This is a genomic window from Xaviernesmea oryzae (assembly GCF_900109605.1).
Taxonomy (GTDB): Bacteria; Pseudomonadota; Alphaproteobacteria; order Rhizobiales; family Rhizobiaceae; genus Xaviernesmea; species Xaviernesmea oryzae.
The window spans coordinates 114689-169739 of the sequence record NZ_FOAM01000013.1; the positions used below are offsets into that span (position 1 = coordinate 114689).

General features: G+C 62.5%; 58 protein-coding genes and 1 tRNA gene (2 of these 59 cut by a window edge). 28 read left to right on the forward strand and 31 right to left on the reverse strand.

The genetic code is table 11. The features are described from left to right. Together BMX61_RS16675 and BMX61_RS16680 are read left to right on the forward strand one after the other, a co-directional pair. Nucleotides 1-177, forward strand: partial view of a NepR family anti-sigma factor gene (locus tag BMX61_RS16675; RefSeq protein ID WP_234801477.1) — the 3' portion only. The gene continues 33 nt to the left of window position 1, outside the view; 177 of the gene's 210 nt are visible here — the last part of the coding sequence; the start codon falls outside the window, past its left edge; it ends in the stop codon at nucleotides 175-177. Between the two features lies 1 nt (nucleotide 178). Further along, nucleotides 179-679, forward strand: coding sequence for a GNAT family N-acetyltransferase (locus tag BMX61_RS16680; protein WP_075629299.1), 501 nt, complete (start codon nucleotides 179-181; stop codon nucleotides 677-679). Between the two features lie 76 nt (nucleotides 680-755). Here BMX61_RS16680 and BMX61_RS16685 read toward each other — a convergent pair whose 3' ends face one another. The 3 genes from BMX61_RS16685 to BMX61_RS16695 are packed head-to-tail and all read right to left on the reverse strand — an operon-like array spanning nucleotide 756 to nucleotide 2199. Beyond that, a complete protein-coding gene (locus BMX61_RS16685; protein ID WP_075629298.1) occupies nucleotides 756-1004 on the reverse strand; it encodes a YMGG-like glycine zipper-containing protein in 249 nt (82 codons plus the stop codon). A 48-nt stretch (nucleotides 1005-1052) separates the two neighbouring features. Further along, nucleotides 1053-1208 carry a DUF3309 family protein gene (locus tag BMX61_RS16690; RefSeq protein ID WP_075629297.1) on the reverse strand — a complete coding sequence of 52 codons (156 nt, stop codon included), beginning with the start codon at nucleotides 1206-1208 and terminating at the stop codon, nucleotides 1053-1055. Between the two features lie 43 nt (nucleotides 1209-1251). Then, nucleotides 1252-2199, reverse strand: a complete 948-nt coding sequence (locus BMX61_RS16695; RefSeq protein WP_075629296.1) for an alpha/beta fold hydrolase — start codon at nucleotides 2197-2199, stop codon at nucleotides 1252-1254. Between the two features lie 578 nt (nucleotides 2200-2777). Between BMX61_RS16695 and BMX61_RS16700 the strand changes: the two genes are divergently transcribed. Further along, complete coding sequence (locus BMX61_RS16700; protein WP_075629295.1) at nucleotides 2778-3092, forward strand: hypothetical protein; 315 nt, start codon at nucleotides 2778-2780, stop codon at nucleotides 3090-3092. A 162-nt stretch (nucleotides 3093-3254) separates the two neighbouring features. Further along, nucleotides 3255-4229 (forward strand): PRC-barrel domain-containing protein, encoded by a 975-nt coding sequence (locus tag BMX61_RS16705; protein WP_075629294.1) that lies wholly within the window; start codon nucleotides 3255-3257, stop codon nucleotides 4227-4229. 296 nt (nucleotides 4230-4525) lie between these two features. Here BMX61_RS16705 and BMX61_RS16710 read toward each other — a convergent pair whose 3' ends face one another. Next, the gene (locus tag BMX61_RS16710) at nucleotides 4526-4729 is read right to left on the reverse strand and encodes a hypothetical protein (RefSeq protein WP_075629293.1); all 204 of its coding nucleotides are present in this window, start codon (nucleotides 4727-4729) and stop codon (nucleotides 4526-4528) included. Nucleotides 4730-4964: 235 nt separating this feature from the next. Here BMX61_RS16710 and BMX61_RS16715 point away from each other — a divergent pair, with 235 nt between their 5' ends. From BMX61_RS16715 to BMX61_RS16725, 3 genes are all read left to right on the forward strand, one after another. Then, nucleotides 4965-5129 (forward strand): DUF1328 domain-containing protein, encoded by a 165-nt coding sequence (locus BMX61_RS16715; protein WP_037105882.1) that lies wholly within the window; start codon nucleotides 4965-4967, stop codon nucleotides 5127-5129. A 313-nt stretch (nucleotides 5130-5442) separates the two neighbouring features. Continuing rightward, a complete protein-coding gene (locus BMX61_RS16720) occupies nucleotides 5443-6699 on the forward strand; it encodes an NAD(P)/FAD-dependent oxidoreductase (RefSeq protein WP_075629292.1) in 1257 nt (418 codons plus the stop codon). Nucleotides 6700-6985: 286 nt separating this feature from the next. After that, on the forward strand, nucleotides 6986-7195 hold the full coding sequence (locus BMX61_RS16725) for a hypothetical protein (RefSeq protein WP_075629291.1): 210 nt from the start codon (nucleotides 6986-6988) through the stop codon (nucleotides 7193-7195). A gap of 62 nt (nucleotides 7196-7257) precedes the next feature. Here BMX61_RS16725 and BMX61_RS16730 read toward each other — a convergent pair whose 3' ends face one another. The 6 genes from BMX61_RS16730 to BMX61_RS16755 all read right to left on the reverse strand — a co-directional run bounded on the left by BMX61_RS16730 (nucleotide 7258) and on the right by BMX61_RS16755 (nucleotide 11163). Beyond that, nucleotides 7258-7656: a TIGR02588 family protein gene (locus BMX61_RS16730; RefSeq protein ID WP_075629290.1), complete on the reverse strand. Its 399-nt coding sequence runs from the start codon at nucleotides 7654-7656 to the stop codon at nucleotides 7258-7260. 7 nt (nucleotides 7657-7663) lie between these two features. Next, nucleotides 7664-8542 (reverse strand): TIGR02587 family membrane protein, encoded by an 879-nt coding sequence (locus BMX61_RS16735; RefSeq protein ID WP_234794714.1) that lies wholly within the window; start codon nucleotides 8540-8542, stop codon nucleotides 7664-7666. A gap of 332 nt (nucleotides 8543-8874) precedes the next feature. Next, the gene (locus BMX61_RS16740; protein WP_075629288.1) at nucleotides 8875-9366 is read right to left on the reverse strand and encodes a BON domain-containing protein; all 492 of its coding nucleotides are present in this window, start codon (nucleotides 9364-9366) and stop codon (nucleotides 8875-8877) included. 240 nt (nucleotides 9367-9606) lie between these two features. Continuing rightward, on the reverse strand, nucleotides 9607-10149 hold the full coding sequence (locus tag BMX61_RS24370; protein ID WP_075629287.1) for a hypothetical protein: 543 nt from the start codon (nucleotides 10147-10149) through the stop codon (nucleotides 9607-9609). 243 nt (nucleotides 10150-10392) lie between these two features. After that, on the reverse strand, nucleotides 10393-10629 hold the full coding sequence (locus tag BMX61_RS16750; protein ID WP_075629567.1) for a hypothetical protein: 237 nt from the start codon (nucleotides 10627-10629) through the stop codon (nucleotides 10393-10395). A 138-nt stretch (nucleotides 10630-10767) separates the two neighbouring features. Further along, entirely contained in the window at nucleotides 10768-11163 is a 396-nt protein-coding gene (locus BMX61_RS16755; RefSeq protein WP_075629286.1) for a hypothetical protein, read from the reverse strand. A gap of 183 nt (nucleotides 11164-11346) precedes the next feature. Between BMX61_RS16755 and BMX61_RS16760 the strand changes: the two genes are divergently transcribed. From BMX61_RS16760 to BMX61_RS16770, 3 genes are all read left to right on the forward strand, one after another. Further along, the gene (locus tag BMX61_RS16760; protein WP_075629285.1) at nucleotides 11347-12417 is read left to right on the forward strand and encodes a chemotaxis protein CheB; all 1071 of its coding nucleotides are present in this window, start codon (nucleotides 11347-11349) and stop codon (nucleotides 12415-12417) included. A 228-nt stretch (nucleotides 12418-12645) separates the two neighbouring features. Next, nucleotides 12646-16113, forward strand: coding sequence for a CheR family methyltransferase (locus BMX61_RS16765; RefSeq protein WP_170854965.1), 3468 nt, complete (start codon nucleotides 12646-12648; stop codon nucleotides 16111-16113). A 596-nt stretch (nucleotides 16114-16709) separates the two neighbouring features. Then, nucleotides 16710-17129, forward strand: coding sequence for a response regulator (locus BMX61_RS16770; protein WP_407703784.1), 420 nt, complete (start codon nucleotides 16710-16712; stop codon nucleotides 17127-17129). 169 nt (nucleotides 17130-17298) lie between these two features. On the opposite strand, the gene BMX61_RS16775 is transcribed toward BMX61_RS16770, so the two are convergent. The 3 genes from BMX61_RS16775 to BMX61_RS16785 form a co-directional block, all read right to left on the reverse strand. Beyond that, nucleotides 17299-17808, reverse strand: a complete 510-nt coding sequence (locus BMX61_RS16775) for a sigma-70 family RNA polymerase sigma factor (protein WP_075629283.1) — start codon at nucleotides 17806-17808, stop codon at nucleotides 17299-17301. A gap of 685 nt (nucleotides 17809-18493) precedes the next feature. Then, a complete protein-coding gene (locus BMX61_RS16780) occupies nucleotides 18494-18790 on the reverse strand; it encodes a hypothetical protein (RefSeq protein WP_075629282.1) in 297 nt (98 codons plus the stop codon). A gap of 301 nt (nucleotides 18791-19091) precedes the next feature. Next, nucleotides 19092-19165, reverse strand: a tRNA-Gln gene (locus tag BMX61_RS16785). 765 nt (nucleotides 19166-19930) lie between these two features. On the opposite strand from BMX61_RS16785, the gene BMX61_RS16790 reads away from it, so the two are divergent. From BMX61_RS16790 to BMX61_RS16800, 3 genes are all read left to right on the forward strand, one after another. Beyond that, nucleotides 19931-21463, forward strand: coding sequence for a Ppx/GppA phosphatase family protein (locus BMX61_RS16790; RefSeq protein WP_234794715.1), 1533 nt, complete (start codon nucleotides 19931-19933; stop codon nucleotides 21461-21463). Then, nucleotides 21460-22236 (forward strand): RlmE family RNA methyltransferase, encoded by a 777-nt coding sequence (locus BMX61_RS16795; protein ID WP_075629281.1) that lies wholly within the window; start codon nucleotides 21460-21462, stop codon nucleotides 22234-22236. Before BMX61_RS16790 ends, BMX61_RS16795 begins: the two co-directional genes overlap by 4 nt. Before the next feature lie 101 nt (nucleotides 22237-22337). Next, on the forward strand, nucleotides 22338-22883 hold the full coding sequence (locus BMX61_RS16800; RefSeq protein ID WP_075629280.1) for an NUDIX hydrolase: 546 nt from the start codon (nucleotides 22338-22340) through the stop codon (nucleotides 22881-22883). A 7-nt stretch (nucleotides 22884-22890) separates the two neighbouring features. Here BMX61_RS16800 and BMX61_RS16805 read toward each other — a convergent pair whose 3' ends face one another. Next, on the reverse strand, nucleotides 22891-24309 hold the full coding sequence (locus BMX61_RS16805; RefSeq protein ID WP_075629279.1) for an MFS transporter: 1419 nt from the start codon (nucleotides 24307-24309) through the stop codon (nucleotides 22891-22893). A 420-nt stretch (nucleotides 24310-24729) separates the two neighbouring features. On the opposite strand from BMX61_RS16805, the gene BMX61_RS16810 reads away from it, so the two are divergent. Continuing rightward, on the forward strand, nucleotides 24730-25731 hold the full coding sequence (locus tag BMX61_RS16810; RefSeq protein ID WP_075629278.1) for an MBL fold metallo-hydrolase: 1002 nt from the start codon (nucleotides 24730-24732) through the stop codon (nucleotides 25729-25731). Between the two features lie 177 nt (nucleotides 25732-25908). Here the strand turns inward: BMX61_RS16810 and BMX61_RS16815 are convergent, their stop codons facing one another. After that, nucleotides 25909-26220 (reverse strand): DUF1476 domain-containing protein, encoded by a 312-nt coding sequence (locus BMX61_RS16815; RefSeq protein WP_075629277.1) that lies wholly within the window; start codon nucleotides 26218-26220, stop codon nucleotides 25909-25911. Nucleotides 26221-26573: 353 nt separating this feature from the next. On the opposite strand from BMX61_RS16815, the gene guaB reads away from it, so the two are divergent. The 3 genes from guaB to BMX61_RS16830 all read left to right on the forward strand — a co-directional run bounded on the left by guaB (nucleotide 26574) and on the right by BMX61_RS16830 (nucleotide 29409). Next, nucleotides 26574-28076 (forward strand): IMP dehydrogenase, encoded by a 1503-nt coding sequence (gene guaB / locus BMX61_RS16820; protein ID WP_075629276.1) that lies wholly within the window; start codon nucleotides 26574-26576, stop codon nucleotides 28074-28076. Beyond that, complete coding sequence (locus BMX61_RS16825) at nucleotides 28073-28498, forward strand: MAPEG family protein (RefSeq protein ID WP_234794716.1); 426 nt, start codon at nucleotides 28073-28075, stop codon at nucleotides 28496-28498. Before guaB ends, BMX61_RS16825 begins: the two co-directional genes overlap by 4 nt. 128 nt (nucleotides 28499-28626) lie before the next feature. After that, nucleotides 28627-29409, forward strand: coding sequence for a 3-hydroxybutyrate dehydrogenase (locus BMX61_RS16830; RefSeq protein WP_075629274.1), 783 nt, complete (start codon nucleotides 28627-28629; stop codon nucleotides 29407-29409). A 146-nt stretch (nucleotides 29410-29555) separates the two neighbouring features. On the opposite strand, the gene BMX61_RS16835 is transcribed toward BMX61_RS16830, so the two are convergent. Together BMX61_RS16835 and BMX61_RS16840 are read right to left on the reverse strand one after the other, a co-directional pair. Beyond that, nucleotides 29556-30134: a tyrosine phosphatase family protein gene (locus tag BMX61_RS16835; protein WP_075629273.1), complete on the reverse strand. Its 579-nt coding sequence runs from the start codon at nucleotides 30132-30134 to the stop codon at nucleotides 29556-29558. A gap of 113 nt (nucleotides 30135-30247) precedes the next feature. Further along, the gene (locus tag BMX61_RS16840; RefSeq protein WP_075629272.1) at nucleotides 30248-31147 is read right to left on the reverse strand and encodes a hydrogen peroxide-inducible genes activator; all 900 of its coding nucleotides are present in this window, start codon (nucleotides 31145-31147) and stop codon (nucleotides 30248-30250) included. Nucleotides 31148-31332: 185 nt separating this feature from the next. Here BMX61_RS16840 and katA point away from each other — a divergent pair, with 185 nt between their 5' ends. Further along, nucleotides 31333-32829, forward strand: coding sequence for a catalase KatA (katA, locus tag BMX61_RS16845; protein WP_075629271.1), 1497 nt, complete (start codon nucleotides 31333-31335; stop codon nucleotides 32827-32829). A 156-nt stretch (nucleotides 32830-32985) separates the two neighbouring features. Here katA and BMX61_RS16850 read toward each other — a convergent pair whose 3' ends face one another. Beyond that, nucleotides 32986-33942, reverse strand: a complete 957-nt coding sequence (locus tag BMX61_RS16850) for a LysR substrate-binding domain-containing protein (protein WP_075629564.1) — start codon at nucleotides 33940-33942, stop codon at nucleotides 32986-32988. 206 nt (nucleotides 33943-34148) lie between these two features. On the opposite strand from BMX61_RS16850, the gene BMX61_RS16855 reads away from it, so the two are divergent. Then, on the forward strand, nucleotides 34149-34439 hold the full coding sequence (locus BMX61_RS16855) for a DUF1127 domain-containing protein (protein WP_075629270.1): 291 nt from the start codon (nucleotides 34149-34151) through the stop codon (nucleotides 34437-34439). A 308-nt stretch (nucleotides 34440-34747) separates the two neighbouring features. Here BMX61_RS16855 and BMX61_RS16860 read toward each other — a convergent pair whose 3' ends face one another. The 8 genes from BMX61_RS16860 to BMX61_RS16895 form a co-directional block, all read right to left on the reverse strand. After that, on the reverse strand, nucleotides 34748-35596 hold the full coding sequence (locus tag BMX61_RS16860) for a DUF937 domain-containing protein (RefSeq protein ID WP_075629269.1): 849 nt from the start codon (nucleotides 35594-35596) through the stop codon (nucleotides 34748-34750). Nucleotides 35597-35722: 126 nt separating this feature from the next. Continuing rightward, nucleotides 35723-37096, reverse strand: coding sequence for a glutamate--cysteine ligase (locus BMX61_RS16865; protein WP_075629268.1), 1374 nt, complete (start codon nucleotides 37094-37096; stop codon nucleotides 35723-35725). 243 nt (nucleotides 37097-37339) lie between these two features. Next, the gene (locus tag BMX61_RS16870; protein ID WP_075629267.1) at nucleotides 37340-38077 is read right to left on the reverse strand and encodes a 16S rRNA (uracil(1498)-N(3))-methyltransferase; all 738 of its coding nucleotides are present in this window, start codon (nucleotides 38075-38077) and stop codon (nucleotides 37340-37342) included. Between the two features lie 112 nt (nucleotides 38078-38189). Next, entirely contained in the window at nucleotides 38190-39692 is a 1503-nt protein-coding gene (locus tag BMX61_RS16875; protein WP_075629266.1) for an inorganic phosphate transporter, read from the reverse strand. Nucleotides 39693-40155: 463 nt separating this feature from the next. Next, on the reverse strand, nucleotides 40156-40665 hold the full coding sequence (locus tag BMX61_RS16880; protein WP_092742863.1) for an NUDIX hydrolase: 510 nt from the start codon (nucleotides 40663-40665) through the stop codon (nucleotides 40156-40158). A 631-nt stretch (nucleotides 40666-41296) separates the two neighbouring features. Next, on the reverse strand, nucleotides 41297-41968 hold the full coding sequence (locus BMX61_RS16885) for an outer membrane protein (protein WP_075629265.1): 672 nt from the start codon (nucleotides 41966-41968) through the stop codon (nucleotides 41297-41299). A 298-nt stretch (nucleotides 41969-42266) separates the two neighbouring features. Beyond that, complete coding sequence (locus BMX61_RS16890) at nucleotides 42267-42962, reverse strand: L,D-transpeptidase (protein WP_075629264.1); 696 nt, start codon at nucleotides 42960-42962, stop codon at nucleotides 42267-42269. A gap of 392 nt (nucleotides 42963-43354) precedes the next feature. Beyond that, a complete protein-coding gene (locus BMX61_RS16895) occupies nucleotides 43355-44083 on the reverse strand; it encodes a L,D-transpeptidase (RefSeq protein WP_075629562.1) in 729 nt (242 codons plus the stop codon). A 371-nt stretch (nucleotides 44084-44454) separates the two neighbouring features. Here BMX61_RS16895 and BMX61_RS16900 point away from each other — a divergent pair, with 371 nt between their 5' ends. Continuing rightward, nucleotides 44455-45093: a DNA-3-methyladenine glycosylase I gene (locus BMX61_RS16900; protein WP_075629263.1), complete on the forward strand. Its 639-nt coding sequence runs from the start codon at nucleotides 44455-44457 to the stop codon at nucleotides 45091-45093. 116 nt (nucleotides 45094-45209) lie between these two features. Here the strand turns inward: BMX61_RS16900 and copM are convergent, their stop codons facing one another. The 5 genes from copM to relB form a co-directional block, all read right to left on the reverse strand. Then, the gene (gene copM, locus BMX61_RS16905; protein ID WP_075629561.1) at nucleotides 45210-45599 is read right to left on the reverse strand and encodes a CopM family metallochaperone; all 390 of its coding nucleotides are present in this window, start codon (nucleotides 45597-45599) and stop codon (nucleotides 45210-45212) included. A gap of 147 nt (nucleotides 45600-45746) precedes the next feature. After that, complete coding sequence (locus BMX61_RS16910) at nucleotides 45747-46202, reverse strand: hypothetical protein (protein ID WP_139198952.1); 456 nt, start codon at nucleotides 46200-46202, stop codon at nucleotides 45747-45749. 104 nt (nucleotides 46203-46306) lie between these two features. After that, nucleotides 46307-47086, reverse strand: coding sequence for a hypothetical protein (locus BMX61_RS16915; protein ID WP_075629261.1), 780 nt, complete (start codon nucleotides 47084-47086; stop codon nucleotides 46307-46309). A 108-nt stretch (nucleotides 47087-47194) separates the two neighbouring features. Continuing rightward, entirely contained in the window at nucleotides 47195-47464 is a 270-nt protein-coding gene (locus BMX61_RS16920; RefSeq protein WP_075629260.1) for a type II toxin-antitoxin system RelE family toxin, read from the reverse strand. After that, a complete protein-coding gene (gene relB, locus BMX61_RS16925; protein WP_210186289.1) occupies nucleotides 47448-47675 on the reverse strand; it encodes a type II toxin-antitoxin system RelB family antitoxin in 228 nt (75 codons plus the stop codon). Before relB ends, BMX61_RS16920 begins: the two co-directional genes overlap by 17 nt. Nucleotides 47676-47822: 147 nt before the next feature. Between relB and BMX61_RS16930 the strand changes: the two genes are divergently transcribed. The 8 genes from BMX61_RS16930 to BMX61_RS16965 form a co-directional block, all read left to right on the forward strand. After that, the gene (locus BMX61_RS16930; RefSeq protein WP_075629559.1) at nucleotides 47823-49517 is read left to right on the forward strand and encodes a histidine--tRNA ligase; all 1695 of its coding nucleotides are present in this window, start codon (nucleotides 47823-47825) and stop codon (nucleotides 49515-49517) included. After that, on the forward strand, nucleotides 49514-49882 hold the full coding sequence (locus BMX61_RS16935) for a VOC family protein (RefSeq protein ID WP_075629259.1): 369 nt from the start codon (nucleotides 49514-49516) through the stop codon (nucleotides 49880-49882). Before BMX61_RS16930 ends, BMX61_RS16935 begins: the two co-directional genes overlap by 4 nt. A 4-nt stretch (nucleotides 49883-49886) precedes the next feature. Continuing rightward, nucleotides 49887-51026 (forward strand): ATP phosphoribosyltransferase regulatory subunit, encoded by a 1140-nt coding sequence (locus BMX61_RS16940; protein ID WP_075629258.1) that lies wholly within the window; start codon nucleotides 49887-49889, stop codon nucleotides 51024-51026. Beyond that, nucleotides 51023-51718, forward strand: coding sequence for an ATP phosphoribosyltransferase (gene hisG, locus BMX61_RS16945; protein ID WP_075629257.1), 696 nt, complete (start codon nucleotides 51023-51025; stop codon nucleotides 51716-51718). The genes BMX61_RS16940 and hisG overlap by 4 nt, the downstream gene beginning before the upstream one ends. Before the next feature lie 123 nt (nucleotides 51719-51841). After that, on the forward strand, nucleotides 51842-52363 hold the full coding sequence (locus tag BMX61_RS16950; protein WP_075629256.1) for a nucleoside deaminase: 522 nt from the start codon (nucleotides 51842-51844) through the stop codon (nucleotides 52361-52363). Between the two features lie 109 nt (nucleotides 52364-52472). Then, the gene (locus tag BMX61_RS16955) at nucleotides 52473-53180 is read left to right on the forward strand and encodes a glutathione binding-like protein (RefSeq protein WP_075629255.1); all 708 of its coding nucleotides are present in this window, start codon (nucleotides 52473-52475) and stop codon (nucleotides 53178-53180) included. 23 nt (nucleotides 53181-53203) lie between these two features. Next, the gene (locus tag BMX61_RS16960) at nucleotides 53204-54436 is read left to right on the forward strand and encodes an NAD(P)/FAD-dependent oxidoreductase (protein WP_075629254.1); all 1233 of its coding nucleotides are present in this window, start codon (nucleotides 53204-53206) and stop codon (nucleotides 54434-54436) included. A 94-nt stretch (nucleotides 54437-54530) separates the two neighbouring features. Continuing rightward, nucleotides 54531-55051, forward strand: the 5' portion of a protein-coding gene (locus BMX61_RS16965; protein WP_075629253.1) for a GNAT family N-acetyltransferase. 46 nt of this gene lie beyond the right edge of the window; only the first 521 of its 567 coding nucleotides appear in the window; the start codon lies at nucleotides 54531-54533; the stop codon falls past the right edge of the window.

Below are 55051 nucleotides of genomic sequence, written 5' to 3' on the forward strand. Positions count from 1 at the left end.
CGTAAAGCCAGGCGCAGCGGCGTTATGCGGCCGGGTGGCATGCCCATCGATCCAAACAGCCAGGTTGCCTCGAAGCTTAAGGCCTTCTACGCCGCCGTTGAGCAGGAGCCGATTCCCGACATGTTTCTGGATCTGCTCGAACAGCTGGACAAGGCGGAAAAGGCGGGCAAAGCCTGACGTGCTCGAAACCAGGCGCTGCCTTCTCCGCGCACCATGCGCCGACGACAGGGACATGCTGTTGCGGCTTTTCACAGACTCTGTGGTTCGCCGATATCTCGGCGGAGTGCTCAGCGCAGATCGGGCGCAGGCCCGCATCTCTGACTTATTTGCTGAGGCATCGTCCACTTGGGTCGTCGTTCCCAAGCATGAGCCGACCCTAAGCGTCGGTCTCGTTCGTCTGCATCCCGCCCATGATGGCGTGGAGACCGAGCTATCCTATGCCCTGCTTCCGGAGGTCTTCGGGCAGGGCCTTGCAACCGAAACGGTGGGGTGCATCGTGCATCACGCTTTCGATCGCGGCGGAATCAGCCGCCTGATCGCAGAGACCCAATCAGCCAACAAAGCATCTTGCCAGCTCCTCGAAAGGCTTTCCTTTCGATTTTTCAAGGAAACGATGCGCTTCGATGCGCGCCAAACTATCTATGTCCATGACGGACACAGTCGCAATGATGCTTGGTGAAAGATGCGCGCATAAAAAAACGTGCCCGCCGGATCCTCATCACAAGCGGGCACGTCTTTAAAAGTTCTGGCAGATCTTAGCAGGCGGCCGTGTAGCGGCGGCCATACTGGTCGCGATAGATGCAGCGGCCGGGCTCGTTGGCGCGACCGATCAGGGCGCCGGCGACACCGCCGACTGCAGCGCCAACGGCGGCACCACGAACATTGCCGGTCGCAATACCGCCAATTACGGCACCGGAGCCGGCACCGATGGCGGCGCCGCGTTCGGTCTGCGTGCAGGCGGCGAGCGGCAGAATGCAGGCTACGGCGAGAAGGGCTTTTTTCATGACGGAGTCCTTTCGAAGGTCAGACAAGCAACAGTGATATCGGGTCCGTCAGATACGGCCCATCAGCACCAGGATGAGAAGAATGATGACCACCAGGCCAAGCCCGCCCGACGGCGCATAACCCCAGCTGCGGCTATGTCCCCAAGTCGGCAGTGCACCGATCAGCAACAGAATGAGAATGACCAATAGAATTGTGCCGAGCATAGGGGTCCTCTTGGGTTCATGTGGGCTCGATTTGAGGATCGCCCTAATAACGCATGGCCGTGATATTTGTTCCCTTCGGCCGATTTTCCGTCGAAAGCACGCCTTTTGCAGCGCCAGAGCGGATCTTCTGCGCTGCAGCACGGCTTGTTAGGCCATGCGGTCCCAGAAGAATGAAGTCGCTGATCAGGCGGTCGACGGTGGGACGCGCCTCGGCCATGGGCAGGTGGCCGATGGCGTTGAGGATCACTGTATGGCAGCGGGGCAGGGCGGCCGCGAGATGAATCTGGTGGACCGGCGGCACGACCCGATCGCCTGCGCCGATGATGTTGAGCACCGGCACGTCGATGCGCGGCAATTCCGGCACGATGGAGGTGCGTGTCATCCACATAACGAAGGCGGCGATTTCATGCGGGCGCGACGCCAGGAGATGTTCGCGCACCATTTCCATCGTTGCCAGCGTTTCTTCCGTCTCCCAGGCAACTGCCTTGTCGAAGACGCATTCAAGCGATCCCCAGCGGAAAGTTTCCTTGGTGGCGATCCAGCGGGTGAAAAGCTTGGAAAACAGCAGCCGTCCAAGAAGCGGCATGCGCAGGATACGTGAGGCCATGCGCTCCTGACCCTCGAAGCGGCCGCAGGCAAAGGCGCCCATCAGGACCACGCGGCTCACCAGGTCGGGCCGATGGCGCGCGATCAGCAGGGAAATAAAGCCGCCAGTCGAGTGGCCGACCAATGTAACCGGCCTTCCATCGAAGTCTCGTTCGATCGCCGTCGCGTAAGCATCGACAATGGCGGCGGTGGTCAGCGGGGCATGGCCGTTTCCGAGAATCCAGGGCGAATGCCCGGGCAGTGGATAAGCGGCAGCGCGCCCGGTCATGGCGATAGTCGGCGCGAAGCAGCGCCAGAAGGCCGGTGCCATCACCATGCCATGGATCAGCACGGTGTTCGTGCCGGGATTGTCAGACAGCCAGACGGCATCGGGACTGCGCAGCATGATCGATTTCCCTTCACCCGCCACCACGGCCGTCTGTCGCGCCCGAACAGGCGCGCGATGCCGCGTGATGGTCACGCGGCGCTGGTGAGACCGGCCGTGTTAAACAAGACGATGCAGTGTGGATACCAAGGGCAGCTGATCGCCTTGACGGTGTCAAGGATGCGCGCTGACCCCTGCGGATCGTGCGTCGCGTAAAGGTGGGTTCGACTGCTGCAGGGCTCTGGTCAGGCAGAAAAACCGAGCGCACAGACCGTTTTCAAAGGGCTATGCGGGCGACGTGGCCACTCCATGATGCGATGCAGCGCCGGCCGGATGGCGCGACGCAGATTAGCATCTATCAAACGCGAAATCGGACCTTAGGGTTCCCTGATTTAGGAGAAAATCGGCAGGCACTGGCGCTTATCTCTCTATGCATAGATCGCACCTCCCAGGCATCCTCTCGGCAGATCATGAGAATTGCCGCGTTGCTCGTTAAGAAATGTAAACCAAACGTAAAGACAGCTGGAACCTCTTCAACGGATTGCTCGTTGCTTGGTCACATCATTCAAGGCCAACCCATCCCAATGATGGAGTGCTCTATGGAGCATATTGCAGCAATCATGATCCTGGTGGGCTGTTCATCCGGCAACACCCAATGCGCCGAAATCGAGCCGCCGGTCTTTGCCTTCGAAGCCATGGAGGAATGCCAGCGCGATCTTCGACCCGCAATCGGAACCGTGCGTCGTGACTATGGCGTCATCTATGGCAAATGCGCCGAAATCGATCCGGCACGGGAGGACGACTATACCGAGGTGACTTGGCGCATCACGGCCGGGGATGAGTTAGACGTCACGCTGATCACCAATCCCGTAAAGCAGGCACGGGACAAGGTGATGGTGGCACAGGTGCAATAGTTGCACCGCACTGTCTGAGCCGAACAGGTGTCCATGCCGAGGGCGGGACGCCCACTTCGCCATGTCTTTCATCAGGGCTGGAACCAGGGCGCTGTCTGCGGCGTTCTGCAAGCGATCCCTTTTTTGCCTAGATCGCATCCTGATCGTCTCAAGGAGTTGTTTATGATTCGCGTCCTGCTCGCCTCCACCGTGCTCGCCGCAGGTTTTGCCATGTCCACGCTGAGCCTCCACGCCCAGACACCGGCGCCACAGGCCGGCGCCGTGGTCGCTGATCCGGCCAATCCGCCGATGCTGGCCAGCAACGTCATCGGCAAGACGGTCTATACCGGCGTCGATGAAGAAGGCGAGGCGATCGGCAAGGTCAAGGATGTGGTGATGAATGCGGCCGGAGCTGCGCAGGCGCTGGTCGTGGGTGTCGGCGGCTTCCTCGGGATCGGCGAGAAGGACGTTGCAGTCGCCTTCGATCGCGTCTCATGGTCGGATCGCGAAGGTGAACAGATCCTGGTCGTGGCCATGAGCCGCGACGATCTGAAGGCGGCGCCTGCGTTCAAGCGCGACGCGATCATGGATCCGGCCGCCACAACGAATGATGCCGCTGCCAAGCCGACGACTCCGCGTGCAACGCCGGAGAGCGAGGCGACCACACCGGCCGGCAGCGAACTGACCGAAACGGGCACGCCCGTGCAGCCCGGTGCGCCGGCCGCGCAGGCAACTACCACCACGCCGACGCTCGGCACCACACCTGACATGACCGACCCCGATGCACCGCCCCCGGCCGAAACCGCAGCCGAACCACAGCTGCGCCCCGTCGATCCGTCGCTGATCAGCACCACCAGCCTGATCGGCACGCCGGTCAAGGTGGCTGATGACAGCGAGATCGGCAAGGTCGGCGATGTAATCCTCAATCGCGAGGGCAAGCTCGATGCCTATGTCATCGATGTCGGCGGCTTTCTCGGCATTGGCGAGAAGCCGGTCGCCATGAGCGCTCGTGACATTCAGATCATGGCGGATGCCAGGGGCAAGATGACGATCTACTCGCCCTTCACCAAAGCACAGCTGGAAAAGCAGCCGCGCTACGATGCCAATGCCTATAAGCGCGATCCGCGCCCCCTCGTGCTCGCACCTCCAGCCGAATAGGGATGATCAGCAATTTGAGCGCGTCAGGGCCGATATAGGACGAAGCCCGACGCGGATGCTTTGATAGAAATTGAAAGCGCCGTTCGCCGCTGTGCGAGCGGCGCTTTTTTCATGCCTCTTGTTGAGGGCCGGCATGCTCGGTTTTTGCTCACCTGTGGGTATCGCATCCGGATTTGATGCCCCGGGGCGCTGTGCATATGAAAAGGGGGCGCTTCATCATGAAGCGCCCCCTTAAGCCGATATGCTTCTCCCTGTGGTCTTCAGTACGCCGCCGTGAGGCAGCGCCTGCGCTCTGGTCACATCGGCTGGAACTTTTGTTCTTCGGCATCGTCGAGCTTGTCGAGAAGCCGGGTAAAGACGCCTTCGGTGTGCGGTGCCTCGCCGTTGAAGTACAGCGCCTTGAGAGTTTGCCCGATATGGACATTCGTCTCGCGCCACCGATCCGAGGGGCTTGCAACCGCCAAAGCGGATTTGAGGAGATGTGCCGATAAATGTACCATCGTCTCGTGTCCATTGAGGAATTTGACTTTTCAACGCCCTCTGTGGTGGATGGTTCCGCAACCTTGTGGCAGAAGCGTGCCAAAATGGCGCAACCAAACGTCTATGGTAAATGACTGATTAACATCAGCCTCCACATTGCCCATGCATCTCCTGTCGATGGCAAGTTTTCCGCACCGAAGGAACCTTCTTCACAAATGTGCGTTTTCGGACAGTATCGAACCGGAGGAAATTGTCATGCTGTACTATGCGCTTGTCTTTCTCGTCGTCGCAATTATTGCAGGCGTTCTCGGATTTGGCGGTATTGCCGGCGCCTCTGCTGGTATCGCGCAGATCCTGTTCTTCCTTTTCCTCGCCTTCCTCGTGATCTCTCTGGTCGCCGGCCTGATGCGCCGGACCTAAGGTCCCGCGCTGAAAAGACATCGAACTGTGAGCAGGCGGCGCAACGGGGCGCCGCCTTTTTCGTGTCTGCACTCCTCTTTTGACGGTGTGTCGGGATGTCCCGGTCTCGTTTTCCCGCTTCAGATTTTCCTCAACAGACCGCACTATGATTACAGCAGGCTGATGCGGGCGACGCCGGTGCATCCGGTCTTGCCGACGCCTTGATGGTGATGCTGCGCGCTATGGCACGCCATCAGCGTAGGGCGTGGAAGGAAGCAGGCCGGAATGCCCTGAGTGTGCCGGCGAAAAGCGGGACTTGCAAGGAGCGCAAGGCATGAAGAAGACGGATGTCGTGGTTCTCGGCGCAGGCATTGTCGGTGTCTCCACCGCCATTCATCTGGCCCGGCGAGGCAAGGCCGTGGTGTTGATGGACCGCCGTGGTCCCGGCGAGGAAACCTCCTATGGCAATGCTGGGCTGATCCAGCGCGAAGGCGTTTTTCCCTATGGCTTTCCGCATGATTTCGGCGCGCTGTTTCGCTATGCGCTGAACAACACGATCGACGCGCATTACCACCTGAAGGCGCTGCCGGGGCTTGTGCCCTTTCTCGCGCGCTATTGGTGGCATTCCGGTTTTCGCCAGCACCAACGCATCGCCCGCCTCTACGCACCGCTGATCGAGCATTCGATCACCGAGCATGACGATCTGATCCACGCTTCCGGCGCCGAGGACCTGATCCGCAAGGATGGTTGGATGAAGGTCTTCCGGACCGAAGCCGCGCGCGACGCCGCTTACAAGGATGCGGAAAATCTGTCCGCAGGCTTTGGCGTACAACATCAGAAGCTGACCGCGGCCGAAATCCGCGCCGCCGAGCCGTCGATCCGCATCGATCTGGCTGGCGGACTGCGCTGGACCGACCCCTGGTCGATCCGTGATCCGCAAAGCCTGCTGAAAGCCTATCTCACCTATTTCCAGGCGCTGGGCGGAACGCTCGCGGCGGGTGATGCCGCAACGGTGGAGCATATTCTCGAAGGGCCGGGATGGCGCCTGGCAACACCCGATGGTCCCCTGGAAACCAAGGAGGTGGTCGTCGCGCTCGGGCCTTGGGCCGATACGGTCACCCGCAAGCTCGGCTACCGCCTGCCGCTTGCCGTCAAACGCGGCTACCACATGCATTATGGCGCAGAGGGAAATGCCACGCTGAACAACTGGGTGCTGGATGCCGAAATGGGCTACTTCCTCGCGCCCATGCTGCGCGGCATCCGCCTGACCACGGGCGCCGAATTTGCCCATCGCGATGCGCCAAAGACGCCGGTGCAGCTGACGCGGGCGGAGAAGGTCGCGCGCGACTTCTTCCCACTGGCGGAACGGCGCGATGCCGAACCCTGGATGGGCGCGCGGCCCTGCACCCCGGACATGATGCCGATCATCGGCAAGGCACCGCGCCATCAGGGTCTATGGTTCGCCTTCGGCCATGCGCATCATGGCATGACGCTCGGCCCCGTCACCGGCCGCGCCTTGGCCGAGGTGATGACCGGAGAGCGCAGCGTAATCGATCTCGCACCCTATCGCCCGGATCGATTCCTCGCCTGAGGCGGGCGCGCACAGCGCCTTTTCAAGGGGGCTTCGTCATCGCGGAGCAACTCTTGGAGCGCTGCTGCTGGCTCTTTGCCACATGATCGTACAGCCGTCGTCACATGGGTCTTGAGCGCGGAACAAACAGCCTTTGTCCCGGTTTCCGTTCGCGCATCCCGAAGAGGATGCACAAAAATCATGCGCCCTCACGAAAGGGACGCAGACAGCCCGAGAGAAGGCGCGCCAGCGGCAACGAAGCCGTCTGACGCATGCCCAATGCTCCGGCGATAGGGAGTGCACCATCTTGGAAAAGCATGTCGTCACCGTTGCCGGCGAGCCCGTCGGCGCGCTTGTTCCGCAGGGCGAGCGGATGCAGTTCGTCGCCGTTAAGTTGGACGCCTGGGATCTCGACGGATGTCTTTATCCCAGCCTCGGCGAGGCGGAACGGCAGATCCGCGATCACATCGTCAGCGTACGGCGCCAGAGAAAAGCGGGCAGCACGGACTTCGGCTAAGGGTGCAAGATGGGCTGTATCGCTTCGCAGACCGGTATATTTCGATCATCAGCGCTCCATGGTCATGGATCACGATAGCCTGATGCGTGCAGATCGATTTGTGCGCCCGAAGGATCCTCGGTAAAGATCAGAACGCCATCCTCATGCGATTGTGCCGGCACATAGTCGAAGGTCACTTCGCGCCGTTCCTTGACAATACCATCGCGAACGAGCAGGCCGGTCACCGGCACGCCGGCGGCCGAGCGCTTGCCTGTGTTGGAGATGGTGAAAGACACCTGCGTGCCGCCGGCCGCCGGCCGCTGCGCCGTGATCGTCACCACGAGCTCCGGTTCGGCATGCGTTCCAGTCGCGGCATCATAGGCCACCCATCCGATCATCGCGACCACGAGAATCGTGGCTGTCAGGCCCGTCGCCCATTCGATCCAGTGCGCCCTGGTTTCCGTGGTCGGCCCTTTGCTCATGCGTTCCTCACAGGATCAGGCGAGCCGCGGCCGCGCCGACCGCGCCCGGCAGGCCCAGCACGATGACGGCCATCAGCGCCGGCATTGCTTGTGCGCCATCGAAGCGCCCAAAGCTCCAGAGACAGTAGACGCTGATCAAAAGCGCGATGGCATAGCCCGGCATGGTGAAGCGGATCAGTGCATGCCAGCGCGGAACGTCATCGGACAGCTCATGGCCGCCCTTGAAGGATACGGCATAGACGAAGCCATGCATCACCGCGATCGACAGGAAGATGGTCAGCAAAGCATGCCATGGCGTCATCAGATAGGAGATCAGGATCATCTCCTCCGTCGGCGCCGTGTTCAGATTGAGAAACAGCGCGCCCACCGCCATCATGAACAGCTCGGTCCCATAGCCGGTGCGCGGCTGAGCGGGATCTCGCTCGTCCTGGTCGTCTTCGCCTCCGTTGCCAAGCTGGCTGCGGCCAAGAAGGGCGCCGATGCTGGCGGGAACGGCCTGCAGCGCGATCTTGCCTACGAGATCTTCCCGCGCCATGTCGCCGGTAATCAGCCCAAAGAGCGACAGCAGAACGGCGCTTGACAGAATACCGATGCCATAGGCGACCATTGCATCGCGTAGACCATCACGCCAGTTAAAGGTCTTTTCGAAGCCGATACGCCGCGCGATGCCGAACAGCAGCGGCAGCGTGACGAGAAGCAGCAGCAGGAGGCGCCACCGATCCATGGTGAAGCCGAGCGCCCACATTTCCATCGTCATCTGCATCGGCAGGGCAAAGAGCAGAGCGCCGCCGAGGCCGCGCGCCAGGCCGATCAGGAAGTCGTTGAGGTCGTTTGCCTCGTCTTGCCGCTGTTGATCACCGGCGGCCGTCGTCTCATCCCTGTTCAAGCTGATCCCCATTCCTCGCAACACGATACGACTTGGAGGCGCTCGACATCTGCCGAGCGGCGTAAGAGCGGTCGACAAGGACATGCCTAGGATTAAAGATAAGGCAGTTTCAGAGGCGTCCAGAGGGGCGTGGAAATTTTCAGGACATCATTTGGCGCGCGCCGCGCGAAGCCATCCTGTCGCGCTTGACGCCTTGCGGAGTCACAAGCTGAACAGGTGCCCATAGCGCTTGGACCGCCACCCTTGCCGCTTGCTGTTATTCAAGCATTCAAAAATAACTAAAACCGAGAAGTAGGGGCGAGCCCGCGGAACCAGGCCCGCCCGTCTTATCATCAGTCAAGATCGGTAGGAATCGCGGCATCGACGGCAAGCGTCGTCAATTCGTTGCGCACTGTGTTGATGCCCGGCTGAGCCAGCGCCATCTGCTCGATGAGCCGCCGATCTTCACGTGTTTCGACCGCGCCTGACAGCAGCGCTTCTCCGTCTTCAACCCGGATTTCCACGGCGGAAAGATCGACGCCTTTGTCTTCGAGGCGTTCCACGAGCCGCGCCTCGATCGCATCATCATCGACGTCGCCCTCGACATCGTCGGCCAGCAGATCAGGGCCATTGGCGCTATCGATGCGGGGTTCGTCAGCAGTCTGAAAGCCCGGATTGCCCTGCTCGTCGAAGCTCTCGGCGCCCTCGCCATAGGCGCGGTTTGCCGGGTCGGTCGGCTGTCCCGAGACCTCATCGGCATAGGGCCAGCCCTGGTCGAGGTCCCGGTGCTCATAATCGCGATAATCTTCTTCGCGCGTCGTGGTCTTTGCGGGGCGGTCGGCCATGATGGGGTTACTCCTCGATCAAATGGCGCCGGCTTTTCCGGCGGCTCTGAGCAGAAACGAGCGGCAGCCCGTTTGGTTTCGCAAAAAGCACGGGGTGGTCCTCGTCACCGTAGCTGCCTTTCCGCCAACAGGGGCGCGTATTAGGAGCCTTATGATGGCAGGCGAACAAAAGGTAGCACATGAAAAAGGCGGACCCTTTGAAGAGCCCGCCCATTTAAACGCTATAGATGACGCTTCGGCTTACTGGCCGTTGCCCGTTGCCGGGGCGCTGGTTCCGGTCCCGGAGGTGCCGCTATCCGTGCCCGTCGTCGTGCCATTGCCGGTTGCCGGCGTACCGGTATTGGTGCCGGTGGCAGCAGGAGGCGTTGCGGCCGGCGGGGTCGCAGGGGTGTCGGTGGCGGGCGCCGTCGTGGTTGCGCCGTTATTTGTCGCGCCCTGGGTCGCAGCTGGCGGCGTTGCCTGGTCTGCCGGCGGCGTGGCCTGTGTGGCAGCAGGAGCAGCGGGCTGCGTGGCGGTATCATTGTTGGAATTGCCGCCCGGCAGCCACAGAAGCAGCGCCAGAACCAAGCCCGCAAGCAGGATGATCAGGATCGGCCAATTGCTCCGCGGCCGCGTCATCGGTGCGTCCGGGTCCATCGGCCGGGAGTTCAACAACGGATCGCTGGTTGCCGTCGTGCCGAGAGGCGCCGTTCGCGGCGCGCCAGCATTGGCAGCGGCCTGGTCTGCTGGCCAGCTGCTCGGGGAGGTGGGACGCTTGTCGTTCGGATCGAAACGCTCGTTCATCGGTGGTCCTCCTGGTGAAATGCCGTTCCATCGCGGCAACTAACGTGCCAACGTTCAAAAGGCAGGAAGGTTCCCGAGGGTCTTATCCAGCATTCCCACTTCAGATCATAATAACAGGAGAAATCAATTCTGAATGTCCCAGTGCATGTCTGTGGCATATTGCGTCGTGCATATACGCGAGAGGCGGCGTCCACGTGGAAACGCCGCCTCTCGCCTCAACAGAGATCTTTCTGCCTCGTGCCTTTAGTCTTCTTCGAGCTTGCCTGGGGAAGAGGAGCGCTCATCCTGATCTTCCAGGTCGGTCTTGACGATGAAGGCATCACCATGAAGCTGTGCGGCTTCACGCCTTGCGGCCAAGTTGGGCACATCATCCGGCTCGATGGCGTCCACCGCCTTCTCGTCACTGCGCCCTTTCAGCGAGGCGTCGCTTTCATTCACGGGTTCGGCATCGCGCACATCAAGCGCGCCGCCCTGCGTCATCCGATCATGGCCTTGGCGGGTGCCGGTTCTGTCGTCCATGAGAATCTCCCACTTCATTCGGATCGTTATCAGCCTGCTTCAGGCTTCTCGACCCATCAGGCCGGCCACATAGGGCCAGCCTGTTTTGTAAGTTTATAATTACTGAACGGTGCCGTCAGGCGACGTGGTCTGAGAAGCGCCACCGGTACCGGACTGCGGAGCCGGCGAACGGTCGACGGGGGCCATCTGCGTCGCTTCACCGGGGCGCGCCGTGTTATCGACAGTCGGCTGGCTGGGCGTCGCGGCAGTGGGTGCGGCAGGTGCCGTGATATCCGACCGGTTCGTCGCCGCGTCATTATCGGCGCCTTCGCCGGCAACGAATTCGGCTACACCCCAGGCAAGTGCGGCCAGCACCAGGCCACCGATCAGCACCTTGAGCACCGGTTGACCAAGACGTCCTTGACGGGCTTCCGTGGCGTTCAGACGAACGGTTTCACCCGGAGCGTGGCGGGTGGAATTAAGGTTGCGGTCGCTATTTTCCCAATGCGTTGCCATGGCGGTTTCCCTTCCTATTTCCCAAGTTTCTTTCGCTGGGTCATTGTTCACTTCGCTGTGCAAACGGGTCGATCGCTGGCTTTGTTCCGCAATTCGCCATTCCCGGCGCTCAAGGCCGTCACGCCATGGCCGCTTTATCGGGCGGGCGATGGAACTTCACCGCGGCGTCTCAGTTGGCTCACGATGGAATTACGCCGTTCCTCTCTCAATCTCATCGTGATCGGCGGCTCCGCTGGCGCGCTCGATCCCTTGCGGCGCATTTTGTCGCGCATGCCGGCAGACCTGCCGGCAGCGATCCTGATCGTCATTCACATTCCGCCTGACAGCAAAGGCCTGTATGCGGCACTGTGTGCAGGCCCTTTGCCGATTGAAAGGGTGCGCGACGGCATGCAGATGATGCCGGGGCACGTCTACATCGCGCCGCCGGATGCTCATCTCCTGGTGATGGACGACCATTTACGTCTTGGGCACGGGCCAAGGGAAAACCTGTCGCGCCCGGCTATCGACCCCTTATTCCGCTCTGCCGCCTTGGCCGCCGGCCCGCGCACGATCGCGGTGATCCTCAGCGGTTGGCTCGATGATGGCGTGTCCGGTCTCGTTGCGGTCAAACGCTGTCTCGGGCTCGCGTTGGTGCAAAGCCCGGAGGATGCAGAGGCATCCGACATGCCGCGCGCGGCCTGCGATGCGGTGGCGCCGGACGGGATCGGTGCACCCGAAGCGCTGGCCGATGCGATTCTCGAACGGCTTGCGCTGATCGAAGGGGATGGTGGCCTCCAGCGCGCGCCACCGCCGGCGGACCTTGTCGTCGAGGTCGATATTGCCTTGGGCGGGCGGTCGAATTCGCTGGTGATCGGCAAGCTTGGCGCGCCGTCCCTGCTGACCTGCCCGGATTGCGGTGGCGTGCTCTCCACTGTGACTCGGGCATCACCCGAACCTGCTGCAGCAGGCTGCCAAGAGCCGGAGCGTTATCGCTGCCAGACGGGCCACGCCTTTACGGATGCGACCCTTCTCGAGCGAAAGGAAGGGGCTGTCGATGAGGCGTTGCGTGTTGCCTTGCGCATTCTGGAGGAGCGGGCGACGCTGATCGATCGGATGCGCCGCGATGCCGAACAAGGCGGCCGGGGCGGCATGGGCGAGATCTACCGGCAGCGCGCTCGCCTCTATCGCGACCAGGCGGAGGTGCTGCGTCGCGCTATCCTCGATAAAATCGTCGAGCCCGCTGTGCCTGTCTTGCCGGACAAGTCAGGGCTTTGAGCGGCCATGTCGAACTGTTCGAAAACTTGTCTCAGGCGCTATCGAGAGCCAGGAACAGCGGCCAGAATGAGGGGCTCGCTTTTTTGGGCAAGTGCAGGCACACTTCGCGCGCCAGCGACGCTGCAGGCACGCCGGTCGGAAAACCCGATCGCGACGATGCACCTGCCCCTCGCTGCGGATGTCCTCTGTAGCGTGTCGGCTCGACAGGCCATGTGACCAAGGATGCCCGTGACTGAAATCCGCACTCTTCCCTTCTGGCCTCCAGCCAGCCCGAACGAGCCCGCTGCCGGGCGCCCCGACCAGAGCGGCCTGCAGCCGACTCCGGTGGTGGTCGCGCTGGCGGCAACGCCTCGGGATATCGAGGCGGCCAAGCGCTTTGTCCAAGCGATGGAGGGAACGCCCGGCCTGTCTCTGGTGCTGCTTCTGCAATATCGTGAGGCGTTGGATGAAAAGGCCCTGCTAGGCGACCTTAGCGCAATCTGGAAAGGGCCTGTGTCCGCCGTTTCGCAGGATCAGCCGCTGGAAGAGGGGGCGGTCTATACCGTTTCTCCCAATGTAACGATCACCCTTCGCGGTGGACGGCTTCTGGTGCAGCCAGCGCCGGAGCGGGCCGGGGAACGCGGAACGATCGATACGTTTCTGGTGTCGCTCGCCGAGGAAGAGGGCAAGCGCGCCATCGGCATCACCTTTGCCGGTCTGCAGTCCGGCGGCACGCTGGGCTTGATCGCGATCAAGGAGCATGGCGGGCTGACACTGGCCGAGCAAGCCGAAGAGATCGACAGTGCCGGTCTGGCGTCGCCGGCCTATCCAACCAACCTGTCTGCCCTGGCCGATCTCTGGCTGCCGGTGGAGGCCATGGTCGAACGTGTGCGCCTGGAGGTCCGCACGCTGGCCCGTGCCCAGATCGCGCAGGATTTCGACATGCAGGTGGCCGAGGCCGCGCCTGCTTTGAGCCGCATCGCCTCCATCTTGCTGAACCGCACCGGCCATGACTTTCACGGCTACAAGCACAACACCTTCCTGCGTCGCGTGCAGCGGCGCATGCAGGTGGCGCAGATGGACACGGTCGAGGCCTATGTCGACTACCTGCGCGAAACGCCAGACGAACCCGGCCTCTTGTTCAACGACCTCCTGATCGGGGTCACGCACTTCTTTCGCGACCCCAAGGAATTCGCCTTTGTCGAGCGGGAGATCGTGCCCAAGCTCTTCGAGGGCAAGACGGCGGCCGATCAGCTGCGTGTCTGGGTGCTGGGCTGTGCGACAGGAGAGGAAGCCTACTCGATTGCCATGTTGCTGCGCGAACAGGCGCTGCGGCTGGAAGCACCGCCGCAGATCCAGATCTTCGCCACGGATATCGATTCGCGTGGGCTGGTCCAAGGGCGCTCCGCCCGTTATTCCGCCTCCGCGCTGAAAGAGGTGACGCCGGAGCGGTTGGCGCGCTGGTTCGTCAAGGAGGGCGATACCTACTGCGTCGTCAAGGAAATCCGGGAGATGTGCCTGTTTTCGCAGCACAACCTCATCAAGGATGCACCCTTTTCGCGGCTGGACATGGTCTCGTGTCGCAATCTTCTGATCTATCTCGGGCAGGACTTGCAGGATCGGGTGATTCCGCTCTTTCACTTCGCCCTGAGGCCCCAAGGCTATCTGTTTCTCGGCAACAGCGAGACGGTCAGTCGGCACGCCAAGCTCTTCGCTCCGGTCGATCGCCGCTACCGCGTCTTCCAGCCGCTGGAAGTTCTGTCCAGGCCTCTGCCGGACTTTCCGCTGACGGCCAGTCTCGACGCCCACCGCGCGACGGAGCGGGCAGCGGGAATGCGCAATGCAAGCGGCTCGCTGGCATTGATGACCAAGCAGGCCGAGCGCATCATGGAGCGCTATCAGCCGGCCTATATGATCGTCGACGCGGCACATGACGTGCTGCATTTTTCCGGCCGCACCGGCCGCTTCCTCGATCCGCCGGCCGGCCATGCGAGCCTCAATGTCTTCAACCTCATCCATCGCGATCTCCGGGTCGATCTGCGCGCGGCGCTGATGCGGGCGGAGGCCGGCAAAGGCGCCTCGCGCCTTGGCGGATTGCGAGTGCATGTGGAGGATCAGGCGATCACCGTCACGCTCAGCGTCGAACCGGTGGAGCTTGGGCCCGGCGCACCGCCGCGCTTTCTCGTGGTTTTGCAGGACGGGCCTGCGATCGAACCCTTTTCGCCTCCGAGCGAGGCCAGTGGCGAGGCGCTGCACGTGCACCGCCTGGAGGATGAACTGCGCCGCACACGCGAGCGCCTGCAGGCCACCGTCGAGGAGCTCAGCCGCACCAATGAGGAGCTGAAAGCCTCCAACGAGGAATATCAATCGGTCAATGAGGAGCTGCAATCCTCCAATGAGGAGCTGGAAACCTCCAAGGAAGAGCTGCAGTCGCTCAATGAGGAACTTCAGACCGTCAATGGCGAGCTGGCGCACCGGGTGGAAGAGCTGGCGCGCGCCAATTCCGATCTGCAGAACCTGCTCGAAAGCACGGAGATCGCGGCGATCTTTCTCGATGCCTCGCTGCGCATCAAGAATTATACGCCTGCCATCAGCGAGATCTTCCATCTGATGGAAACCGATCTGGGTCGGCCGATCCATCACATCGCCAACCGCATTTCCTATGGCGAACTGGAGGCGGATGTCGCGCAGATGCTGCGCACCCTGGAGCCGGTGGAGCGCGAGACTCGCAATCCGCAGACCGGCGCGCAATATCTGATCCGCGTTCTGCCCTATCGCAGCATCGACAATCTCGTGGAAGGCGCTGTGCTGACCTTCATGGATGTGACGGCGCTGGTGCGCGCCGAGACGCGGTTGCGCGACCGCGAGGCGCTGCTGCGCTCCATCGTCGAGGGCATCCCCCAGCTCGTCTGGCGAGCGGTGGATACGGGCGAATGGACCTGGGTGAGCCCGCAATGGACCGCCTTCACCAGCCAGAGCGAGGCAGAGGCGCTGGGCCATGGCTGGTTGGACAAGGTCCATGCCGACGACCGAGAGCGGGTGATGGCGGCCTGGAAGGGCGCAACCGAGGCGGGTCAGCTGGAAGTCGACCATCGTCTCTGGAATGTCGATGAGGGCAGCTACCGCGCCGTTCACCTGCGCGCCCGGCCTGTGATCGACGAGACCGGCAATATCGTGGAATGGTTCGGCACGGCCACCGATGTGCATGCGATGCTGCTGCTCCAGGAGCGCCAGCAAGTCCTCCTGCATGAATTACAGCACAGGGTGCGCAACACGCTTGCCATCGTCCGTTCGGTGGCCCGGCGTACGGCGGAATCCAGCAACAGTGTCGAAGCCTATGCCGACCGGCTGGAAGGCCGGATCAATGCCATGGCGCGTACCCAGACGCTTCTGACGCGCGCGGCGAGTTCCGCCGTCGATCTCGGCGAGTTGATCAGAACCGAAATCGGTTCGCAGACACTCGACCAGCACAAGATCCAGCTGGACGGGCCGAAGATCCCGGTTTCCGGAAAGGCAGCGGAGAATCTGAGTCTCGCCATTCACGAACTCACCACCAATTCCGTCAAGCATGGGGCCCTGTCGATTTCGGGCGGGGCCGTGGACGTGACATGGGAGATCGACCGGCAGACGCAGCCGGAGATCCTGCGGCTGGTCTGGAGCGAGAGTGGCCTTGACGAACCCTTGAGCCAACCCGAACGGCGCGGCTTCGGCTCCTAGCTGATCGAAGATCTGGTTCCCTACCAGTTCGGCGGGAAGGGGCATTTGGCATTCGAACCGACAGGGCTGGTTTGCACCATCGAGCTGCCCTTGCTGTCACTGACGAAAAACCAGATCTCTGCCGGCGGCTGAGGTTTGATCCTGTTAAGATGAACCCGGCCCAAGCCGTGTCGCTTCCGCACCGATCTTGCGCGGGTGCGGCGGATGTTTTTCGCCGGGCGTTTGCTATCCACCTTTTGACTTTCGTCTGGCGTCAGCCATAGCCAAAATATGGAACTTTGAGAGGGTGCTGCAGTTCCCTCAAGAACGAGCATGATCGCCTTGGGTTGATCGATCGCTCGCGCTTCAATCGCATCCGAGCATGGCCTCAAACATCATTCATACCGGAAATTAACGTTATAAAACAGGAAGGTTGGCATGGTGTTGCGCTGCAGGAGAGGTCGCTTGCTTGGCGGCCGCGTCTCCCACGAATGAACCCACTTCGCAAATGATACAGCTTGGGAGATCCACACAGGCAGATTGATCGTATAGGAGCCTTCGTCCGGTTGCAGGAGCACACATAGCCGGACAGAACCGCGGCCGCAGGCGCGCCGCCATTGCTGGCAGGTTGGACAGGGGGCACGACGCTGAGCCCGAAAACATATATTCAAGACTTCGCAGGAAAAAACATCCTGATCGTCGAGGATGAGTATTTCCTGGCGGCGGAAACGCGCAAGAAGCTTGAAAAGCTGGGCGCCCATGTGGTGAGCCCGACCGGGCGCGTCAACGAAGCGCTGACGCTCATCGAAACGGAAGCGGTCGATGCGGCCATTCTCGATATTCATCTGGGCGACGAGCTGGTCTTTCCCGTCGCCGAGCGTCTGGCGGAACTCGACATTCCCTTCGTCTTCGCCACTGGCTACGATCCCTCGATCATCCCGGAAAACTTTACAGGCTTCGCCCTGTGCGAAAAGCCGACCGAGCTGGAGGCGATTGCGCGCGAGCTGTTTGGACCGGGAACTGACCTGCTGATGTAGGTCGAGTAGCTGCCGCGCCCTGTTTGCTTAGCGGCAACAGGGCAACGTCCCGTCTTTGAATGGGCCATGAACCTCCAAACGACAAAGCCCGCCACAAGATCCCGGCAGGATCCTTGGCAGGCTGATGTCGATGTATCTCTTCTGGCTTCCGCCTAGAGAGGGCGGACGATCAGATCGGCATCGTCGGCTCGTCCAGCTGGATGGCGAGCTGTGCACGCGCACGATTGACCCGGCTCTTGATCGTGCCCACAGGGCAGCCGCAGCGCGCGGCTGCGGATTCGTAGCTCTGTCCCTGAATCAGAATAATGTCCACGGCATCTCGATAGCGGTCGGGAAGCTTGTCGAAGGCACGTTGGAATTCCGCGGCCCGCACCGACCATTCCTGAGGCGAATTCACCGTGGCGCGGCTGGACACACATTCTTCGATGCCGACAACCTCGCGCTTGGCAAGGCCGAACTTCGTGCAGAAGGTGTTGCGCAGAATGGTGAAAAGCCAGGATTTGAGATTGGTGCCCTCGTGAAACTTGTCGATGTTGGCCAAGGCTCGCAGAAGCGTTTCCTGAACCAGATCGTCGACATTGGTCGGGCTGCGGTCCAGGCGGCGTGCAAACGATCGAAGCGCGGGAATGAGCTCCACCATCTCTGCCCGCACACGTTCCACTGCAGAAGTCTCTGTCATGACGTCACCCCTCGTTGCGAACCAACTCAACCCGCCTCACGGACAAATGTTCCCGCTCGTCGAAGCAATTGTTAAAAATTTCATATTATAAATATCAAAAAAACAATATTCTTAGATTGGATCTGACGAATTCGGAGATCGGGTGAACAACATATACCCTCGGGAAATCCAGTATAGAGTCCCCCGCATAACGACATAATGTCACCGGCGTGGCAATTGATATTTGAACTATACGACGAATCGGTCGTGGTGCCGGCGGTTGGGGAGGATATTATTGTTGTTGATGAGATCGCTCGGCAGCCGTTAGACTGGCTGGATGTCGCCGCCGAGCCAGTTCGGCATCGATTATCCGATGCGGATTGGCGTGATGTTCGATAGCAGAATGCGATCCTGATCCCGATGGCATACGGCCAGCCCCGAACATCCGCGCCGGCTCTTGCCGGGCGTGAAGAGCAGGAGACGTGCCGCTGCCGCCCATCTTGTTCCATGCGACCGATGGGCTTTCTGGTCAGTCAGAGAAGGAAGCGCGTGTGATCGCCTGAGGACGCGACTTTGCCGGCAGCATCATCAAGGGCGTGAGGATGCTGCGGCGTTCATGCACAAAAAGCGATGACGGGTGATTTGAGAGGGCGGAAGCGAGCGCTCGATCCCGGCCCATCAGCTTTGCCGGCAGGCAGGTCTGGCTCTACTTGGTCGGCCTGACCAGAGAGATCACCCTTGGCTTGGATGGCGTATCCAGCCAATCGGTCCATGTATCGCGTTCTTCCACCGTATCGAAGAAGCGCCAGAGCTTGTAGCCCTCATCGGTGGTCTGCAGCATCTCGCCGATCGTCACCAGCTCCAGCGGCAACGTCACTTCGCTGCCTTCGAAGCGCACGAAATAGATATCGTCGGCGGCGTGACGGATGACCTGGCCGGTGGAATAGGTGCCATCCTCATCGTCCACGGTGAAATACATGCCGCTCAACAGGTCAGACATCATCAACTCCAATCAATATCCCGCGCCCGATTGCAGGCGCGAAAGACGCTCTACAACATCTTGCATGCGGTTGCTGTCGCGCGATCAAGATGGAAGGGCATGGTTAGGTCTCCCATGCAATTTCTCCTCAAATCGATTTCGATTCAAGACATTATGCAGCCGAGCATGTGGGTGAGAGACGGGAGCGCGCCGAGAGCCTTAAGTCTTTCCCGTCCATGCCAACCCACCACAACGAAGGGCCGCTTCACAGCGAACCTTATCGACAAGGCGCTGTTGGAAGCTCATTTTATTGGAAAAAGAAGGATGGCTGGGGAACCTGGATTCGAACCAGGACTAACGGAGTCAGAGTCCGTGGGTCTACCGTTAACCTATTCCCCAAGACCGGCACCGGAGACGCTGACGTTTCCAGCGGGGTGAGCGGGCTTATAAACAAATCCGGAGGCGATGCAATGGGGTTTTTTGAAAAAACGACGACATGCCCCAAAAAGGCAGGCTGGATGGAAATGCTGCCGTCGGATCGAATGCAAGGTTATCCCGCCGGCTGAAGGACGATATAAAAACAGTTTGGAGAACCGGGGTTGCACTGTTAGACTTTGGCCAACGACAATCTTGATGAGCGCCTTGAGCAACCGGTAGGTTTGCCCGGTGCGATGGTAACGTCACGTGAAAGACCCCGATCACGGCGAAAAGCCGTTTGAAGACGGGGCGTCAGCGGTTGAGCGGGGCGATAAGCCAGCTGTGCCGCATGCGGGGAAGAAGAAGCGCCGTCGGGCCAAGGCCCGGCGCGGGCGTGATTCTGCCTCGGGTTCTTCCGGTCATGCCGGAGGAGCTGGACGCTCCGAGAATGCTGCTGCGGCAGGACCGGGCGCATCGGGCAGCAATGCCCGTCCGCGCGGGCCTGGTGCTGCCGGTGCCTCCTCGGGCACGCCGAGGCCTTCCATGGCCGCCGGTCACGTTGCGGCTGGCGTGCATGCTGCGTCATCACAGCAGATCCCATCTCCACACGCTTCGTCAGTACAGTCCGTCTCGCAGATCGCCGCTGGGCCGTCGTCCGGTGGAGACCCCTCCGCCAGGCGGGGGGCGGAGGGACGGAAGCGTAAGCGTAGACGATCGAAGTCGTCCGCGCAGTCGCAGGATGCCGCAATGTCGGGCTCCCATACATCCTCATCGGGACATTCTGCCGGTGCACCTTCGGCTCCTGCCGGGAAGGAAGCCGGCCGTGGTGCGCCGGGCGAGCCGCATAAGGGCCGTCGGCGTCGGGCGCCGGGGGCGGATCGCGAAGGCCGGCGCCATGGGCAGCATCGTGGGCCGCAGGGCCGCCCGCTCGTTTCAGGCGAGAAACCCGGCAAGGCCGGGCAGGAGGGTGGCCGTGCCGGCGATGAGCGAGGACGCGCATCTTTTCGCGGGGACGCTGGCCGTCGCGGCGAAGGCCGGCAGGGCTTTGCGCGCCATGCGGGCGGACCGGAGTCCGGTGCTGGCGGACAGGCCCCTTCAGCATCGGCGCATCAAGGCCATGGCACGGCCAGCCAGGGACATCCGGCGCCAGCCGTGCCGCCGCATCCGGCAGCGCAGCTCGGCCTACATGCGTCAGCCAGTAGCCCGGGCTCTGCGCCCCGGCCTGTGCCGCGCGCCTCGGATGAGATGCGCGCGCCGCTTTATGCCGCCCTCGATCTCGGTACCAACAATTGCCGCCTCCTGATCGCCCAGCCGACGCGCCCAGGCCAGTTCCGCGTGGTCGACGCCTTCTCGCGCATCGTGCGGCTTGGCGAGGGGCTGGCGGCCACGGGGCGGCTTTCGCCCGAAGCCATGGATCGAGCGGTGGAGGCCTTGAAGGTCTGTGCCGTCAAGCTCAAGAACCGGGATATCCGCCGCATGCGGCTGATCGCCACCGAGGCGGCCCGCGCGGCGGAAAATGGCGCGCTTTTCATGGAGCGCGTGGCCGCTGAAACCGGGCTGGAACTGGAGATCATCAACCGCGAGACCGAGGCACGTCTGGCCGTTTCCGGCTGCTCCTCGCTGATCGAACGCAGCGCCCGGTCCGTGGTGCTGTTCGATATCGGCGGCGGTTCCTCGGAAATCGCGGTCATCCGGATCGGTGAAAACCGATCGAGCCGGCTTGCCAACCACATTACCCACTGGACCTCTTTGCCTGTCGGCGTCGTCACCCTGTCGGAGCGCCATGGCGGGCACGATGTCACGCCCGAAAGCTTCGAGGGCATGGTGCGCGAGGTCGAAGGCATGCTCGGCCGGTTCGACTGCCCGGCCATTTTCGACGGGGAAGACCCGGCCGATGCCTTCCATCTGATCGGCACATCGGGCACGGTGACGACGCTTGCCGGCGTGCATCTCGGCCTGCCGCGCTATGATCGCCGCCAGGTAGACGGGCTGTGGCTGTCGGACGAGGAGGTGTCGGCCATGCAGGCACGCCTCCTTTCCTGGGATTTCGCGGCGCGCTCGGCCAATCCCTGCATCGGACCGGACAGGGCCGATCTGGTGCTGGCCGGCTGCGCCATTCTCGAGGCGATCCGCCGGCGGTGGCCGTCGCGGCGCATGCGCGTGGCCGATCGGGGCCTGCGCGAGGGATTGCTGACCGATATGATGGCCGATGACGGCGTGTGGCGGAAATTCCGCATGAAGCGTGGCAATAGCCAGGGCCAAGGAGGCAAGGGCCGATGACCAAAGCGCCAATCGGCGGCAACCGCACCGGCCGCAAGCTGGGCCAGAAGGTGAAGAAGGGCAAGCTGAAGGCCTCCTCCCGCCGCTGGCTGGAGCGCCATATCAACGATCCCTATGTGCAGCGTGCCCAGTTGGAAGGCTATCGCGCCCGCGCGGCGTTCAAGCTGCTGGAAATCGACGAGAAGCACAAGATCCTGACCGGCGCGCGCCGGATCATCGATCTGGGTGCCGCGCCCGGCAGCTGGTCTCAGATCGCCGCCAATGTGACGAAATCGACGGACACAGATCCACGCGTGGTGGCCATCGATTTCCTGGAGATGGACCCCCTGCCGGGTGTCACCATTTTCCAGCTCGATTTCCTCGATCCTTCCGCGCCGGGCAAGCTGATGGATGCACTCGGCGGCGCGCCTGACCTTGTCATGTCCGATATGGCCGCGCCGACCACAGGCCACCGCCAGACCGACCACCTACGCACCATGCATCTATGCGAAGTCGCCGCCTATTTCGCCGTCGATGTGCTGGCCACCGGCGGCCATTTCCTGACCAAGACGTTCCAGGGTGGAACGGAGCGGGATCTTCTCACTATGCTGAAGAAGAATTTTCGCCAGGTCATTCATGTGAAGCCGGCTTCCTCGCGTGCCGAATCGGTCGAAATGTTCCTGCTGGCCAAGGGGTTCAAGGGCCGTCAGGCACATGCGCAGGAGGACGAGCCGGCCGAGATGGAGATCGATGAGGAGGAGTTCGACCGCGAGGATGAGGATCGCGCCTTCTAAGCGTCGACCCATCGCCTGGCGGCTTTCTTGTTGCGACTGCGAAGAGCTGGCCCTAATCTCTCTGCGCGGCTCTATGCTGCACAACAGGAACAGGGCTTGGCATGACACTTGAATGGACAGTGGAGGGCTCCGAACGCCTTCTCAGCGATCGCTGGATGAATCTCCGCGTCGATCATTGCCGCACGCCGAAAGGGCGTTCGATCAGCCCCTATTATGTTCTCGACTATCCCGACTGGGTGGTGATCGTGGCGCTGACGGAGGCGCACGAGCTGGTGATGGTCGAGCAATATCGCCATGGCGTGGCAAAGGTGCTTCTGGAGCTGCCGGCCGGCGCGGCCGAGCTGACGGACCAGGACATGGAAGTCTCGGCCCGCCGCGAATTGCTGGAAGAAACTGGCTTTGCTGCAGACCGCTGGACGCTGATCAGCAGCCTCTATGCCAATCCGGCCACGCAATCCAACCGCCTCCACATTTTTCTGGCCGAAGGCGCGCGCAAGGTGGGCGACCAACAGCTCGATCGCGGTGAGGAAGGCATGATCGTGCATGTGAAGCCGCTGGACGAGATCGTGCCGCTGCTCGCTACCGGGATCATCGGCCAGGCCATGCATGTGGCTGGCCTGCTCCTGGCGCTTGCCGCCAGACGATAATCCGGCCTTAGCCCTGCACGCTGCCGACCGCCTCCGTCTGCCGCTCGCCGACGCGGCGATGGCCTGAGACGGTGGCGCCGGCATTCTTGGCCATGCCGAGGAAGGGCAGGATCGAGATCAGCGTCACGCCCGAGATCAGCATGAAGGCGAGCTGGAAATCGCTGAGCTCCAGATGGCTGCCGGTCAGCCAGTTCTCAGCTTCGAGAATGGCACCGGCGGTCGCCACGCCGAAGGCCAGGCTCATCTGCTGGAGAACCGCACTCATCGAGGTGGCCTTGCTGGCGTCCTTGTCGGGAATATCGGCAAAGGACAAGGCGTTGACGCTGGTGAAAAACAGCGACCGGATCAGCCCGGCAATGATCAGAACGACGATCATCACCACATAGGGTGTTGCCGGCGTGAACAGGCCGTTGACGAAGGTCAGTGCGGCGCCTGCCACGCCGGCTGCGATCAGTGTGGTGCGGAAGCCCAAAAGGGCCAACGCCCGCCGGGCAAATACCTTGGTGGTGATCGCGCCGATGGCGCCGGCAAAGGTGATCATGCCCGATTGAAACGGCGTCAGCCCGAAGCCGACCTGCAGCATCAGCGGCAGGAGGAACGGCACGGCGCCGATCGAGATGCGAAAGAGCGAGCCACCGAGGGCCGCCGCGCGGAAGGCGCTGTCGTTGAACAGTTTCAGGTCCAGGATCGGTGCCGGATGGCGGCGCGCATGCCGCCAATAGAGCACAGCGCAGACGAAGCCGATAAGGACGGAGACAATGCCCACGGCCGGCGGCAGGGCCGGCAGGCTGATCACCGAGAAGCCGAACATGGTGCCCGCCGCCGCCACAGCGCTCAAGATGAAGCCCTTGATATCGAGCGGCGGTGGCTGTGACGCCTCGATCTCCGGCAGGAAGATGCCGGAAAGAAAGAAGCCGAGAATGCCGATCGGCACATTGATCAGGAAGATCCAGTGCCAAGAGAAATAGGTGGTGATGAAGCCGCCAAGTGGCGGACCTGCAAGCGGGCCGACCAGACCGGGGATGGTGAGCAGCGCCATGGCGCCGACCAGTTCGCTGCGCTGCGTGCTGCGCACCAGGACGAGCCGCGCCACCGGCGTCATCATCGCCCCGCCCATGCCTTGAAGAAAGCGCGCGCCGACAAAGCTGAACAGGTTGGACGCGATCGCGCAGAGGATCGAGCCGCTGACGAAGACCAGGATCGCCAGGCGGAAGACGCGCTTGGCGCCGAAGCGGTCGGCCATCCAACCGCTCAAGGGAATGAAAATCGCCAGCGACACCATATAGGCCGTCAGCGCCAGCTTCAGCGTGATCGGCCCGACGCCGAGATCATGGGCGATGGCAGGCAGCGAGGTGGCAATGACGGTGGAGTCCATCTGCTCCATGAAGAGCGCGACGGCAAGAATCAGCGGAACGATGCGGTTCATGCGAGGACCTACAGCATGTCGCGCAGAAACCGACACTGCTTCTGCCGTGCCGACCTGCGCTCGAACAAAAACTTGAAATGCATGGCGGGAGAGTGATCGCGACGCGTTTCAAGGCCTTTCGCCTGGATCAGGGGACAGGGCGCGGACGTCCAAAGCGAACCGGGATCCGGCAACCGGCAGACGGATCGGCAAGAGACGTAGCGCCGCAGCCATCTGCAGGTGGGTGATGCGGCCGATCTAGTGCGCTTCAGCGCAAAAGTCGCGCGGGGATCCTGCTTGCGGCATCACATCCACGTGACACCGGGCTGCCATGGCAGTGGTGCGCACTAGCTCTGCCGCGAGTTCAGCAGCGCATGCATCACGGTCCGCGCGCATCGCGCCGCGCCGGTCGGTGCAGGATCGCGCGAGGTGGAGGACAGCATGACAGATCGATTTGCATTGGGCCGGCGGACACTGATCGGGGCAGCCGCCACCGCTTTGGCCGCTCCGGCATTGCTGGTTCGCACGGCGCAGGCAGCAGGCGAGGACATCAGGAAGACCGCGATGAGCACCGAAAAAGACATGCCCGTTCCCACCCGCAGCCTCACCCTCGGCGATCTGAAGATCACTGTGATCCAGGACGGCCTGCGCCCGTCTGACAAGCCGGAGCAGACCTTCGGCATCAACCAGCCGCCGCAGGCGGTGGCCGACCTCCTGACGGAGAATTTTCTTCCCTCCGATCGCTTTGCCAATGGCTTTTCGCCTGTTCTGATCGAAACGGGAAACGAGCTGGTGCTGGTCGATACCGGCATGGGCGAGGGCGGCCGGGCCAATGGGCTGGGCAGGCTCGAAGCCGGCATGGCGGCGCTCGGCTACACGCCGGAACAGGTGACACTGGTGGTGCTCACCCATCTGCATGGCGACCATATCGGCGGGCTGATGGCGGGCGGCAAGCCGGCCTTTCCGAAAGCGCGCTATGTGATCGGCCAGGTGGAATATGATTTCTGGACCAATGAGGCCCGGGTCGGCACGCCGGCGGAAGGCGGGCATCAGGCCGTTCTCAAAAACGTCAAGCCGCTGGCGGAAAAAGCGAGCTTCATCGGCGATGGCGCCACGGTGCTGCCCGGCATGACCGCCATGGCCGCTTTTGGCCATTCGCCGGGCCATCTGACATTCCGGCTGGAGTCCGCCGGCAAGGCGCTGATTCTGACTGGCGACACCGCCAATCACTACGTCCTGTCGCTGCAGCGGCCCGACTGGGAGGTGCGGTTCGACATGGACAAAGCCAAGGCGGCCGTAAGCCGCCGTAAAGTGTTCGACATGATCGCCAGCGAGCGCCTGCCCTTCATCGGCTATCACATGCCTTTTCCTTCCGTCGGCTATGCCGAAAAGGCGGGCGAAGGGTATCGCTTCGTGCCGCATAGCTATCAGCTGGATCTTTGACGGCGAGGCACGGCGCATAGAGCAAGGCCCGGGCGATTGCGCGCCCGGGCCTTGGGTTCGATCAAGCAAAGCCGCATGCGGTTTGCGATAGAAGACTGTTTCAAAAGAAAGGCTTAAAGCGCGGGACTGCGGCCGGCAGGGCGCTGCGCGCTTGCAAGACAGTGAGGATCGCGGGGATCAGCGGCCATCATACATCTCGCGAGCGACATCGCGCAGCATGACGACCATGCGGTTGCGCAGCTCGTTATCGTCGATCTGGACGCCCGAGGCAGTCAGGTCTTCCCGCACACGCGCGAAGGCGCCATCGGGATGTTCGACATGGGCGGTCGCCACTTCCTTGGCATATGCGTCCGCATCCTGACGGTTCATTTCGGCAGCGGCCCAAAGGCCGAGCAATGCATTACGGCGCGCTTCCGCCTTGAACAGGAATTCCTGATCATGGGCAAACTTGTCTTCGAGTGCACGAGCGCGTTTCTTCAATGCCGTCATCGTATATATCCCCGTTGCTTTACCTTGAGAGCCGGCCCTTTTGTTGTCCTCGGCCGTGAATAGGGATTTACATGATGGCCTCTTAAAATATGCCAAGGAGATGCGGATAATCTTCGGCAATCAAAATGCCGCGCATTTTATCGATCCGTCCGCGCCGACTCCAGCATCGCTCCGGCACCTGTGAAAGAGGCCTGACCGTATCGAATCCCCTGCGCGCCTATTCCTTTCCTGTCATGGACGTGTTACCAGCCCTCGCCAACTTCCTCAGCAATGGATGTCGATCGTCGGGCCGGGTTTCTCCCAAGGCTGGCCGCGGGCGTATCGGGCATCTTCGATCCACAAAGGAACTTGGCATGGCGCGTATCATCGAAACCGCAACCGGTCTGGAAGCCCTGACCTTCGACGACGTTCTCCTCCAGCCGGGTCATTCGACCGTCATGCCGGGGCAGACCAATATCGCCACGCGCATTGCCCAGGATATCGAGCTGAACCTGCCGATCCTGTCCTCCGCCATGGATACGGTAACGGAAGGCCGGCTGGCGATCGCCATGGCCCAGGCCGGCGGCATCGGCGTGATCCACCGCAATCTAACGCCGGCCGAACAGGCCGAAGAGGTGCGCCAGGTCAAGAAGTTCGAGAGTGGCATGGTCGTCAATCCGGTCACCATCGGCCCGGATGCGAGCCTTGCGGATGCGCTGTCGCTGATGAAGATCCACGGCATTTCGGGCATTCCCGTCGTGGAAAACGGCGGCGCCGGCGGCCATGAACGCGGCCGTCTCGTCGGCATCCTGACCAATCGCGACGTGCGCTTCGCCTCCGATCCCGCCCAGAAGATCTACGAGCTGATGACGCGGGAAAACCTGATCACCGTCAAGGATGGCGTCGATCAGGCCGAAGCCAAGCGTCTGCTGCACAAGCACCGCATCGAAAAGCTGCTGGTGGTCGATCCCCAGGGCCATTGCGTTGGGCTGATCACGGTCAAGGACATCGAAAAGAGCCAGCTGAACCCGAATGCCTCCAAGGATGCGCAGGGCCGCCTGCGCGCCGCCGCGGCCATTTCGGTCGGCGATGACGGTTTCGAGCGGGCCGAGCGGCTGATCGATGCCGGCGTCGACCTGATCGTGGTCGATACGGCCCATGGCCATTCGCAGCGGGTGCTCGATGCCGTCAGCCGCGTGAAGACACTGTCCAACTCCGTGCGCATCATGGCCGGCAATGTCGCGACGGCAGACGGCACCAAGGCGCTGATCGATGCGGGCGCGGATGCTGTCAAGGTCGGCATTGGCCCGGGCTCGATCTGCACCACGCGCATCGTCGCCGGTGTCGGTGTGCCGCAGCTCGCCGCCATCATGTCGGCCGTCGAAGCGGCGCAGGCCGCCAATGTTCCTGTCATTGCCGATGGCGGCATCAAGTTCTCCGGCGATCTCGCCAAGGCGATTGCCGCCGGTGCATCCGCCTGCATGATCGGCTCGCTGCTCGCCGGCACGGACGAAAGCCCGGGCGAGGTGTTCCTTTATCAGGGCCGCTCGTTCAAGGCCTATCGCGGCATGGGCTCGGTGGGCGCCATGGCGCGCGGCTCGGCCGACCGCTATTTCCAGGCGGAAGTGCGCGATACGCTGAAACTGGTGCCCGAGGGCATCGAAGGCCAAGTACCCTATAAGGGGCCGGTCTCCGGCGTGCTGCATCAGCTCGCCGGCGGCCTCAAGGCCTCCATGGGCTATGTCGGCGGCGCGACCATCCCGGAATTCCAGGAGAAGGCCACCTTCGTGCGCATCTCCGGCGCGGGCTTACGCGAAAGCCATGCCCATGACGTGACCATCACCCGCGAAAGCCCGAACTATCCGGGCGCCGCATGATGGGTCCGTCCCATGCGATCTTCTGGCCGATGATCGCCCAGGCGCTTCTGGTGTTCCTGGTCTATGTGCTGATGAACCGTCGCCGGCTGGCGGCGGTTCGTTCCGGCCAGGCGAGCGTCAAGGATTTCGTCATTCCGACTGTCGAGCCTGGTCCAAGCGCGACAGTGGCGCGCAATCTGATCAACCAGTTCGAACTGCCGGTGCTGTTCTACGTCGTCGCCCTCTCGCTTTATGTGACGGGCGGCGCTGGCGTTCTGGCCGTTCTTCTCTCCTGGGCATTCGTCCTTAGCCGCTATCTCCACGCCTTGGTTCATGTTACCTCGAACAAGGTGCTTCTGCGTCGGAATCTCTTCCTGGTGGGTATGGCCTTCTGCATGCTGCTCTGGCTGCTGCTCGCTATCCATCTGACGACGGTGCCCTGATCGATGCCGAAGGAAAGCGCCTTGAAGGTGCTTTCCTTTGCGCCTCTTCGCTTTATTCTCCCCGGCTGAAACAGGTGCCGCCTGCCCATGAAGCCGGCGGCCGGCTTGATGTCAGAAGGAGGGCTGCGATGAATCTCAAGGACAAGGTCTGTATCGTCACGGGCGCGGCCGGCGGCATCGGCCGGGCGATTGCCGCGCGCTATGTCGCGGAAGGCGCGAAGGTGGCCATCGCCGATCTGAAAGCCGAGGATGCCGTGGCCACTGCAAAGGCCCTGACGGAGGCCGGCCCCGGCGAGGCCATCGGCGTGACCATGGACGTGACGCAGGAGGCGGCCGTTAACGAGGGTGTGGCGGCAGTGGTCGAGCGCTTCGGCCGGGTCGACGTGCTCGTCGCCAATGCCGGCATCCAGATAGTCCACAAGGTCGAGGAATTTCCGTTCGAAGACTGGAAGCGCATGCTGTCCATTCATCTCGATGGCGCCTTCCTGACGACCAAGGCCTGTATCCCGCATATGAAGGCGCAGGGCGGCGGGGCCGTGATCTATATGGGCTCCGTCCACAGCCATGAGGCATCGCCGCTGAAAAGCGCCTATGTGACGGCCAAGCACGGTCTTCTTGGTCTGGCCCGTGTGGTCGCCAAGGAGGGCGGGGCGCATGGCATTCGCGCCAATGTCATCTGCCCCGGCTTCGTGCGCACACCGCTGGTGGAAAAGCAGATCCCCGAACAGGCGAAGACGCTGGGCATTTCGGAAGAAGAGGTCGTCAACCGCGTCATGCTCGGCAATACGGTCGATACCGAATTCACGACGCTCGAAGATGTCGCCGAGGTCGCGCTGTTCTTTGCCGGCTTCGAGACCAATGCGCTGACAGGCCAGTCGCTCAATGTCAGCCATGGGTGGTCGATGCGCTAAGGGCAATCCGAAGAGGGTTCGAAGAAGCTCCTGGCGCGCGATGTGGCAATGGTCTCCTCTCCCCATCGGGGAGAGGGTAGTGTGAGGGGGCTCTCGCTGCTGATCTTCAAGATCGCATCGCGATAGCGACGTCTGAAAACGACGCGTTAAAGCGCCATCTCGACTTCGCGGCTCCGGCCGAGGCTCGAAATCCAGTCGGTGTATTCCGGCTTCAGCTTGATCTGCACGCCATAATGCCGGCGCAGAGCCTCTGTCAGGCGGCCCTTGCGGCCGAGCGCCTCGTCGGCCATGGCGATCATGACCGAATTCGGCCAGGCCTGCGGGCGGATTTCGCGCAGGCGGGCAAAGAGCGCATCCTCGTCAGTGTCCGGATCCGCCTGGGCCATCAGCGTGGTCATCGCGGCGGTGGAGCGCGAAACGCCCATATGGCAATGCACCAGCAGATGGCCGTCCACGCGGCTGTCCTTATCAGCCAGCAGCCCTTCGCCGAAAGCCAGGATATCGGCGACATCCTTTTCCTGCGGCATGATCATGCCCGGCGCGGGATCGATGATGTCATGGAAGCGCAGGATCACGCGGTGATGCGGATCGAAGACCGAGAAGGTCTCGATCTCAGGCAATTCGGGATCGACGATCGAGAGCACATGGCTGACGCGCGCCTGCGCCTTGGTAGCGAGCTCTTCGATACCGCAAATGGTCAGAAGCGAGATGGCGAGGCTTTGCATCGGTCAATCCTTAGGAGCTGAGACGGAAGGCTGTAGCTGGATGCCTTCCTATAGGAGAGTCGTGTGACAGGGGAAACCCGTTTGCGGTCGCTCCATCCCGCTGTTCTTTGCCGTCAGCCCTGCAGCAAGGGCTGAACGCATGTCGTGATGACGGCGGCCAGAGCATCGATGTCCTGCGGCCGGCCATGGCTGGCGCGAAAGATCAGGCCCAGTTCGCGCGCCGGGCCAGGATGTGCGAAAGGCATGACGCGGATCGCATTGCGCGCCGTTTCCGCGGAGACCGCGATCTCGGGGATCAACGTCACGCCCATATTGTGCGCGACCATCTGCAGCAGTGTCGCCATGGAGGTGGCACCGAAATCGACCAGGCTGCGCTTGCCAGTGCCGCAGACGGCGAGCGCCTGGTCGCGCAGGCAATGACCCTCTTCCAGCAGCAGCAGCCTGTCGACATCGAGTTCCCCTTGCGTCATCGGCGAGACGAGAAAACGCGCCTCCTCCTGTGCGACGGCCATGAAAAAGCGGTCGCGGAAGAGCGGGCGAGTTTTCAGGCCCGGCTCGTCGATGGGAAGCGCGGCGATCACGCTGTCCAGCCGCCCTTCGCGCAGAGCCTGGAGCAGGCGGTCGGTCAGCGTCTCCTTCAGCTCCACATGCAGGGCTGGATAGGCGCGCTGGAGATCCGGCAGCAGGCGCGGCACGAGATAAGGCGCGACGGTCGGGATAATTCCGAGCCGCAAGGTGCCCTCAAGCGGCGCGCTGCGGCTTTCCCCCACCTGTTTCAGCCCATCCACCTCGGCCAGAATGCGCCGCACACGGATCAGGGCATCCTGGCCTGCCGCCGTAACGAGCACGCCGCTGCGCCCCCGCTCCACCAGCCGGACACCCAGATGTCGTTCCATTTCCATGATCTGCGCGGACAGCGCCGGCTGGCTGATGTTGGCCGCCGCCGCCGCCCGGCCGAAATGGCCTGTGGTTGCAAGAGCTTCGAAATACCGCATCTGACGTAGGGTAATCATGATCGGAAAAACTAATCGCCGGCCCTAAAAAATACAATTGGAAACTATGAAACTTTGGTGCGAGACCTGTCTTGCCTGTGGGCGAGCGGGATCCGGTCATGGAGCCTGCATACGCGAAAACAGGCCCGGCTGCGAAAGGGTGGCTGGCTGACCGAGATCCACGGAACTTTCCAAGGAGGACTCCCATGAGCGATCGTCCGACCATGACGACCACGGCTGGCGCGCCGGTGCCGGATAACCAGAATTCGCTGACCGCGGGTCCGCGCGGCGGCATCATGCTGCAGGATTACCAGCTCATCGAGAAGCTGGCGCATCAGAACCGCGAGCGCATTCCCGAGCGCGTCGTCCATGCCAAGGGCTGGGGCGCTTTCGGCACGCTGACGATCACAGGCGATATCTCCAAATACACCAAGGCCAAGTGTCTGCAGCCTGGGGCCTCCACCCCGATGCTGGCGCGTTTTTCCACCGTCGCCGGCGAGCAGGGCGCGGCCGACCATGAGCGCGACGTGCGCGGCTTCGCGCTGAAGTTCTACACCGAGGACGGCAACTGGGATCTGGTCGGCAACAATACGCCGGTCTTCTTTGTGCGCGATCCCTACAAGTTCCCGGACTTCATCCACACGCAGAAGCGCCACCCGAAGACCAATCTGCGCTCGGCCACCGCCATGTGGGATTTCTGGTCGCTGTCGCCGGAGAGCCTGCATCAGGTGACCATCCTGATGTCGGATCGCGGCCTGCCGCAGACGCCGATGCACATGAACGGCTACGGCTCGCATACCTTCTCCTTCTGGAACGATGCGGGTGAGCGCTACTGGGTGAAGTTCCACTTCAAGACCCAGCAGGGCCACAAGCACTTCACCAATGAGGAAGGCGAGGCGATCATCGGCAAGACCCGCGAGGGCTACCAGGAGGCGCTGTTCGGCACCATCGAGGCCGGTGAATTCCCGCGCTGGACCGTGCAGGTGCAGATCATGCCTGAGCTCGACGCCGACAAGACGCCCTACAACCCCTTCGACCTGACCAAGGTCTGGCCGCATTCGGACTATCCGCCGATCGACATCGGCGTGATGGAGCTCAACCGCAACGCGGAAAACTATTTCGCCGAGATCGAGAACGCCGCCTTCTCGCCCTCCAACATCGTGCCGGGCATCGCCTATTCGCCTGACAAGATGCTGCAGGCCCGCGTCTTCTCCTATGCCGATGCGCATCGCCACCGGCTTGGCACGCATTACGAGAACATCCCGGTCAATCAGCCGCGCTGCCCGGTTCATCACTATCACCGCGATGGCCAGATGAACACCTATGGCGGTATCCGCACCGGCAATCCGGACGCCTATTACGAGCCGAACAGCTTCAACGGCCCGGTTGAAAACAAGACCGCGCAGGAGCCGCCGCTGCGGATTTCAGGCGACATGTCGCGCTTCAACCACCGCGAAGGCAATGACGATTACGGGCAGCCGCGTGCGCTGTTCAACCTGTTCGACGACGGGCAGAAGGCGCGGCTGTTCTCCAACATCGCCGCTGCGATGGGTGGCGTGCCGGGCGAGATCATCGAGCGCCAGCTCGCGCATTTCAAGCTGGTGCATCCGGATTATGAGGCCGGCGTGCGCGCGGCGCTGGAAAGCGCTCACGGCTACAAGGCCGACACGATCAGCGCCGACAAGCCGCAGGCGGCCGAATAAGCAAGTCTGCGCGGCTTCGGCCGCATAGCATCTTCGCAGAAGAAAAGCCGGTCTTCTCGCGTGACCTGACCCTCGAAGGTTGATGTCCAACTTTCGGGGCTCAGGTCACGGGCGAAGGCCGGCTTTCTCGTTTTATGGATGGTGTGAGCGGCGGGGCTACCAGGTTGCCTGCAGGGCCGCCTGGCCGTTGCGTCCGCGCGGGGGTCTCGTCGTCAACTTGATCTCGCCGTCCAGCTCGTCGGTCAGGCTTGCGGGAGTCATATTGTCGAGGCAAGCGACGATGTGGTTGCTGATCGCATTGGAAAGCGACGGCGACAGGCCGGGGCGCTTCATGATGCCGATCTGAACCGGGGGCAGGGGCGGGAAGCCTTCCGCCTGGCTCAGCACCTTCATTCCCGGCCGCAGCGCCGATTCCGGCAGGACCGAGACCGCCATGCCCGCCATAACGGCCGAGGCGACCACGGTGGACGACCAACTGGTGAACAGGATCTGATAATCGCGGCCGATCGCGTCGAGGGCTGCCGAAGCCAGCTGCCGCCAGCAGCAATCCCGGCGGCCGACGGCCAGTGGCACGGCCGCATCCTCAGACAGCGGATGGTTGGCGGAGGCGACCCAGCAGAGCGGCTCGGTGCGCACCACATCCGATTGGCGCTCGCGCGGATTATGGGTGACCAGTGCAATATCGAGTTCGCCGCGTGCCATGCGCTCCGTCAGGCTGGCGGAGGGTTCGCAGACGATGAAGAGCTCGACATTCGGATGCGTCTTGGCGAAGCGCATGATGATCTCGGGCATGTAGCGATCGGCATAATCATCCGGTGTGCCGATCCGTAGTGTGCCCTCCAGGCGGTTGTCGTCAAAGGAGGCGATCGCTTCATTGTTCAGCCGGATCATCCGCCGCGCAAAATTGAGGAGCTTTTCGCCTTCCGCCGTCAGCCGGTTGCCGCGGCCATCCTTGGCGAAAAGCTGCTTGCCGATCCGATCTTCCAGCCGACGCATCTGCATGGAGACGGCCGATTGCGTCTTGAACACCCGGTCAGCCGCCTTGGTGAAGCTCCCGGTATCGGCAATGGCAACGAAGGTATGCAGCTGATCGATATCGAGCGGCGCGGCCATGACAGGCTCCATGAAAGAGTTTGATGAATATCATTAGAAACATTCGTTGGACTGATCAATAGCAATCCGGGATAGTGATCCTGTCACAGACATTCTGCGGCCTTCAGCGGAAGGCCCCGGGATTTCCAATCCTCTAACGCCCTTGCGGCCGGAAGCATGCGTTTCCGGTTGTCGATATTCTGCGCCGTGATGACAGGAGACAAGCCATGAGCGCGACCGAAACCCATTTCGACCATCCTCACGCCAAGGGACGGTTTGGCCTCCCGCTTCGTGGACTGTCGACGATGGTCATGGCGCTCATCCGTCTGGTGCGAAACCGCAGAACGTTGAACCGCCTGCACGACCTTAATGACAGCCAGCTCGCCGATATCGGTATCAGCAGGCGAGATCTGTCGATGGCGGCAACCTCGGCCTTTTTTGAAGACCCGACCCAGCATCTCAGCCAGGCTGCCAGGCGGCGGGCTCGCGACAGGTTCGTCCGCGTCGAGGGCCTGTAATCCGCTGGCGAGCGACCGGCTTCGGGAACAGTCTTGCCAACCAACAGTTGGAGGCACGGCCGTTCAAGCAGATTTCGCCGACGTCTTCGGCGATGACAGATTGACCTTCAGCCGCAGCGGGGCTGTGCGCCAGGTCTGACGACTTCCCCGCGGGGCCCTTGAAGCCGAGAGCCCCGCCTTTGACCCGGCCAAGCGGTCCCTCGACCGCTTTGCCGGGCTTTTTTTGGCCGCAGGCTTGCCCAAGGATGCTGCGGCCTTCCAAACCAGGCTTGTGCTTTTTCGTGTGGTCCAGAGATCCTGCGGCCAGCCTATTCGGCGCGGCGACCGCCATAGGTTGCGAAGATCTGGTCGACCGCCTTGCCATATTCCTTCTGCATGTCCAGTCCGCTTTCGAACAGGGTGTTGACCATCTGGCGGAAGGGATTGACGGGCGCTTCGGGCTGCGGCTCGGGCGCAGGTGCGGGTTCAGCCTTGGGCATGCCCACGGTCATCATCTGCTGGAAAGCCTTGAAGAAGGGATTGGCGGCAAAAAGATCCGGTTCGGCTTCCGGCTTTTGCGGCTGCGCGCCCTGCGTCAATGCGGCGAAATAGGCCTGCATGGCCTGGGTGAACGGTGTTTCGAATGGCATGCGCGGCGGCGGCTCGGGCTTACGCATCAGGCCGGTCGCCTCCATCCACGGGCGCATCATCGCCGCGAAGGGCGAGGTCTCGAAGGCCGAAGCACCGGAATTGATCTGCCCGCTGGTCTGCTTGAAGAGGCCACCCATCAACGCATTGGCGAAGACCGGCATCATCTGGCGCATTACATCCTGCGTGATGCCGGTAACCTGGGCGGCCTGCGCCGCAACGGCACGCGCAACATCCGTCGAGCCGAAGATCCGCTCCAGCGCCGCTGTGCCGTCATCCAGCCCGCGTGGGGTGAAGGCCTTCGTCATATCCTCGAAATACTGGGCATAGCTGCGCGTCGCCATGGCCTGCATCAGCGCGCCGAAATCATAGGGGCTTGCCGCGTTCTGCTTCAGCCCCATGGAGAAGGCCGGAACCAGCGCGGCGGTGGCCTTGACCATTTCCGCCTGCGCAAGCCCGAATTGGCGGGCCATCACGTCGATCGCATGGCCGTTCTGGGCCTGCAGCATCATGTCGAACAGCGGCAGCATCAGGCGCAATTCCTTCTCATTGAGACGTGGTGCTCTGCAATATAGCGCCAAAGTCTGAATGGAAAACAGCGCATTCGCCGCAGGACGTTTCGCCGTCAGCTTTTGCCGGATTTTCGTCAGGTTCGCCTAATATTGAAACTCTTCGAAGACGGGCTCGACCGACTGGTCCCAGCGGCTGTGGTAAAGGTTCAACATCTCCTCCGCCATGGTCGAGCGGCGGGCGACCACCTCGTCGAGCGGCGCCAGGAAATGCGTCTCGTCCAGACCTTCGGCATTCAGCCTTGCCCGGGCCTTCAGGCCCTGGCGCGAGATGGCCAGCGCCTCGCGCGCGAGATCGAGCATGGACAGGCCGTTGACCTCGGTCTTCAGTGCACGCGACGGCACCTGATCGCGCATGGTGATCACATCGCCATAGCTTAAGCGGCGCGTGAGATCCTCAGCCGCCGCAAGCGCTTCCTCGTCATAGAGCAGGCCGACCCAGAAGGCCGGCAGGGCGCAGATGCGCCGCCACGGCCCGCCATCGGCGCCGCGCATTTCCAGGAAGCGCTTCAGCCGCACATCGGGAAACAGGGTGGACAAATGGTTGGTCCAGTCGCCAAGCGTCGGCTCCCACGCGGCAATCTCGCCCTTCAACGCGCCGTTCATGAACTGGCGGAAGGTGATATGCGTGCAATCATGGTAGCGCTCGTCGCGCACCACGAAATACATGGGCACGTCGAGCGCCCATTCGACATAGTCGGCATAGCCGAAATCGGGGCGGAAGGCGGCAGGCAGAATGCCGCCACGCTGGTTGTCGGTGTCGCGCCAGATCTCGCCGCGCCAGGAGAGCAGGCCGTTCGGCCGCCCCTCGGTGAAGGGTGAGGCGGCAAAGAGCGCGGTCGCCAGAGGCTGCAGCTTCAGCGAGACCTGCATCTTGCGGCGCATGTCCTCTTCGCTGGAAAAGTCGAGATTCACCTGGATGGTGCAGGTGCGATACATCATGTCCAGCCCGTGGCTGCCAACCTTCGGCATATAACGGGTCATGATGTCGTAGCGCGATTTCGGCATGCGCGGCGTTTCGTCGAAGCGCCATTTCGGGCTGCCGCCCATGCCGAGGAAGCCGATCCCGAGCGGATCGGCAATGGCCTTGAGGTCGGCCAGATGCCGGTTGGATTCGCGGCATGTCTCATGCAGCGTTTCGAGTGGCGCGCCGGACAGTTCGAACTGACCGCCCGGCTCCAGCGAGATCGCTCCGCGCCCTTCCGGGCCGGACAGACCGATGATCGCCGGCCCGTCCATGATCGGCTCCCAGCCCGTCTTCTCGCCCAGGCCCTTCAGCAACGCGGAAATGCTGGCCTCGCCCTCATAGGGGACCGGCGTATGATCCGCCTTGAAGAAAACGAATTTCTCATGCTCCGTGCCGATGCGGAACGCATCCTTCGGCTTGGCGCCGCCGGCCAGATAGTCGGTCAGGTCCGCAAGGGACGAAATCGGCGTGAAGTCGGTGGTATCTCGGGCCATGTGGGTCTCTTCCGAAAGCCGGGAACACGGGTGCTGCCTGCCTCAGGCGCGCCGGGTGAGGTTGTCTGACATTTCGGGCGCACATTAAGCAAGTGAATTTCTTTCATGCTCGCCCGACCCGGCCGCTATGCCGGTCTATCGATCTGGAAAGGTTTGTTTTCGCTCGATTTCTGATGCACGATGTCCAGCTGTACGAAGAGCGAAATCTGCGTCGGCATCACCCTCCTCGGCCACGCCAAGGCCTTATCCCCAGTCGCCGATGGTGGCCTGGATCACGGCCAGCGCCGCCACCGCCGCGGTGTCGGCACGCAGGATCCGGGGGCCGAGCGGAATGGCCGTAACGAAGGGCAGGGCGTGCAGCATCCGCCGCTCTTCCTCCGAAAAGCCACCCTCCGGGCCGACCAGCAGCGCCAGCGACCGCTCCTCGATGGTGCGCAGCAAGGGCAGAGGATTGTCGCCGGCAGCGCCCTCATCGCAGAAGATCAGCCGGCGTCCGGGCTCCCAGGTCTGAAGCAGGGCGTCGAGCCGCACGGGCTCGTCAACACTTGGCACTGCAAGGATACCGCATTGCTCGGCCGCCTCCGTCACATTGGCGCGCACGCGCTCCAGGCTGGTGATGCGCCCCTGCACATGCTGCGTCATGACGGGCCGTAGCCGCCCGGCGCCCATTTCCACGACCTTTTGGACGAGATAATCCAGCCGTCCGGTCTTCAGCGGCGCGAAGAGATAGTGAAGATCGGCCGCGTCAGGCTGCGGCCGGGTCTGCTCGATAGCGATGAGCTGCAACCGCTTGCGCGTCGGAAAGGCAAGCCGCATCCGCCATTCGCCATCTCGCCCGTTGAAGACCAGCACCTCGGCGCCTTCGGCCAGCCGCAGCACATTGGCGAGATAGTTGAACTGGTCGCCATTGGCCTCGAAAGCCGCATCCTGATGAAGGGCCGCCTCGACGAACAGGCGCTGCATGCGAAAATTGGCTCTCATGAACACGATCCTGGGGACAAGCGATAGGCTCTTTGCCGAGTGAACGGGAGGGACTGCCGTCCCTGGTGCGGCAAGGCTTCGGCTCCTCGCCACGCCCTTGTCAATTTGGTTTTCAGAAGACGGCCCTGAAGACCAGATAGAGCAGAGCGGCCAACAGGCCGGAGGCCGGCACGGTCACCACCCAGGCGGCCGCCATGGTCATGAAGTGCGACCGGCGCACCAGCCGGCGGCGCTGCGTCTCGTCAGGCCCTGGCTCGTCGCGCTGGCGAAACTCGCTCTGCCCGGTCTTGCGGCGCACAAATTCCACGCGCAGCTGCGAATTGCGGGTGAACCATTCGCGGAAGAACCCGATGCCGAAGACCGCGCCGACGGCCGTATGCGTGGTGCTCACGGGGATGCGGATCGCGACCGCCAGCAGCACCGTCAGCGCGGTTGCGAGCGCCACGCAGAAAGCGCGCATCGGGTTGAGCTTGGTGATGCCGACGCCGACGACATAGATGAGCTTCGGCCCATAAAGCGACAGGCCAAGCGAAATGCCGAGCGCACCGATCAGTGTCACCCAGAGCGGAACGACCGTATAAGGCTCCGGCAGGAATCCGGCACTGGCGGACACGATGGCCGAAAGCGGCCCGATGGCGTTGGAGACGTCATTGGCGCCATGCGCGAAGGACAAAAGCGCGGCAGACAGGATCAGCGGCACGCGAAACAGCCGGCGCAGCGCCTGCTTGTTGTCATCCAGGGTCATTGCTTCCTGGCGGATGCGCCCGGCAAAGAGGAGATAGGTGGCCAGGCCCGTCGTGAGACCGGCGGCCAACCCATAGGAGGCCGGTACCCGCGCCACCCTGTCCATGCAGATCAGCGCGAAATAGACGGTGAAGGTGCCGATCATGAGGGCGATGACGATCGGGATCCAGAAGCCGGCGGCTGCCATCCGGTCCTCGCGGTAGAACACCTTGATCTTCATAAAGGCGAGAAGCAGGGCGGCAATCCCCCCGCCAAGAAAGGGGGTGACGACCCAGCTTGCCGTGATCGAGGCGAGCGACACCCAGTTGACGGTGCCGAACCCGGCTGCGGCTATGCCCGCGCCGAGAATGCCGCCGACGACCGAATGGGTGGTGGAGATTGCCGCGCTCGACCAGGTGGCGATATTGACGCAGATGGCTGCCGAGGTCAGCGCCGCCATCATTACCCAGATGAAGGTGTCGCGGCTCGGCATGTCGTTCATATGGACGATGCCGCTTTCGATGGTGGAGGTGATGCGCCCTCCGGCAAAGACGGCGCCGGCGATTTCGAAGACGGCGGCGATCATCAGCGCGGTACGCATGGAAATCGCCTTGGCGCCAACGGCTGCGCCGACATTGTTGGTCACGTCATTGGCGCCGATATTCATGGCCATGTAGGCGGCCATGGCGGCGGCGGCGATGATGATGCCCGTGCCCGGCTGACCCGCCGTGTAGCTATAGGCGAACAGCGCGCTGATCAGCAGGAAGACGGCGGCAAAGCCGATCCAGGTCGACGACCGGCGCACATGATAGACCGCCTGCTCGGCAAGCATCAGCTTGTCCAGCTCTTTATCGAGTGTCGGCTTTTCCAATACCGGCGCGTGTTTGCCCACGGGCGGGGTCTCCCAATCTCACAAGGTCTTCCCGTCCGCGTCAGGCAGCACGGCGGGGCCGGTCACAATCTTCGAACGCCGCCCATGTCGACCGTTCGTCTTCGGGCAGGACACAGTCTATTGCGGCATGATGCCAAGACAGAACGACGAATGCATGTTCGCGCCGCAGCAGCCGAGCGCGCCATCTCCATCTCGCCAGCGTGAAGCATAAGCCACCCATGCGCGCAAGCGCCTCGGGATCAGCCCTCTTGGCTGAGCACCGGGCGCGGTTTCACACCCATCACAAGCATGCGCAAAGGCCTCGCACCGTCTTGGCCGGACGATCCACCCGGAAAAAGGAGCTGCGTGGGATAGCGAATGACATTGCAGGATGCGGGGGGAGGGGCTTGCCCGGATGACGCCGACTGCGGCCTACGCAGTCAGCGAGAGGATCAAGAGAGGTGCGAACCGCTGACGAGAACCGTCAGGCCGAAAGACCTGTTGCCGCACCTTGATGCATCGTTGCCGTCAGCTCCTTGTCGAACTGTTCGATCAAGGCTTTCAGGCCCGGTTCCGCCACGCGGGCTGCGGCCTCTGCAAAGGACACCCAGTCCAGCTTGCGGCTGCCCCGCTCGGGAAAATGCTTCAACATATCGGTGACGACAAGCGGATAGACCTGGACACGGCAGGGTACTTTCAGCCCGCCATTCATGCCCTTCTCATACATGTAGGAGCCCGCCATCTCTTCACTGACGATGCCCTTCACGCCGGCTTCCTCATAGGCTTCGCGCGCGGCGGCCTGTGCGGAGGTCTTGCCTTCCATCGGCCATCCCTTGGGGATGACCCAGCGGCCGGTATCGCGGCTGGTGATGACGAGCATCTCCGGCTCGCCCGTCTTCTTATGGAACCGATAGCACAAGGCGGCACACTGCATTCGCGCGGGGCGGCGGAACATCAACAGCATATCGCTGGCCAACCGGTTGAAGATCGTCAATTGTTTCGTCCTTCCGAAGTCGATGTCGGTCCTTCTCACGGGTGTCCGGCGGGGATAAGGTGATCTGCGCAGTGTCGCAGTATTTTCAGGTGAAGCGAAAGCTAAAGCAGCGATGCCCACGTTAGCCCTATATATAGGTATGCGTGGCGCCTTGCATAGAGGCAGGAGCGTCCTGACCGCATCCAAAAGCGTCACCGGCAGACTTTATCCGGAATTTTTCCACGCCGGAAAAAAATTAGCCGGATCAGGATGCCGATCGTTTTTCCAAGCCTCCATCGCCTGCCTCAGAGATTGCCAATTCGGGCAAAATTCTGTTGAAAATTTGTGCGTTAGCCTTTGCTAGCGCATGAGCTGCAAAAGGAAGCCGGCGAAAGAGTTTGCTGGCTTCGCTGAGGCCAATCGAAGGGCGGACTATAGAGTGGCGATGATCCCGGCGATCCTCTAGAGTATACTTGAGGTTGTTTAAAATTTACTCTTACAACTCTTATATAATTAACAGTCTATGCTTGAGCGAGACTTGCGAGGTGGCGTATTTTCGAGATTTTGAATGTAAAGAATAGAAAAAGTATTATAATATATTGAAGTTCCGATCGCCTTAATCCCGGCACCTTAAGGCTAAAGCTTTGTCTTTTCAGAAGTGAAGGCTGATGCCGAAATTGATGCCATGAGTGACGACATCTGTTTTCAGCGCCGCCCCGCTGTCGATATCGACATTTACCAGGGAATAATTCGCCTTGTATTCAGCGAAGGCCGACCAGCGCGCGGTGAACCTGTAGTCGATGCCGGCCTGGGCCTGAAGCGTCGCGCCGCCCAGCTGATAGTCGAAGCGGCGTCCGCTCGGCCGGGTCACCTCCACATGCGGAATATTGATGCCGGCGCCCAGACCAAGATAGGGCGTCCAGTCGCGGGCGGCGTCCTGAAATCGGTAGAAACCGTTCAATGTCAGCAGGTTGAGGCCATCGGTAAATTCCAGCCTTGTCCAGCCCCGCGTGCGCGCAAAGGTCTCGTCATTGGCATAGACCTTGGCATGGGCGTAATCCAGCGCGATGCCGGCCTCGGGCAGGCCGAGATCGGTCAGCCACCAAGTGCCCCGAAAGCCATAATAGGGCGGGCTCTTGAAGGAGCGGCCTTCCCAATCGGCCGAAAATCGCGTCCCATCGGATGTCTCGACCGTTCCGGGCGCTGCCCATTGCACGCCGCCATAGGTCGACAACACCATTTCGGCCTGTGCCGATGCGGCAAAGCTCGCACAGGCAAAGAGGCTCTGCAGGAGGAAGCAGGGCAGGCGAAGGGCGGAGAACATCGGCGACATCCATTCCAGGCGGCTTCAGATGGCCTAGAATCGACGTGTGACTGGTCTGTGACAGTTCCGGCGCGCGCAAGAGTGACGCTGGGAGCAGCGTCGCGAACGGATCGCGGGAAAGGGAAAACAACTCAAGGCTTTACAAGGCAAGGAAGGGGGCGCCGGCCTCCCGCACTGACGCACGGATTTGATGAAGGGATGACAATCCTGCAACATCGGCCAGCGGGGATCTGCCACGCAATCCCTCAAGCTGACCTGCCGGGGTGCTGTGCCCGGCAGGTCATCGCATCGGTTCGAATCAGCCGCCGAACAGGGTGCGCAGGATGTCGACCCCGCGATCGTCGTAGGAGACTTCGCCCTGCTTGTTGCCCGGACCGATGACGATCACTTTCGTGCCGACAGGGGCGCGGGCATAGAGATCGGTCACGTCCTCGTTCATCATGCGAATGCAGCCGGACGACATGTTGAGCCCGATCGTCCAGGGCTGGTTGGTGCCGTGAATGCGGAAGACGGTGTCTCGCCCGCCTTTATAGAGATAGAGCGCGCGTGCGCCGAGCGGATTGTCGATGCCGCCGGGCTGCACCTCGGGCAGGATATGGCCCTTCTTGCGCTCGCGTACGATCATCTCCGCCGGCGGACGCCAGCTCGGCCATTCCGCTTTGCGGCCGACTTGGACGACACCCGACCAGCCGAAGCCCTCGCGGCCAACGCCGATGCCATAACGCGTTGCGCGATTGCCGCCCTCGACCAGATACAGGAACTTGTTGTTGGTATCGACGATCACGGTGCCGGGAGCCTCGTCGGTGCGCAGGCGGACCTTGGTGCGCCAGAACTGGCGGGCCGGCTTACGATCCTGAACGGACACCTTGACGACGGCGCTGTGCGATGTCGCCGGGGTGCTGGCGGCAAGCGGCATGGCGGCAGAGCCAAGCGTTGGCAGAAGCAGGCCTGCCGTCAGGGCGATTGCGGCGGCGATCCGCTGGGGCATTCTCATTCTGTATCCTCTCCTCTCAATACGGGCTCTCGGAGCGCGGCGATCGCATCCGCTCGCTCTCCCTTCCTTTCGCGCGTTTCGTGTCAGCCGCACCCTGGCCTGTTTAAAGGTCGATCAGGTTGGAGCTGGGCGATGCCGAAACGCGGGGCATCCTCTCTCCTGCATGCCATCGTTGACTGCAATCCATCAGGTCTCGGGGTCGATACAGGTGGTCATGGCAAGATCGCTGCACATTCCGGAGCCACATGCCATGGAAACTCACATCCGCGCAGACCGGAATCCGAATAGATTACCGGCCTTGTGACGGGAAAGACACGGGTTTGAGCTTGCCGATGCACAAACAGGACAGGGGTGGGCGCGAAACGCACCATCCCGCGTGCCCCTCAGTCTTGCTATTGAACGATGACGCGCGTGCCGACTTTCACCCGTTCATAGAGATCGACGACATCCTCATTGCGCATGCGGATGCAGCCGGACGAGACGGCATAGCCGATGGTCCAGGGCGCGTTGGTGCCGTGAATGCGGTAGAGCGTCGAGCCGAGATACATCGCGCGAGCCCCGAGCGGATTTGCAGGGCCGCCTTCCATGGACGCTGGCAGATAATGGCCTCTGGCTGCTTCGCGACTGATCATCTCCCCCGGCGGATGCCAGTCCGGCCACTCGGCCTTGCGGGTGATGCGATGCGCGCCCGCCCATTCGAAGCCCGGCTTGCCCACCCCGACGCCATAGCGCCGCGCCTGGCCTGCGCTGGTGATCAGATAGAGAAAGCGGTTGTTGGTATCGATGATAATCGAACCCGGCTTTTCCTGGCTGTCATAGGCGACGACCTGCGGCAGAAATTGCGGATCGAGCCGTGAGGCCGGTGCTTGCGGTCGGGCGGCTATCACCTGCTGGGGGCGGACGCGGACCGGCGGCAGCGAAAAGGCAGCGCGCGGCGCCGGGGCCACCTTTCGGGCAGGCTGCTGGCTGGCGGCGGCCGGGGCATCAGGCGTTCCGCCCAGCTGCATCAGCCAGGGCGCGGTCAGGTCGGGGCTGACGATCACCGGCGGCCGGGTGCCATAGCGTTCCGCGCTATGAGCCGGCAGGATGGTCGCCGCAAGCAGCCCTGCCGTCAGCGCCATCTCCTTCAGCCGTCGTGCAGTGCGCTCGGTCTTCATGGGGTTGAAGGAGGTCAACGGCCCCTTGGCACGTTCTGGCAGAAACCTCGTCGTCATCTTGTCCTCGCCTCATGCGGATGGCAGGTCGATCCGGCCGCAACCGGCACGCACTCTGCTGTGACGGCCCGGCCGCCTATGACCGTAAGCCTCCCATTGCAAAACCCACCAAGAGGTAAACGGGTGGCGGCCCGTCCCCTTTTGATGCAGGCAAACCATGCGGTAAGGTTATCAACCGGTGTGGCGGCATGGTGCAGGTCCGGTTAAAAGGAGCATGAGGCTGTTAAGGCCTGATCGTGCCCGGCTGCATGGCAGGCTGGTTTGCAAGGGGAACATGGATGGATCAGGCGCTGGCGAGCGGGCTTTCACGCGGGACGGACGGCCAGGTGCGCTGCATCTGGCAGATGGATCTGCCCGATTACCGGCACTATCACGACGTCGAATGGGGCCGCCCGGTGTGGGATGATACGAGACTGTTTGAAAAGCTGTGCCTGGAAGGTTTTCAATCCGGCCTGTCCTGGCTCACCATCCTGCGCAAGCGCGAGGGCTTCCGCGCCGCCTTTGCCGGTTTCGATATCGACCGCGTCGCCGAATTCGGAGAGGACGACATCGCGCGCTGCCTGGCCGATGCCGGCATCGTACGCCATCGCGGCAAGATCGTTTCCACCATCAACAATGCCCGCCGCGCCCAGGCACTGCGCGCGGAATTCGGCTCGCTCGCCCGCTATCTCTGGCAGTTCGAGCCGAAGGAGGCCGAGCGGCCCGCCAGCGTGACCTATGAGGCGCTGATCGCCAATCCGAAGACGGAGGCCTCGATCCGCCTTTCCAAGGATCTGAAAAAGCGCGGCTGGACCTTTGTCGGCCCCACCACCGTCTATGCCTTCATGCAGGCCATGGGCATGGTCAACGATCACGTCGAGGGCTGCTGCTGCCGCGCCGAGGTCGAGACCGAGCGCGCTGCCTTTTTACGCCCCTGACAAGCGGGTCGCCTGCAGTACGGCCACCTGTCGGCCCGCGAGAGGGGGCGGCACGTCTGCCACGCGATGACAGGCATTCAACGGGATGGCGACAAAGCCGCCATCCCGCGCCGATGCTACTTGTCGTTCTTGGCGAGCCAGGCCTTCATTTCGGCGATTTCGGCTTCCTGCGCCTTGATCACCGCTTCGGCCAGCTTGCGGATTTCGGGGTCCTTGCCGTGTTCCAGCTCGATCCGGGCCATGGCGATGGCACCTTCATGATGCGGGATCATGCCGCGGACGAAATCGACGTCGGGCCGGCCGGTGTATTCGATGTCCATCTTCTTGTGCATGGCCATATTGGCCTGCTTGAAGGCCTGCGTCGACGGCGCGTCGCTGGCCGACATCGCCATGGAGGCGTGGCTTTTCATATCCTCGGCCGAAACGAGGGCCGTGCCGCCGGCGAGAAGGGCTGAGGCGATCAGGCTGGAGGCGACGAGGGTTTTCAGGGTGTGGGCTGCAGACATGGAATGTCCTTCCTTGAATTGGGAAATGGCCTTGAATTGGGAAATGGTCTGTCGATTGATCATGCTTGGGATGAAGCACGCGCGGCCGAGGACGCCCAGTTTCAAACGGGGTCGATGCACCGACCCATCCGCTTCTTGCTGGCAGGCTCAGATGCAGGTCGTCGTGGTGTGCAAGGCGACGCTGGCCGCGCCGTTGCGTTCAAGACGTGGCGGCGGTTGCGCAGGCGGAAGGCGATGATCGACGAGTCTCGCCAGATGCGCAGGCCAGGGCGCTGTCAGCGGCGCGGCGATCCGCCGGATCTGAACGCTCTCGGGCAGCACGGAGACGCAGGCGGCGCAGGCGGCCATCAGGCAATGCTTTGCGCAGCAAGGGCTGCCCGCGCAATCTCTCTCTTGGCAGTCGGGCTTCGCGCCGGCCTGCTCGGATCGAGCGACAGAAGCCACATCGGACGGCATGGCGTGGTGGTGCGGCGTCTGTACCTGAACGATACGGTTCCCGTCGTTTTCTCGTGAGGCCATGCTCGCCATCGGCATGCCGAGCGCCGGCATGGCCGAAAAGACCATCCAGGAAAGCATCATCAGGAGTGAAGCGAGGCGCACCATCCACAATCAGCTAGCGCGGCGGTCCGGGCAAATCAACGGCTCCTTCTCCTGCGCGGTCAAGCTGGACGGTCCAGCATCGCACCGGCGACATGCCGCGCCGGCGCTCACTCTTTTCGCGCAGGCGTACCGGGATCCTCGGCCGCAATCGCCCGATGGATGATCTCGATCTCGCGACCTTCCTCGCCAAAGGGGGCGACGGTCCATGCCCAGCTTCGAGATGCTGCCGGCGCCGGCTGGCCGAGCAGCAGGTCGAAATGTTCGAGCACCTGTCCCTGCCGATTGCGGACAGTGTAGTCGGTGTCCGTCAAAAGCAGCCGGCGGCAGGGCAGCATGGAAAGCCCCTGAAGATGGGCGGCGATGATGCCGGAAAGTGCGGCCTCGTCCACCGGCAGGTTGCGCGCCTCGAAACTCCGGCGCCGGCCGATCGGCATTTGCGAGAGGATATTGGCCGAGATCACCAGATCGAGCGTCGGCACCTGGCGCAGAAAGGCCAGCGGCTCGGCAGCACTGTTGACGCCCTCTTGATCGCCCGACAGATCGCGCGAAATCAGCTTGGCATTGCGAATGCCGTTCAGCGTCAGCCAGGCGCGTACGCTGGCGAGATGCACGAGATCGACCAGCACCACCGTATCGAAAGCGCGCGACAGGGTCTTGACCGGCACATCGCGCAGAAGACCGGAGCCGAGCACCACGACGGTGCGTCGCTGCTTGAGCGTGGCGACCATCTCCTCCACCGCCCGATGGCATTGCGCCTCGTGCGGCGCCCAATCCCTGGCGCAACGCCGCGCGCGCGCCCACAGCCGGATCGATCCGCCGATAAAGGGGCGGAAAGCCGCAGGGGTGAGGGCGGCGGTGGCCGCATAATTCAGGGCTTCGAGGATCATCAGACGGCGATAGAGGAAGGCGGCGGCGATTTCCAGAGTGTGGGGGCGGCCAAGCGCCTGCGGAACGGCCAGTTTTGCGCAAGTCGCACCGATAGGGAAGGCGTGCCGTTAGCGATAAATCTCGCGGCGGTGGCCGATCTCGATCACCAGCACCACGAGCTTATGATCGTAGATTTCGCAGATCACGCTGTAATCCCCGACACGATAGCGCCAATACCCTCCGCGCTCGGTGCCCTTCAGGGCAATGCCCAACTGGCGCGGGTTTTCGTGCGTGGCGAGACGATGCTCCAGAAAGCTTTTGATCCGTTTCTGGTGATCGGTAGGAAGCTTGCGGACGAACTTCTGTACAGGCTGATCATACTCAATCGTCCATGTCACCCCACATCTCCTGCGAACTGATCAGCTTACTTTCGCCGCTCTTGATCCGCGCCGTCGCCGCTTCCGCCAAAGCGACGTCGTGCAGGTCTTCCAAATGCTGTTCCAGCACCTCGATCATATAGCTGTCCGGCTCGGCGCCGGCTTCGGCCGCATGTTTGAGGATCAGGCGGTGCATCTCCTCGGGCATGCTGATGGTCACGCGCGTGTTCATGGCTTGGCCCTTTATCTCTGAAGGCTTCGAATATACCAGTCCCGGCGGGCCGCATCCAGCCTTCGCCCTTGCCGCTCCCGCCGCCATCCTCTAAGAAACCGCTCAATTTTCGGCCTTTCCGCAAGGCCAAAACGGTGGATGACGATCATGAGCGACAAGCAGAAGAAACCCCAGAAGCTGAAGGCCCGCCTGCCGCGCGGCTTTGTCGATCGCAGCGCCGCCGATATCCATGCCACCAATGCGATGATCGAGACGATCCGCGCGGTCTATGAGCGTTACGGCTTCGACCCCGTGGAAACGCCGCTGTTCGAATATACCGATGCGCTCGGCAAGTTCCTGCCCGACAGCGACCGTCCGAACGAGGGCGTCTTCTCGTTGCAGGATGACGACGACCAGTGGATGAGCCTGCGCTATGACCTGACCGCGCCGCTCGCCCGCCATGTCGCGGAGAATTTCCAGGAGATCCAGCTTCCCTATCGCACCTATCGCGCCGGCTATGTCTTCCGCAACGAGAAGCCGGGCCCGGGCCGTTTCCGCCAGTTCATGCAGTTCGATGCCGACACTGTCGGCGCGCCCGGCGTCCAGGCGGATGCGGAAATGTGCATGATGATGGCCGATACGCTGGAGGCGCTCGGGATCAAGCGCGGCGATTATGTGATCCGGGTCAACAACCGCAAGGTTTTGGACGGGGTGATGGAGGCGATCGGGCTCGGCGGCGAGGAGAATGCCGGGCGGCGGCTCAATGTGCTGCGCGCTATCGACAAGCTCGACAAGTTCGGCCCTGAGGGCGTGACGCTGCTGCTCGGCGAGGGCCGCAAGGATGAGAGCGGCGATTTTACCAAGGGTGCAGGTCTTGATCCAGCACAGATCTATTGTTTGGAACCACTTTTAAGCTACCAGACCGGTGCATTTGCGGTCGCAGGAGTCGGGAAAAATAATCCCATGTTTATGAGCCAGCAAATGGCTCCCCTTAATTCCTTTGGTGATGATCGCAAAGGTCACCAAATCGACGCTGTAGGTTTAGAAAACGCACTGGCGCTTGGTTATGTCGATGCCATGTTTCAGCGTATAGAAAAGACTTTTCCCGACCAGCGAGCACTGTTTCATCACGGGGGTGGCGCGTTTGACGGCTATGATGAGCTGACGAGGATCGCTACTTTGGCATATGCCTCTGGATACAATGGAAAGGACGAACCAATCAGAGTTCGGATCGACCCCTCGGTCGTCCGCGGCCTCGAATATTACACCGGTCCCGTCTACGAAGCCGAGCTCACCTTCGACGTCACCAATGAAAAGGGCGAGAAGGTCGTCTTCGGCTCGGTCGGCGGCGGCGGGCGTTATGATGGGCTGGTCTCGCGCTTCATGGGCCAGCCGGTGCCGGCCACCGGCTTTTCCATCGGCGTCTCCCGCCTGATGACCGCGCTGAAGAACCTCGGCAAGCTCGGCAATGACGATGTGCTCGGTCCGGTTCTGGTCACCGTCATGGATGGCGATGTCGAGGCCATGGGCCGCTATCAGCGCTTTACCCAGGCGCTACGCGCCGAGGGCATCCGCGCCGAGATGTATCAGGGCAATTGGAAGAAGTTCGGCAATCAGCTGAAATATGCCGACCGGCGCGGCTCGCCGATCGCCATCATCCAGGGCGGCGACGAGCGGGCCCAAGGCGTGGTCCAGATCAAGGATCTGATCGAGGGCAAGCGGCTCTCCGGCGAGATCGAGGACAATGCCACCTGGCGCGAGGCGCGGGTGGCGCAGGAGACGGTGCCGGAGGCCGAGCTGGTCGAGAAGGTCAAGGCCATGCTCGCGGCTCAGGCCGAAGACCGCCGTCGGGCCGGCGCATGAGCATTCTCGGGCTCGATCATGTGCAGCTCGCCATGCCCGAGGGCGGCGAAGAGGCCGCGCGCGGCTTTTATGCGGGCCTTCTTGGCATGGCCGAGGAGCAGAAACCGGCGGCTCTGGCCGGGCGTGGCGGCTGCTGGTTCAAGGCCGGCAGCGCACGCGTGCATCTCGGCGTGGAAGCGGATTTCCGGCCGGCCCGCAAGGCCCACCCGGCACTTCTGGTCGATGATCTCGCTGCGATGGAAGTCCGGTTCGCTGAGGCTGGGATTCCGGTCAAGCACGATGTGCCGCTCGACGGTTATGACCGTCTGCATGTGCAGGACCCTTTTGAAAACCGCATCGAGCTGATGCAAATCCTGGCGCGGTGATTTCATGCCCCTGATCGACATGCCGGATTTCGCCGGCGCGCTTCTCGACGAATTTGGCCGTCGGCGGACTCAAAGGGTAGATGCGCCCGTGATCCAGCCGGCCGCGCCTTTTCTCGATATGGCCGGCGAGGATCTGCGCCGGCGTATCTTCCTGACCGAAAGCGAGACCGGCGAGAGCTTCTGCCTGCGGCCGGAATTCACCATTCCCGTCTGCCTGCGCCATATCGAAACGGCGACCGGCACGCCGAAGCGCTATTCCTATCTCGGCCAGGTCTTTCGCCAGCGCCGCGAGGGCGGCAATGAATTTTATCAGGCCGGCATCGAGGATCTGGGCGACCGCAATTTCGCCAGCGCCGATGCCCGCGTGGTGGCCGATGCGCTCGGCTGTCTCGGGCGCATTCTGCCCGGCCGCAGCCTGACGGTGACGATCGGCGACCAGGCAGTGTTCGAGGCCGTGGTGGCCGCGCTCGGCCTGCCCGCCGGCTGGCAGAGGCGGCTGGTGCGCGCCTTCGGCCAGCAGGATGTGCTCGATGCAATGATTGCTCGTCTCGCCCGGCCCGCACCGATGGCCGGTCTGCCGGATGAGGTCGAAGCGCTGCTGGAGGCCGGCAATGAGGCCGGCCTGATCGCCCATGTCGAGGCCGAGATGGCCCGCACCGGCACGCTCACCAATGCCAGCCGCGCGCCTGAAGAGATCGTGCGCCGGTTGAAGGAGAAGCGCCAGGTGGCCGATGCTTCGCTCAACAAGGCCAAGCTGGATGCGCTGAAGGAATTTCTCTCGCTCAATGTCAGCCTGCGCTACGCGCCCGCGGTGCTGGCCGATTTCGCCCGCACCGCCGGCCTGCCGCTGCGCGATGCCATTGCCGGCTTCGACGCGCGCGTGGCGGCCTTCGCCAATGCCGGTGCGCCGCTGGCCGACATCACCTGGCGTGCCGCCTTCGGGCGCCCGCTGGATTATTACACCGGCCTCGTCTTCGAGGTGACGGAGCGGGGCAAGCATGAGGTTCTGGCTGGCGGCGGTCGGTTCGACCGGATGATGACGCTGCTCGGCGCCGCCGATCACATTCCCGCCGTTGGCTTCGCGCTGTGGCTGGACCGGGTCGAGGCGGCGCTCGCCCCCGCAGGCAAGAGGACCGCGCCATGACCATCACCCTTGCGCTCCCCTCCAAGGGCCGGATCAAGGAGGCCTCGGCCGCGCTGTTCGACAAGGCCGGGCTGTCCATCGTCTCGGTCGGCAATGACCGCTCCTATCGCGGTCGGATCGAAGGGCTCGATGGGGTCGAGGTCGCCTATCTCTCGGCCTCTGAGATTGCCCGCGAGCTTGCCGCCGGCACGGTCGATTTCGGCATTACCGGGGAAGATCTCGTGCGCGAGGGCATGAGCGATGTCGAGACCCGCGTCGACTTCTGCGCCCGCCTCGGCTTCGGCGCTGCCGATGTGGTCGTGGCCGTGCCCGAGATCTGGCTCGATGTCGAGACCATGGCCGATCTCGGCGATGTCGCCGCCGATTTCCGCGCGCGCCATGGTCGCCGGCTGGCGATTGCCACCAAATATTGGCGGCTGACCCAGCAGTTCTTCTCGCAGCGCCACGGCATCCAGCTCTACCGCATCGTCGAAAGCCTAGGCGCCACCGAAGGCGCGCCGGCCGCCGGCCAAGCCGATATCATCGTCGATATCACCTCCACCGGCGCGACACTAAGGGCCAACCATCTGAAGGTGCTGGCCGATGGCGTGATCCTGAAGTCCGAAGCCTGCCTGGTGCGCGCCCGCAAGCCGGCGCATGACGGCGACGCGCGCGTGGCCGAGATCGTCAGCCGGGTGGGCGCGGCACTGTAGACAGCGGCCCGGTCTGTGTGGAATATCAGGCCCGTCTAACGTTCCGCGCTTTCTCTGCTGCCGCTGGGCTTCTGCCATGGGAGAATCGGAGGGCGCGCAGGACACCAGAGGAGAGGCTGGAAGATGAATGGGACGGTTCGACCCGATGACGCCGCACTGATGGGCGAGGCGCTGGCGCAGGCTTCCCTCGCGCTTGAAGCCGGCATCTTTCCCGTTGGCGCCGTTCTGGCGACTGGCGAAGGGCAGGTCATCGGCCGCGCGCACAAGACAATGGCGAGCAACCATCTCGACCATGCGGAGATGAACCTCTTTCGCTCGGTTTTCGTCAGTCCTTATTCCCACCAGCGCGGTGATGGGCTGACGCTCTATACGACGCTGGAACCCTGCATCATGTGTTTCGGCACGCTGCTGCATCTGCCGATTTCCCGGCTGGTCTATGCCATGCCGGATGCCTATGGCGGCTGCGCGGCCGTTCGGCTTGCGCCCAGCCCGCCGCGCCATGCGGAGCGCGAGGTCGATATCACAGGTGGTGTGCGGCTGGAGGAGGCGAGGACCTTGTTCCGACAGTTTCTCGACACCACGGAGGAAGGCTTTTGGCGCAAGGGCGGCGCGCCGCATTTTCAAGCGGCGGTTCGCGGTGGATAATGGCGCAGCCGGCTTGCCACCTCGCGGCTTCGGCGCGCAATCTTCCGGCCACGTCCCTCTACCGTCGCGAAACATGCGGGCGACGGAATTTTCGACCTAGGAGCGCCCCATGAGCGATCTCTCGAGCTTTCCCATCACCAAGCGCTGGCCGCCAAAGAACCCGGAGGCGATCCAGCTCTATTCGCTGCCGACGCCGAACGGCGTGAAGATCGCGATCGCGCTGGAGGAGCTGGGGCTGGCCTATGACGCACACCGGATCGACTTTTCCACCAATGAGCAGAAGTCCCCGGAGTTCGTCTCGCTCAATCCGAATGGCCGTATCCCCGCGATCATCGATCCCAATGGACCCGACGGCAAGCCGATCGGCCTGTTCGAATCCGGCGCGATCCTCGTCTATCTCGCGGAGAAGACCGGCAAGCTGATCCCGGCCGATGCGCATGGCCGCTATGAGACGCTGGCCTGGGTGATGTTTCAGATGGGCGGTATCGGGCCGATGTTTGGCCAGTTCGGCCACTTCTTCAAATTCGCCGCCGACAAGGTCGCCAACAATTCCTATCCGATGGAACGCTATCGCGACGAATCCCAGCGCCTGCTGTCGATTCTCGAAGCACGGCTCGAAGGCCGCAGCTGGCTGATGGGCGAGGACTACACCATCGCCGATATTACGACGTTCCCCTGGGTCGAAGGCGCACGCAAATTCTATGGCGCGGCCGATGTGCTCGACTATGCCAGCTTCCCCAATGTGCTGGGATGGGTGGATCGCGCACTGGCGCGTCCGGCCGTCAAGATCGGCATGGACGTGCCGGCAAAGCCCTGACACGGACGAGAGGCGAGACCGAGATGGTGGTGAAGGCTGACGGGCGGCTGGTGATCGTGGGTGGTGGACAAGCCGGTTTTGCGCTGGCCGCCCGGCTACGGGCGCTGGGCGACCGGCGCGCGATCACGCTCGTCTCGGCCGAAGAAAGCCCACCCTATCAGCGCCCACCGCTCTCCAAAAAATATCTCCTCGGCGAGATGACGCTCGACCGGCTGCAGTTCCGCCCCGAAAGCTGGTATGCCGACAATGCGATAGACCTGCGCCTGTCGACCCGCGTTGCCGCCATCGACAGGGCCGAGAAGCGCCTGCTGCTCGATGGCGGTGAGCAACTTGCCTATGACGTGCTGGCGCTAGCGACCGGAGCAACGCCCCGCCGCTTGGCACCGGCCATCGGCGGCGATCTCGACGGCGTCTTCACCCTGCGTGATTTTCACGATGCCGACCGGCTGGCCAAGGCGATGGCACCGGGCAGGCATGCGTTGATCATCGGCGGCGGCTATATCGGGCTGGAAGCAGCGGCGGTGGCCCGCATGCAGGGGCTGGAGGTGACGCTGATCGAGATGGCCGACCGCATTCTCCAGCGCGTCGCCGCTGCGGCAACGTCGAAGATCGTCGCAGGCATCCACCGGGCGCGTGGCGTGGATCTGCGGGAAGGGGCCGCGCTTTCCCATCTTGAAGGACGGGACGGACGGGTAGTGGCCGCCCATCTGGCCGATGGCACGGTTCTGCCCGTCGATCTCGTGATCGCCGGCATCGGTGTCTCGGCCAATGACCATCTCGCCCGGGAATCGGGTCTGCGCAGCGGCAACGGCATTCTCGTCGATGAATTCGGCCGCACGGACGATCCCGCGATCCACGCCATGGGAGACTGTGCCCTGGTGCCCTTCGACGACATGGCTGTGCGGCTGGAATCGGTGCAAAACGCGGTCGATCAGGCAGAAGCCGTCGCCGCGCACCTGGCAGGAAGCACCGAGCCCTATCGGCCCAAGCCCTGGTTCTGGTCGGATCAATATGACGTCAAGCTGCAGATCGCCGGCTTTGGCCTCGGCCATGACGAGACGCTGACGCGGCCGGGTGCGCGCGAAGGCGCGGTGTCCGTCTGGTATTTCCGCTCGGGACGGCTGATCGCCGTCGACGCGCTGAACGATGCCAAGGCCTATGTCACGGGTAAGAAGCTGATCGAGATGGGTGTTACCCCGGACAAAGACCGGTTGGCCGACCCTGCAACCGACCTCAAGACCTTGCTGCCGGCCTGAACCCACAGCCTCGATCTCGGCATGACGAACGCCTGCCGAGATTGCCAATGCCCAAGGTGAATGCCGCCTTTGCACCTATCTGGAGCGCCGTCACATGTCCTTGGCCATCCGTCCTGTTCGCTTCGACGATCGCGCTGCCATCACCGATATCCATGTTCGCCAGTCGCAGCGCACCTATGCGCATTTTCTCCCGGCGACATATCTCCTGGAGGTCGTGCCAGTCGAGAAGCAGGCGCTTTGGCAGGACCGTATCGTGGAAACCGGCGCGGCACCCAACGTTCTGATCCGTGTCGCTGAAAGCGAGGAGGGGCTCGTGGCAGGCTTTGCCTGCTTCGTACTGAAGCCGGAGGATCCTTGGGGCGTTTATCTGCATAATCTCTATGTCGACACGCCTTTTGCCGGCCAGGGGCTGGGCCGCAAGCTCTTCCGGGCGGGACTTGTCGATCTGCCGGAAGACGCCCGCGATCGCCCTGTGCATCTCACTGCCTTTGCCGAAAACCGCAAGGCCTGCGCGCTTTATGATCGCCTGGGCGGTGTCATCGGCGAGCGTTGGATGACCGAGCGCGCTGATTGTCCGCCCATCGAGACGCTGCGTTATTGTTGGCCGGATCGCCA

What these genes read in the sequence shown, in the direction of transcription:
- BMX61_RS16685 (WP_075629298.1), bottom strand. Translation starts at nt 1,004, where the DNA reads ATGAAAAAAGCCCTTCTCGCCGTAGCCTGCATTCTGCCGCTCGCCGCC.
- BMX61_RS16690 (WP_075629297.1), bottom strand. Translation starts at nt 1,208, where the DNA reads ATGCTCGGCACAATTCTATTGGTCATTCTCATTCTGTTGCTGATCGGT.
- BMX61_RS16695 (WP_075629296.1), bottom strand. Translation starts at nt 2,199, where the DNA reads ATGCTGCGCAGTCCCGATGCCGTCTGGCTGTCTGACAATCCCGGCACG.
- BMX61_RS16700 (WP_075629295.1), top strand. Translation starts at nt 2,778, where the DNA reads ATGGAGCATATTGCAGCAATCATGATCCTGGTGGGCTGTTCATCCGGC.
- BMX61_RS16705 (WP_075629294.1), top strand. Translation starts at nt 3,255, where the DNA reads ATGATTCGCGTCCTGCTCGCCTCCACCGTGCTCGCCGCAGGTTTTGCC.
- BMX61_RS16710 (WP_075629293.1), bottom strand. Translation starts at nt 4,729, where the DNA reads ATGGTACATTTATCGGCACATCTCCTCAAATCCGCTTTGGCGGTTGCA.
- BMX61_RS16715 (WP_037105882.1), top strand. Translation starts at nt 4,965, where the DNA reads ATGCTGTACTATGCGCTTGTCTTTCTCGTCGTCGCAATTATTGCAGGC.
- BMX61_RS16720 (WP_075629292.1), top strand. Translation starts at nt 5,443, where the DNA reads ATGAAGAAGACGGATGTCGTGGTTCTCGGCGCAGGCATTGTCGGTGTC.
- BMX61_RS16730 (WP_075629290.1), bottom strand. Translation starts at nt 7,656, where the DNA reads ATGAGCAAAGGGCCGACCACGGAAACCAGGGCGCACTGGATCGAATGG.
- BMX61_RS16740 (WP_075629288.1), bottom strand. Translation starts at nt 9,366, where the DNA reads ATGGCCGACCGCCCCGCAAAGACCACGACGCGCGAAGAAGATTATCGC.
- BMX61_RS24370 (WP_075629287.1), bottom strand. Translation starts at nt 10,149, where the DNA reads ATGAACGAGCGTTTCGATCCGAACGACAAGCGTCCCACCTCCCCGAGC.
- BMX61_RS16750 (WP_075629567.1), bottom strand. Translation starts at nt 10,629, where the DNA reads ATGACGCAGGGCGGCGCGCTTGATGTGCGCGATGCCGAACCCGTGAAT.
- BMX61_RS16755 (WP_075629286.1), bottom strand. Translation starts at nt 11,163, where the DNA reads ATGGCAACGCATTGGGAAAATAGCGACCGCAACCTTAATTCCACCCGC.
- BMX61_RS16760 (WP_075629285.1), top strand. Translation starts at nt 11,347, where the DNA reads ATGGAATTACGCCGTTCCTCTCTCAATCTCATCGTGATCGGCGGCTCC.
- BMX61_RS16775 (WP_075629283.1), bottom strand. Translation starts at nt 17,808, where the DNA reads ATGACAGAGACTTCTGCAGTGGAACGTGTGCGGGCAGAGATGGTGGAG.
- BMX61_RS16780 (WP_075629282.1), bottom strand. Translation starts at nt 18,790, where the DNA reads ATGATGTCTGACCTGTTGAGCGGCATGTATTTCACCGTGGACGATGAG.
- BMX61_RS16790 (WP_234794715.1), top strand. Translation starts at nt 19,931, where the DNA reads ATGTCGGGCTCCCATACATCCTCATCGGGACATTCTGCCGGTGCACCT.
- BMX61_RS16795 (WP_075629281.1), top strand. Translation starts at nt 21,460, where the DNA reads ATGACCAAAGCGCCAATCGGCGGCAACCGCACCGGCCGCAAGCTGGGC.
- BMX61_RS16800 (WP_075629280.1), top strand. Translation starts at nt 22,338, where the DNA reads ATGACACTTGAATGGACAGTGGAGGGCTCCGAACGCCTTCTCAGCGAT.
- BMX61_RS16805 (WP_075629279.1), bottom strand. Translation starts at nt 24,309, where the DNA reads ATGAACCGCATCGTTCCGCTGATTCTTGCCGTCGCGCTCTTCATGGAG.
- BMX61_RS16810 (WP_075629278.1), top strand. Translation starts at nt 24,730, where the DNA reads ATGACAGATCGATTTGCATTGGGCCGGCGGACACTGATCGGGGCAGCC.
- BMX61_RS16815 (WP_075629277.1), bottom strand. Translation starts at nt 26,220, where the DNA reads ATGACGGCATTGAAGAAACGCGCTCGTGCACTCGAAGACAAGTTTGCC.
- guaB (WP_075629276.1), top strand. Translation starts at nt 26,574, where the DNA reads ATGGCGCGTATCATCGAAACCGCAACCGGTCTGGAAGCCCTGACCTTC.
- BMX61_RS16825 (WP_234794716.1), top strand. Translation starts at nt 28,073, where the DNA reads ATGATGGGTCCGTCCCATGCGATCTTCTGGCCGATGATCGCCCAGGCG.
- BMX61_RS16830 (WP_075629274.1), top strand. Translation starts at nt 28,627, where the DNA reads ATGAATCTCAAGGACAAGGTCTGTATCGTCACGGGCGCGGCCGGCGGC.
- BMX61_RS16835 (WP_075629273.1), bottom strand. Translation starts at nt 30,134, where the DNA reads ATGCAAAGCCTCGCCATCTCGCTTCTGACCATTTGCGGTATCGAAGAG.
- BMX61_RS16840 (WP_075629272.1), bottom strand. Translation starts at nt 31,147, where the DNA reads ATGATTACCCTACGTCAGATGCGGTATTTCGAAGCTCTTGCAACCACA.
- katA (WP_075629271.1), top strand. Translation starts at nt 31,333, where the DNA reads ATGAGCGATCGTCCGACCATGACGACCACGGCTGGCGCGCCGGTGCCG.
- BMX61_RS16850 (WP_075629564.1), bottom strand. Translation starts at nt 33,942, where the DNA reads ATGGCCGCGCCGCTCGATATCGATCAGCTGCATACCTTCGTTGCCATT.
- BMX61_RS16855 (WP_075629270.1), top strand. Translation starts at nt 34,149, where the DNA reads ATGAGCGCGACCGAAACCCATTTCGACCATCCTCACGCCAAGGGACGG.
- BMX61_RS16860 (WP_075629269.1), bottom strand. Translation starts at nt 35,596, where the DNA reads ATGCTGCCGCTGTTCGACATGATGCTGCAGGCCCAGAACGGCCATGCG.
- BMX61_RS16865 (WP_075629268.1), bottom strand. Translation starts at nt 37,096, where the DNA reads ATGGCCCGAGATACCACCGACTTCACGCCGATTTCGTCCCTTGCGGAC.
- BMX61_RS16870 (WP_075629267.1), bottom strand. Translation starts at nt 38,077, where the DNA reads ATGAGAGCCAATTTTCGCATGCAGCGCCTGTTCGTCGAGGCGGCCCTT.
- BMX61_RS16885 (WP_075629265.1), bottom strand. Translation starts at nt 41,968, where the DNA reads ATGTTCTCCGCCCTTCGCCTGCCCTGCTTCCTCCTGCAGAGCCTCTTT.
- BMX61_RS16890 (WP_075629264.1), bottom strand. Translation starts at nt 42,962, where the DNA reads ATGAGAATGCCCCAGCGGATCGCCGCCGCAATCGCCCTGACGGCAGGC.
- BMX61_RS16895 (WP_075629562.1), bottom strand. Translation starts at nt 44,083, where the DNA reads ATGGCGCTGACGGCAGGGCTGCTTGCGGCGACCATCCTGCCGGCTCAT.
- BMX61_RS16900 (WP_075629263.1), top strand. Translation starts at nt 44,455, where the DNA reads ATGGATCAGGCGCTGGCGAGCGGGCTTTCACGCGGGACGGACGGCCAG.
- copM (WP_075629561.1), bottom strand. Translation starts at nt 45,599, where the DNA reads ATGTCTGCAGCCCACACCCTGAAAACCCTCGTCGCCTCCAGCCTGATC.
- BMX61_RS16910 (WP_139198952.1), bottom strand. Translation starts at nt 46,202, where the DNA reads ATGGTGCGCCTCGCTTCACTCCTGATGATGCTTTCCTGGATGGTCTTT.
- BMX61_RS16915 (WP_075629261.1), bottom strand. Translation starts at nt 47,086, where the DNA reads ATGATCCTCGAAGCCCTGAATTATGCGGCCACCGCCGCCCTCACCCCT.
- relB (WP_210186289.1), bottom strand. Translation starts at nt 47,675, where the DNA reads ATGAACACGCGCGTGACCATCAGCATGCCCGAGGAGATGCACCGCCTG.
- BMX61_RS16930 (WP_075629559.1), top strand. Translation starts at nt 47,823, where the DNA reads ATGAGCGACAAGCAGAAGAAACCCCAGAAGCTGAAGGCCCGCCTGCCG.
- BMX61_RS16935 (WP_075629259.1), top strand. Translation starts at nt 49,514, where the DNA reads ATGAGCATTCTCGGGCTCGATCATGTGCAGCTCGCCATGCCCGAGGGC.
- BMX61_RS16940 (WP_075629258.1), top strand. Translation starts at nt 49,887, where the DNA reads ATGCCCCTGATCGACATGCCGGATTTCGCCGGCGCGCTTCTCGACGAA.
- hisG (WP_075629257.1), top strand. Translation starts at nt 51,023, where the DNA reads ATGACCATCACCCTTGCGCTCCCCTCCAAGGGCCGGATCAAGGAGGCC.
- BMX61_RS16950 (WP_075629256.1), top strand. Translation starts at nt 51,842, where the DNA reads ATGAATGGGACGGTTCGACCCGATGACGCCGCACTGATGGGCGAGGCG.
- BMX61_RS16955 (WP_075629255.1), top strand. Translation starts at nt 52,473, where the DNA reads ATGAGCGATCTCTCGAGCTTTCCCATCACCAAGCGCTGGCCGCCAAAG.
- BMX61_RS16960 (WP_075629254.1), top strand. Translation starts at nt 53,204, where the DNA reads ATGGTGGTGAAGGCTGACGGGCGGCTGGTGATCGTGGGTGGTGGACAA.